The organism is bacterium (genome assembly GCA_021372615.1).
Taxonomy (GTDB): Bacteria; Armatimonadota; Zipacnadia; order Zipacnadales; family UBA11051; genus JAJFUB01.
This window is the reverse complement of the sequence record JAJFUB010000007.1, coordinates 1-55705: the sequence shown is the minus strand read 5'-3', so window position 1 is coordinate 55705 and position 55705 is coordinate 1. Positions and strand designations below refer to the sequence as shown.

48 protein-coding genes are annotated in these 55705 nt (G+C 67.9%); 25 read left to right on the top strand and 23 right to left on the bottom strand.

The genetic code is table 11. The features are described from left to right. Positions 1-121: 121 nt before the first annotated feature. The 4 genes from LLH23_00570 to LLH23_00555 all read right to left on the bottom strand — a co-directional run bounded on the left by LLH23_00570 (position 122) and on the right by LLH23_00555 (position 3203). Positions 122-463, bottom strand: a complete 342-nt coding sequence (locus LLH23_00570) for a hypothetical protein (protein ID MCE5236968.1) — start codon at positions 461-463, stop codon at positions 122-124. A gap of 28 nt (positions 464-491) precedes the next feature. After that, complete coding sequence (locus LLH23_00565) at positions 492-2309, bottom strand: glutamate mutase L (protein ID MCE5236967.1); 1818 nt, start codon at positions 2307-2309, stop codon at positions 492-494. Between the two features lie 98 nt (positions 2310-2407). Then, positions 2408-2752 (bottom strand): hypothetical protein, encoded by a 345-nt coding sequence (locus LLH23_00560; protein ID MCE5236966.1) that lies wholly within the window; start codon positions 2750-2752, stop codon positions 2408-2410. Between the two features lie 10 nt (positions 2753-2762). Continuing rightward, positions 2763-3203 carry a hypothetical protein gene (locus LLH23_00555; GenBank protein ID MCE5236965.1) on the bottom strand — a complete coding sequence of 147 codons (441 nt, stop codon included), beginning with the start codon at positions 3201-3203 and terminating at the stop codon, positions 2763-2765. 140 nt (positions 3204-3343) lie between these two features. Here LLH23_00555 and LLH23_00550 point away from each other — a divergent pair, with 140 nt between their 5' ends. Together LLH23_00550 and LLH23_00545 are read left to right on the top strand one after the other, a co-directional pair. Then, positions 3344-4150: a sugar phosphate isomerase/epimerase gene (locus LLH23_00550; GenBank protein ID MCE5236964.1), complete on the top strand. Its 807-nt coding sequence runs from the start codon at positions 3344-3346 to the stop codon at positions 4148-4150. Positions 4151-4306: 156 nt separating this feature from the next. Beyond that, positions 4307-6493: a hypothetical protein gene (locus tag LLH23_00545; GenBank protein ID MCE5236963.1), complete on the top strand. Its 2187-nt coding sequence runs from the start codon at positions 4307-4309 to the stop codon at positions 6491-6493. A 24-nt stretch (positions 6494-6517) separates the two neighbouring features. Here LLH23_00545 and LLH23_00540 read toward each other — a convergent pair whose 3' ends face one another. The 3 genes from LLH23_00540 to LLH23_00530 form a co-directional block, all read right to left on the bottom strand. Next, a complete protein-coding gene (locus LLH23_00540) occupies positions 6518-7507 on the bottom strand; it encodes a hypothetical protein (GenBank protein ID MCE5236962.1) in 990 nt (329 codons plus the stop codon). 116 nt (positions 7508-7623) lie between these two features. Beyond that, the gene (locus LLH23_00535) at positions 7624-8760 is read right to left on the bottom strand and encodes a C45 family autoproteolytic acyltransferase/hydrolase (protein MCE5236961.1); all 1137 of its coding nucleotides are present in this window, start codon (positions 8758-8760) and stop codon (positions 7624-7626) included. A 102-nt stretch (positions 8761-8862) separates the two neighbouring features. Continuing rightward, entirely contained in the window at positions 8863-9942 is a 1080-nt protein-coding gene (locus LLH23_00530; protein ID MCE5236960.1) for a hypothetical protein, read from the bottom strand. A gap of 135 nt (positions 9943-10077) precedes the next feature. Between LLH23_00530 and LLH23_00525 the strand changes: the two genes are divergently transcribed. Next, positions 10078-11514 (top strand): hypothetical protein, encoded by a 1437-nt coding sequence (locus tag LLH23_00525; protein MCE5236959.1) that lies wholly within the window; start codon positions 10078-10080, stop codon positions 11512-11514. Between the two features lie 119 nt (positions 11515-11633). Here the strand turns inward: LLH23_00525 and LLH23_00520 are convergent, their stop codons facing one another. Then, positions 11634-12284 (bottom strand): DUF1559 domain-containing protein, encoded by a 651-nt coding sequence (locus LLH23_00520; GenBank protein MCE5236958.1) that lies wholly within the window; start codon positions 12282-12284, stop codon positions 11634-11636. A 207-nt stretch (positions 12285-12491) separates the two neighbouring features. On the opposite strand from LLH23_00520, the gene LLH23_00515 reads away from it, so the two are divergent. From LLH23_00515 to fsa, 4 genes are all read left to right on the top strand, one after another. After that, positions 12492-13442 (top strand): sugar kinase, encoded by a 951-nt coding sequence (locus LLH23_00515; GenBank protein ID MCE5236957.1) that lies wholly within the window; start codon positions 12492-12494, stop codon positions 13440-13442. A gap of 67 nt (positions 13443-13509) precedes the next feature. Further along, entirely contained in the window at positions 13510-13752 is a 243-nt protein-coding gene (locus LLH23_00510) for a NifU family protein (protein MCE5236956.1), read from the top strand. Positions 13753-13785: 33 nt separating this feature from the next. Further along, positions 13786-14835 (top strand): metallophosphoesterase, encoded by a 1050-nt coding sequence (locus LLH23_00505; GenBank protein MCE5236955.1) that lies wholly within the window; start codon positions 13786-13788, stop codon positions 14833-14835. A 151-nt stretch (positions 14836-14986) separates the two neighbouring features. Beyond that, positions 14987-15649, top strand: a complete 663-nt coding sequence (fsa, locus tag LLH23_00500; protein MCE5236954.1) for a fructose-6-phosphate aldolase — start codon at positions 14987-14989, stop codon at positions 15647-15649. Positions 15650-15735: 86 nt separating this feature from the next. Here fsa and LLH23_00495 read toward each other — a convergent pair whose 3' ends face one another. Then, on the bottom strand, positions 15736-16383 hold the full coding sequence (locus LLH23_00495) for an ankyrin repeat domain-containing protein (GenBank protein ID MCE5236953.1): 648 nt from the start codon (positions 16381-16383) through the stop codon (positions 15736-15738). A gap of 262 nt (positions 16384-16645) precedes the next feature. Here LLH23_00495 and LLH23_00490 point away from each other — a divergent pair, with 262 nt between their 5' ends. From LLH23_00490 to LLH23_00410, 17 genes are all read left to right on the top strand, one after another. Then, positions 16646-17308, top strand: a complete 663-nt coding sequence (locus LLH23_00490) for a DUF1559 domain-containing protein (GenBank protein ID MCE5236952.1) — start codon at positions 16646-16648, stop codon at positions 17306-17308. 135 nt (positions 17309-17443) lie between these two features. Next, complete coding sequence (locus LLH23_00485; protein ID MCE5236951.1) at positions 17444-18976, top strand: YifB family Mg chelatase-like AAA ATPase; 1533 nt, start codon at positions 17444-17446, stop codon at positions 18974-18976. A gap of 4 nt (positions 18977-18980) precedes the next feature. Then, complete coding sequence (locus tag LLH23_00480; protein ID MCE5236950.1) at positions 18981-19871, top strand: class I SAM-dependent methyltransferase; 891 nt, start codon at positions 18981-18983, stop codon at positions 19869-19871. A 325-nt stretch (positions 19872-20196) separates the two neighbouring features. Beyond that, positions 20197-22263 carry a hypothetical protein gene (locus LLH23_00475; GenBank protein ID MCE5236949.1) on the top strand — a complete coding sequence of 689 codons (2067 nt, stop codon included), beginning with the start codon at positions 20197-20199 and terminating at the stop codon, positions 22261-22263. Positions 22264-22407: 144 nt separating this feature from the next. Further along, the gene (locus LLH23_00470; GenBank protein ID MCE5236948.1) at positions 22408-25011 is read left to right on the top strand and encodes a hypothetical protein; all 2604 of its coding nucleotides are present in this window, start codon (positions 22408-22410) and stop codon (positions 25009-25011) included. 256 nt (positions 25012-25267) lie between these two features. Beyond that, complete coding sequence (locus LLH23_00465; GenBank protein MCE5236947.1) at positions 25268-25435, top strand: Flp family type IVb pilin; 168 nt, start codon at positions 25268-25270, stop codon at positions 25433-25435. A 235-nt stretch (positions 25436-25670) separates the two neighbouring features. Continuing rightward, entirely contained in the window at positions 25671-26519 is an 849-nt protein-coding gene (locus tag LLH23_00460; GenBank protein MCE5236946.1) for a sugar phosphate isomerase/epimerase, read from the top strand. A 105-nt stretch (positions 26520-26624) separates the two neighbouring features. Next, positions 26625-27281, top strand: coding sequence for a hypothetical protein (locus tag LLH23_00455; GenBank protein ID MCE5236945.1), 657 nt, complete (start codon positions 26625-26627; stop codon positions 27279-27281). Positions 27282-27295: 14 nt separating this feature from the next. After that, positions 27296-29401 (top strand): fused MFS/spermidine synthase, encoded by a 2106-nt coding sequence (locus tag LLH23_00450; protein ID MCE5236944.1) that lies wholly within the window; start codon positions 27296-27298, stop codon positions 29399-29401. An 84-nt stretch (positions 29402-29485) separates the two neighbouring features. Next, complete coding sequence (locus tag LLH23_00445) at positions 29486-30784, top strand: hypothetical protein (protein MCE5236943.1); 1299 nt, start codon at positions 29486-29488, stop codon at positions 30782-30784. Between the two features lie 17 nt (positions 30785-30801). Then, positions 30802-31437: a ThuA domain-containing protein gene (locus LLH23_00440; GenBank protein MCE5236942.1), complete on the top strand. Its 636-nt coding sequence runs from the start codon at positions 30802-30804 to the stop codon at positions 31435-31437. A gap of 1 nt (position 31438) precedes the next feature. Further along, positions 31439-31657, top strand: a complete 219-nt coding sequence (locus LLH23_00435) for a hypothetical protein (GenBank protein ID MCE5236941.1) — start codon at positions 31439-31441, stop codon at positions 31655-31657. After that, positions 31645-32202 carry a hypothetical protein gene (locus tag LLH23_00430; GenBank protein MCE5236940.1) on the top strand — a complete coding sequence of 186 codons (558 nt, stop codon included), beginning with the start codon at positions 31645-31647 and terminating at the stop codon, positions 32200-32202. Before LLH23_00435 ends, LLH23_00430 begins: the two co-directional genes overlap by 13 nt. Before the next feature lie 57 nt (positions 32203-32259). Further along, positions 32260-33837 (top strand): exo-alpha-sialidase, encoded by a 1578-nt coding sequence (locus LLH23_00425; protein ID MCE5236939.1) that lies wholly within the window; start codon positions 32260-32262, stop codon positions 33835-33837. After that, positions 33831-34439 carry a DUF488 domain-containing protein gene (locus LLH23_00420; GenBank protein MCE5236938.1) on the top strand — a complete coding sequence of 203 codons (609 nt, stop codon included), beginning with the start codon at positions 33831-33833 and terminating at the stop codon, positions 34437-34439. Before LLH23_00425 ends, LLH23_00420 begins: the two co-directional genes overlap by 7 nt. Then, complete coding sequence (locus LLH23_00415) at positions 34379-34816, top strand: DUF488 domain-containing protein (protein MCE5236937.1); 438 nt, start codon at positions 34379-34381, stop codon at positions 34814-34816. The genes LLH23_00420 and LLH23_00415 overlap by 61 nt, the downstream gene beginning before the upstream one ends. Before the next feature lie 11 nt (positions 34817-34827). Then, positions 34828-35550, top strand: a complete 723-nt coding sequence (locus tag LLH23_00410) for a hypothetical protein (GenBank protein ID MCE5236936.1) — start codon at positions 34828-34830, stop codon at positions 35548-35550. A 7-nt stretch (positions 35551-35557) separates the two neighbouring features. Here the strand turns inward: LLH23_00410 and LLH23_00405 are convergent, their stop codons facing one another. After that, complete coding sequence (locus LLH23_00405) at positions 35558-38116, bottom strand: DUF4838 domain-containing protein (protein MCE5236935.1); 2559 nt, start codon at positions 38114-38116, stop codon at positions 35558-35560. A gap of 136 nt (positions 38117-38252) precedes the next feature. Here LLH23_00405 and LLH23_00400 point away from each other — a divergent pair, with 136 nt between their 5' ends. After that, the gene (locus tag LLH23_00400) at positions 38253-40862 is read left to right on the top strand and encodes an Ig domain-containing protein (GenBank protein MCE5236934.1); all 2610 of its coding nucleotides are present in this window, start codon (positions 38253-38255) and stop codon (positions 40860-40862) included. Positions 40863-40953: 91 nt separating this feature from the next. On the opposite strand, the gene LLH23_00395 is transcribed toward LLH23_00400, so the two are convergent. From LLH23_00395 to LLH23_00335, 13 genes are all read right to left on the bottom strand, one after another. Beyond that, a complete protein-coding gene (locus LLH23_00395) occupies positions 40954-42069 on the bottom strand; it encodes an aspartate-semialdehyde dehydrogenase (GenBank protein MCE5236933.1) in 1116 nt (371 codons plus the stop codon). 46 nt (positions 42070-42115) lie between these two features. Then, entirely contained in the window at positions 42116-42925 is an 810-nt protein-coding gene (gene dapB, locus LLH23_00390) for a 4-hydroxy-tetrahydrodipicolinate reductase (protein ID MCE5236932.1), read from the bottom strand. A gap of 89 nt (positions 42926-43014) precedes the next feature. Continuing rightward, complete coding sequence (locus tag LLH23_00385; GenBank protein ID MCE5236931.1) at positions 43015-43464, bottom strand: DUF1284 domain-containing protein; 450 nt, start codon at positions 43462-43464, stop codon at positions 43015-43017. Positions 43465-43521: 57 nt separating this feature from the next. Beyond that, a complete protein-coding gene (locus LLH23_00380; protein MCE5236930.1) occupies positions 43522-44586 on the bottom strand; it encodes a Xaa-Pro peptidase family protein in 1065 nt (354 codons plus the stop codon). Further along, a complete protein-coding gene (aroQ, locus tag LLH23_00375) occupies positions 44583-45023 on the bottom strand; it encodes a type II 3-dehydroquinate dehydratase (protein MCE5236929.1) in 441 nt (146 codons plus the stop codon). The genes LLH23_00380 and aroQ overlap by 4 nt, the downstream gene beginning before the upstream one ends. Positions 45024-45039: 16 nt before the next feature. After that, positions 45040-47547, bottom strand: coding sequence for an O-antigen ligase family protein (locus tag LLH23_00370; protein ID MCE5236928.1), 2508 nt, complete (start codon positions 47545-47547; stop codon positions 45040-45042). After that, positions 47544-48434: a glycosyltransferase family 2 protein gene (locus LLH23_00365; GenBank protein ID MCE5236927.1), complete on the bottom strand. Its 891-nt coding sequence runs from the start codon at positions 48432-48434 to the stop codon at positions 47544-47546. Before LLH23_00365 ends, LLH23_00370 begins: the two co-directional genes overlap by 4 nt. Positions 48435-48464: 30 nt before the next feature. Next, a complete protein-coding gene (locus tag LLH23_00360) occupies positions 48465-48641 on the bottom strand; it encodes a Trm112 family protein (GenBank protein MCE5236926.1) in 177 nt (58 codons plus the stop codon). Positions 48642-48711: 70 nt separating this feature from the next. Continuing rightward, positions 48712-49590, bottom strand: coding sequence for a glycosyltransferase family 2 protein (locus LLH23_00355; protein MCE5236925.1), 879 nt, complete (start codon positions 49588-49590; stop codon positions 48712-48714). Further along, positions 49583-50095 carry an HAD-IIIA family hydrolase gene (locus LLH23_00350; protein MCE5236924.1) on the bottom strand — a complete coding sequence of 171 codons (513 nt, stop codon included), beginning with the start codon at positions 50093-50095 and terminating at the stop codon, positions 49583-49585. The genes LLH23_00355 and LLH23_00350 overlap by 8 nt, the downstream gene beginning before the upstream one ends. A gap of 19 nt (positions 50096-50114) precedes the next feature. Beyond that, on the bottom strand, positions 50115-51833 hold the full coding sequence (locus tag LLH23_00345; protein MCE5236923.1) for a family 10 glycosylhydrolase: 1719 nt from the start codon (positions 51831-51833) through the stop codon (positions 50115-50117). A 25-nt stretch (positions 51834-51858) separates the two neighbouring features. Continuing rightward, the gene (locus LLH23_00340; GenBank protein MCE5236922.1) at positions 51859-53670 is read right to left on the bottom strand and encodes a glycosyltransferase family 39 protein; all 1812 of its coding nucleotides are present in this window, start codon (positions 53668-53670) and stop codon (positions 51859-51861) included. Next, a complete protein-coding gene (locus LLH23_00335; GenBank protein MCE5236921.1) occupies positions 53667-55571 on the bottom strand; it encodes a hypothetical protein in 1905 nt (634 codons plus the stop codon). The genes LLH23_00340 and LLH23_00335 overlap by 4 nt, the downstream gene beginning before the upstream one ends. Positions 55572-55705: the final 134 nt, after the last annotated feature.

Sequence of the window (55705 nt, the reverse complement as noted above, 5' to 3'; positions counted from 1 at the left end):
GTCGGTGACCGCTCCCACAATGCGATGGTCTCTTGCCTCGCCGGACGGTGTGGGAGCGGTCACCGACCGCGAACGCCGCTGTGTCCGCCACGACGGTCCGCTCGCCAACCGCGAACAGGGCTCACGGCTTCATCGCGCTGCCGCAGACGCGGAAGCCGAGGCCCGGGCACAGCAGGAACAGGATGGCGGCCAGCTTGAAGCCCGTCATGCCGACCACCGAGAGCCGCCAGAGCGCGTCTGTGGACACCCCGAGCAGCGAGGCCGCCCAGGGCAGCCATGTGTCGCGGACGCCCAGGTACATCATCGCGGTCCAGATCAGCATCAGCAACCAGGCGAAGAGGGCGGCGACGAGCAGCGAGTTCCCCAGCATGATGAGTTTGTGGCGCAGGAGGGTGCGATGCACCCTCACCTGCAGCCGGGCTTTGGTCTCCAGCGCCTGCAGATCAGCATCCGTGTGTTCCATCGGCCTGACCTCCTGACGAACAGTGTGGTCACTCCGGGTAGGCGCCCAGCGCCTGCTGCCAGCGGCGCACGGTCGCCGCCCGGTCGGCTTCTTTGGGCCAGACGACGGGCCGGCCCCGTGCGTCGCCGATGATGCCGACAACGCCGCCGGTGACGGGCACAGTGGCGCTGCGGCCCCGTCCCTGCCCCAGATCAAAGCCACGCACGGCCTCGATGGTCAACATGCCCTGCACACCCTCGGGCAGCGGCAGCAGGCCCATCCCGCCGCACGGCACGGTCAACTGGCCGGAATGCTCCCCGGCGTCCAGCGTCAGCTTCAGGCACTCCGCCCCCGGCTTGCCCTGCCCCACCGGGGCGACGCACAGGCCGAGGTGAATGAGGCAGTCCTTCTCGAAGACCTGCCGGGCCGCTTCGGGCAGCACGTTGGCCAGCACGCCCAGTTGGGGCATCATGAAGATGCTGTCCACGGCCAGGCGCGTGAGGCCCTCGGGCAAGAAGGCGTCCACCATCATCATGGCAGCCTGCGCCCGGCGCGGCGTGTGGGACAACACCCCGCCCGAGCCCACCAGCAAGTCCAGGTCCATCATGTTGATGAAAGTCTCGCCGGTGACTTCGGTCGAGAAGGCCTCCGAGATGTCACGCTCGCGCTGCACGCCCTTGAGGCCGGTCGCCAGCAGGCGGTGTTGGTCGAAGGCCAGCCGCAGCGCCTCGCGCGCCACGGCCTGCTCTACCTTGAGCCCCTCCATCTGCTGGGGGATCGTCGTGGGGCGGATCATCTTGTTGCGGATGGACTGCCCCAGCGCCTCCGGGTCATGCTCGGCCGTGAGCCACCGCATGATGTTGGCAGCCCCGGCTTCAGCAAGGACGTTCGAGATGGAGTAACTCATTCCCAGATTGGCGCTGACAGTGCGGTTGAAGCGCCCGCCGAAGACGGAGAACACGTCAGTGGTGGCCCCGCCGATGTCCACGCCGACGATGTTGATGCCCTCGGCCTCGGCGATGGTCTGCATGATGTTGCCGACGGCCGCCGGGGTGGGCATGATGTCGGCATCGGTCCACGGCACCAGGTTGGCGTAGCCGGGGGCCTGGGCCATGACGTGGTGCAGGAAGAGGTCCTGTATCTCCCCGCGCGTGGGCGGCAGGTTCTCGCGTTCAGGCGTGGGGCGCAGGTTGTCCACCTGCGACAGCGCCGTGACGGGGCCGAGTATCTTCTCGATGGCCTCGCGATTGTCCATGTTGCCGGCGTAGATGACCGGGAGCTTGTACTTGGCGCCCAGCCGGGCCTCGGGGTTGGCGGCGGCGACGATCTCGGCCATCTCCACGACCCGCCGCTGCTCTCCGCCGTCCACGCCGCCGGAGATGAGCACCATGTCGGGCCGCAACTGCCGCAGGCGCTCGATGCGCTCATGGGGCAGCCGTCCGTCGTCGAGCGCCAGGACATCCATGACAATAGCCCCGGCGCCCAGGGCCGCCCGCTCGGCGCTCTCGGCCGTCATCCGCCGCACGAGCCCGACGACGACAATCTGCAGCCCCCCGCCGGCAGAGCTGGTGGACAGGTACAGGTCGGTGCCGTCGCCGTGGGCCGTAGGACCGCCAGCATCCTGCTGGCCGGTTCTGGCCCGGCGGCGTATGCCTCGCCCCTCGACCAGCTTCCGCCCGGACAGTTCCTCGACTTCCGCTACCGCATTGAGCACGCCCACGGTGACGTCCTCAAAGGGCGCTTCCACGGTCGTGGGCGCCTCGCCACGCACCGCCAGGCGGTACTCATCGCCACGCTTCTCGATGAGAATGGCCTTGGTCGTCGTGGAGCCACAGTCCGTGGCGAGTATGATCTCCGGTTCGTTCATGTCGTTGCCGTAGGAGCGCCAGCATCCTGCTGGCCCGTCGTTGCCGTTACTGGGACCGCGGGCTTCCAGCCCGCAGGCCGTTCGCCATCTCGATGGGGTCAGCCCCCTGCGGGACCTTCCGTCCCTTCGGGGACAGACCCCGTCTCTTCGCCTTCCTCCGCCGCCTCAAGCTGTTGCAGGAGCCACTCGACGTTCTCACGCTCTTCTAGCGCGGCGGCGAAGACCGCATAGTCCTGCCCGCCGATGAGCACCTGCACCAGCGGCTTGAGCATCACCAGCGCCTGCGAGGCGATGTACGACAGCGGCATCATGCTTTCGAGGGTGAAGATGGCGGGAGCGGTCAGCCGCCGCCTGGCCAACTCGCGGGCCACCTTCGTCAGCACCTCACGTTGACGCTCGCGGTCGTAGATGTCGTCGGACTGGGGCAGACCATCCTCAACCAAGGGCCATCCCCTACTTCACCGGCACATGCCGCGCCACGAAGGCCAGCACCTCGTCATGGTTCCCCGCGAGCCTGAGCGTGACGCTGCGCCGCCGGGCTGACCAGCGCGCCGCATCGGTCAGGGGGCTCAGGATGACCCGGTCTCCCAGGTCGAGCGCGACCCGGAAGGCCTCCCACGCGCGCTGCGCGGTTCCGCCGCCGCCGCGTGACCAGACCCCTTCGCCATCGAGCCGATAGGCTGTGGCATAGAAATGGGGCGCCAGAGCCATGTGCAGCACAACCAGCGTGATGAAGCCAAACCACGTGCTGTTGAAGACCAGAATGGACACCGCCGCAAGGCCCAGGCAGAACACCACCACCGCCACCGACAACCCCGGCCGCTGCGCCGCCGGCCACACGGTCCATTCCAGCCTCTCCCCCGCCTCACCGTCGCCTGGCTGATCCGTTGCCATGCTATACGTTTCCTTCCTTGCAGGTGGAATCCTCCTCGCCGCAACAGGAATGCCTCGCCCCGCCGTGGAAACACCCGGTGCCGCCGTCGTTGCCGCTACCCTTGACCCTCAACCCTACACCCTTGACCCTGGAGTACTCCATGCAACCGACCATTGCCGCGTACAACTTCTGCGACCAGGACTACCCGGCGTTTCTGCGCCACACTGCCGACGCCGGCTTCAGGTTCGTCGGCGTCGGCTTCTTCAAGGGCTATCTGGACCTGGACCTGCTGACGCTGACCGAGGCGGACCGGCAAGCGTTCAACCGGCAACTGGCCGACCACGGGCTGGCGCTGATCGCCGTCTTCGCCGGCGGGGCGAACCTGCTGGCCGAGGGCGGGCTGGAGGACGCGCTGCAGCGCCTCGAGAACGCCGCGAGCCTCGGCGTCGGCGTGATGGACATGGGCAGCTTCGGGTACGCGGACAAGACGCCCGAGCAGATCGCGGCCGACGGGAAGCTGTTTGTGGAGCGCGTGCGGAAGCTGGGCGACCGCGCCGGGCAGCTTGGGATGACGGTGTGCCTGGAGACCCACGGGGGCTTCACCGGCGACACCGACAGTTGCTTGCACGCCATGTCCGCGATCGGCCACCCCCACGTGAAGCTGGCGTACGACCCGGCCAACTTCCACTTCTACGAGGGCAAGGACCCCGCCGACCGGCTGGAGCAGATGTCCCCCCTCATCGGTCACACGCACCTGAAGGACCACCGCGGCGCGAAGGGCAATGCGGACTTCCCGCTCATCGGCGAGGGCCAGACCAACTACGACCTGATTCTGCCGACGCTGTGGCGTTGCGGCTATCGCGGCCCGTATACACTCGAACGTGCCCCTGGCGAAGACGAGCCGGCCCGCGCCCAGGCGCTGAAGACGGCGTTCCAGCGGCTGAGCCGGTGGCTGCCGGGGGACTGAGGGGGAGAGGGTACGGCGTACGGCGTCCTCACCCCTACCCCTCTCCCTCGCTCCGCTGCGCTGCGCTCCGGAGAGGGGAAGGTCGTGCGACCACGTTGTGGCTCTGAAGACACGAAGGGGTGCCACAAGGGGCGCGCTTCTGTCGGAGGTCTCAGTATGCTCCGTGCCACCGTGCTGACGCTCTGCTGCCTGACACTCTCGCTCGCCCGGAGTGACGACATGAAGACCGTCCTCGACCCGGTCTCCCGCCAGTTCGAGATCAGCTACCGCGTGCCCGTCGGTGTGCCGGAGGTGATCGTGGCCCGGTGCACCTGGACGCCGGCCGGGCAGGACCAGTGGCGCCCGGCCCGCGTCGTCCCGCTGATGTCGCCAACCGCGACCCGCCTGCTCCCCGAGGAGCCCAGGGGCGAGTGGGGCCAGTGGATGCAGGGCGTGGTGCGCGAGCTGCGCGCCGCCGGACTATGGCGCACCCTCGTCTTCAACCCCTACCCCGAGGCGCAGACCGAGGGACGGGTCAGTGTGCGCTTCCGGGTGCGGGTGGAGACGGTCGAGGGGCAGTCCCTCGCCACGTACGAGGCCCCGCTGCAGGCCGACAACTCCGATGTCGTGTACGTTGAGGACTGGTCGCAGGTGCTCCAGCAGGACCAGATCGCCCAGGGCGCGACGCTGGCGGAGGGCAAGTGGACCTACCGCACGGGCCTGCCGGACAAGGAGGGCATGACCCGGGGCGATGAGCTGTACGCGCGGCCGACCGGGCAGACGCCGCTGCCGGACCTGACCTACCCCCTGGACCTACGCGGCAGCTACGCCATCTACATCGTCAGCCGCGCCCGCTATGGCGTGCAGATGCGACTTAGCGGCGACGAACGGTGCGACGTGCTCGGGTCGCGGCACCCCGGGCAGGAGATGCTGTGGCGGTGGGCGCACATGGACGGCCAGCACCTCATCGTCCGCCAGACGCAGAGCTACAACGGCTATGGCACCGCGCAGGTGGACTATGTCAAGCTCGTGCCCCTGTCGGCCGCGCAGGCCCAGGCCCTCGACGCCCCCTTCCCCAAGCGCCGCGACAAGACCGTGGCCGGCTACTTCGAGCCGTACTCGTGGGCGTTCCACGAGCGCATCACCAGCACCGTCCAGCACCGCGAGCCGCTCGCGGCGTTCGCCGAGGCCGGCATCCAGATCGTGGACTGCCAGATGGGCCGCTTCGGAGCCAAGGCCAACTACGAGACGCGGCTCACGGACCAGCTCACCGGGGGGACGTACGGCGACCCGATCGGCAACATCTCGCGCCCGACCACGGACAATGTCGGGCTCATGCAGCAGTACACCAACACCTGCGCGACCGAGATGCGCTATGCGCGGGAGCTGGGCATGACGCCCCATGCCAACTTCGGGGCGACCAACTGCTATCCGAACTCGCCGCTGGAGGGGCGGGTCAGCCGTGAGCACCCGGAGTGGCGGCGCGGCCACGCCCTGCGGTATGAGGTCCCCGAGGTCCAGGAGCACGTCCTGGCCATGTACCGCGAGGTGTTGCAGATCGGCGCCCCGGGCCTCTCGATTGACTACTGCCGCTACCCCGAGGGCATAGACAAGCCCGAGACGTGCAACCAGTTCATGCGCAAGCTGCGGAAGCTGGCCGACGAGTTCGCCGCCCAGCGCAAGCAGCCGGTCCCCGTGCTCGTCCGCTTCCCCGCCCATGGCGTCCGCCTCTGCGACAACTTCGACTACCGCACCTGGGTCAAAGAGAAGCTGGTGGACTTCCTGTGCCCCAGCAACATCCAGGGGCGGCACATGCACTTCGACATCAAGCCCTACCTGCAAGTCACCCGGGGGACATCGGTCAAGCTGCTGCCGGTCGTGGATGGACTGAGCTGGGGGCTGGCCTTCCCCGGGCCCTTCCTGTGGCGCGTGCAGCAGCTCTACGAGGCCGGGGTGGACGGCATCTACGTCTACCAGGCCGATGGCCGCATCCTGGGCCGACCTGAGGACCGGCGCACCATCGCTCTGCTAGGCAGTGCGGTCGCGGTGCGCAAGTTCTGGGAGCGCGAGCGCAAGCTCAACTCACGCTACGCCAAGGGCATCTATCTGGGGCCGTACAACCAGGAGCCGGGCTACCACGGTTGGGAGCGGCTGCGGGTGTGGACCGAGGGCGTGGAGCCGGGGCCGATGGAGTTCCTCCTCGACGGCAAGCTCGTGCACAGGTGCGACGGCCCGCCTTACCTGCTGGGGACCGAGGAGTACACCTCGGACGGCATCCTACCCACCGGCAAGCACACGCTGGTGATCCGGGCCAGGGATGGCGAGGGCTGGCTGGAGCGCAGCTTCGAGATCGTCGGGGGGTGATGGCGGGCCGCCTGCGGGTCTGCCCTACACCGGTCCGCCGGAGCATTCCCGCTGGCAGGCGGCGATGGCGGCCTCCATGTTGGCCTCCGGGGTGCCGCGGCCAGGGTAGAGCTGCACCCGCCAGCAGCCACAGTGCGCGAACTCCCGGATGCGCTCGTCAATCTGCGCGGGCGTCATCTCCAGCATCTCCTGCGGCGTAAGCTGCGTCCAGAACTTCTCCCCCATGATCTCCTGCATCTCCTGCAGTGTCAGCAGCACGCAGCCCGCGCCGTGGAAGTCGGTGATGGCGAGTTCGTCACGCGCGATGCGCAGATGCTCGGCCCGCAGCAACTCGCTGTGCATGAACCGCGCCTGGTTGTCCTTGTACAGGCGCTGGTAGCAAGGCACCGCGAACTGCCGGTACATGGCGGGCGAGAGCAGCCCGGAGAAGTCGTCGCCGGTGTAGCTGAAGGCCCGGTATTCGGCTCCGGCCAGCTCCGCGCCGAAGCGCGCGACCGCCTCCTCGGCCTCGATGACCCTGTCCAGCACCCGCCAGGCGTTCTGCGGGTCCTCCAACATCCCCGCCAGCACGGCGTTGCCGGTGATCTCCATGGCGGAGCTGATGACCGAGCCCCCGGCCCCGCCGAAGCCCACCTTGTATCCCCGTGACTGGTAGTACTGCCAGAACTCGTAGCGCCGCGCCATGGCCCCCGTCGTGCGCGGGTCACCGAACGCGAGCTTGTCGGCGTCGGCCACGTCAGTGATCGGGGGGCGAGTCGTGTCGAGATATGGTATCTCGTCGGCAGCCTCGGGCTCGATGATGGGCATGCCGAAGAGCGACGAGAACGCGCCGCCGACGCTGTCCACGCCCACACCCATGAAGCGCCCGACGCCCCAGCGCTGCTCCGCGACCTCCTTCGCCTTGAGCTGGGCTTCGAGCATCACGGCCGGTGAGCCGTAGTAGTCCTTGTACGTCACGCCTGCGTACTCGGTGTAGGTGACATTGCAGAACGCGATGTGCCACTTGGGGTCCATGGTCGGTGGGGCTCCTGGGCGATGTTGGAGCGCGGTTCTCCATACGGCTTGCGGGCCTGGAGGCCCGCGCTCCGGACGGCAACGGCTTGCGGGCTGGAAAGCCCGCGGTCCAACGGCTACGGCAACTGCGCGGCGGCACGGCGCAGATCGAAGGGCACGAAGCGGCGGTCGTACGCGGGGACGATCTGCGGCCCCGGCGAGGCGTTGGCGACCCAGAGCTTCAGCGCCGTCACATCGTACGCGATGGCGTGCAGATTGCCCGTGCCCAGTTCGCGCATGATGTCACGGGTGCCGGTGCGATGGTCCATCTGGCCCCACTGGCCCTGCAGGGCATCGTGCACGCGCCGGTTCCACTTGCCGTTGCGCTCCCAGCCCATGGACCAGTACACGACCTCGTCCAGGCGCTCGCCGGGGTAGTCGGCAGGGCTGTAGACCTCACAGAAGTCCCTCGCGGTGCGCAGGGCGCGGGCCGAGGGGATCTTGCCGTCACCCACGCAGTACAGGTACGAACTGGTCCGGTGTGCGCGGCGGATGATGCGCACGCCCTCGTCGAGCGTGCGGGCGTTCTCCAACACATCGCGCAGTACGAACGGCATGGGCTCCCCCGCCAGCGTCTCGTGGTCGGCGCCGAAGTTCTCGCCGATCTCGCTGACGGCGATATGGCTGGCGTTCATCCCCGACACACACCCCAAGAAGCCCAGCCAGCCGATGTTGACGAAGACCTGCCCGCTATCGGTGCGCTCGACGATCAGCGCCGGGAACTGCTGCAGGCCGGCCTCGGTCGCGTAGTCCAGGGCCCGGATCTGCTGCAGGTGCCCATCGTGCGTGGCCTTGCCCCAGGCAGCGAAGAACGTGCAGTGGAACTCGGAGAGGTCAGGGATGGCGTGGGCCCAGCGGACGTAGCGCAGACTCACACCGGCCCCATCGGCCAGCCCGCGCATCTCGTCCTGGTAGCGCCTGGGCACGAAGGGCGCCATCTGCTGCCAGGCCTCATCGAGCTTCTCGGGGGTGCAGTGCAGCGCGAGGCAGGCCCCGAGCGCCAGGCGCTCGATGAGCTGCTTGACCTGCGTGGCGCAGAGCTGGCCATGGGCGAGGCCGCGCTCGTACGGGGTGCCCCACAGATACAGCACGGTGATGGAATTCGGGGGATCGCCGAGGGTCTCCATGCGCCCGTGGATGGCGGGCGCGGCCTGGGCGAGGCCCCAGGCGAGGAGCAGAACGAGGCCTGTGGCGAAGCGGCGCAGGTGGATCATGTGTGCTCCTGTGAGTGGGGAATCGCGGGCCTGCGCGCGTGGGGACACGCGCGCCCACGCGACCCCCGCCGTCCCGATTCCCAGATCCCGTCTCCCGCCCCCCTACGTATTCGCCACCATCCACTCCAACACCCGCTCGCCCTCCTCGGGGCTTCCCACGCCGATCTGGTAGTACATGCCCTCGGGGCGAAGCTCCTTCATGTAGACCTTGAGTTCCTCAGGATTCGTGCTCAGCCACAGGCCCTTGCCCGCCGCCTGGATGCGCTTGAACAGGTCCAGCCACTCGATGTTGGGCTTGTTGCGCGCGCCGCAGACCCACTGGATCACCTGGATGCCTGGGATGGCCAGGATGTCGTCGAGATGCACAAGGCACTCGGGGCCGTCGTAGTGGTAGCTGCAGGCGTCCAGGTACGAGGACTCGTCCTCCAGCGCCGGGATGACGTACTTGCGGCTTTGCTCGGGGCCGATGAGGGCCAGGAAGTCGCACTGGATGGTGTTGGTGCGGCCGGGATGGTACAGCGGCACCCACCCCTGCGTGCCCGAGCGGTGCATCTGCCCGGCCTGGTAGAGGCTCTCATACACGAACGGGAACAGGCCACGCACCTGCCACATGGCCTTCTCGATCAGGTACGGGTGGTCGTAGAAGTCCATGCAGAGCCGCGCCGGGGTGCGAATGGCCGAGAGCGCGTCGGCGTTGCTGTGCAGGTCCAGGTGCGCCACCAGCATCTTGCCGGCGGCGGCCTCGCCCAGCTTCGTGACGAACTCCACCATGCGCCGCCACCACTTGCCCTCGGTCTCGATGTGCAGAGGGAACGCGGCTTCCCAGTCCTCGACGAACTCCACCACCCAGCTTGTGCCCTCGCCGCTGTCGGACCAGCGCAAGTCGGCGCCCATCCAGGCGGCGAACATGTCCGGGCCGAAGCTGGGGGTGTAGGCCGGCATGGCCTCCCCCCCATACCACGTGCACGCGGTGTTGTGGACGACGCGCGCCACGATGGGGTCGAGGTCCTCGCGCGCGCCCTCCATGTAGCAGCCGCCGGGCAGGGGCTGGGCCCCCGGCAGCGGCGCGGTGATCCCGCAGGCGGGGCGGTCAATGATCTCGCCCTGCCAGAACGCCATCATCCGGCTGACGGCCTCGTCGAAGTTGGGCTTGTAGGCCAGGGGCTGGGGAGTGAAGGTCATGGAGGGCTCCTGTCGGAGTGGCGGGATTCGGGATTCGGGATCCGGGAAGCCGGCTGCCGGGGTGTTTCAACGGGGGAGCAGGGCAATCCTGCCTGGGCGGGGAAGCGGGCGGCAAACTGTGTGAGGTGCAGGGCCATGACCGGCTGGACCGTGACGGTGTGCCTGGCGCTACTGGTCGGAGCGCTGGTCTGGGCTGAGCCGCTGGATCAGACCAGGCTCGTGGCCGAGTACAAGGCGGCCGATCTGGCCTACAAGGACGGCAAGGGGCTGTCGGAGAGCGCTGACTCGGGCTCGCTGGGCTGGGGCGAGGCGTCGTACCTGCGCAACTACTCGCGCATGTGGCTCGTCACCCGTGACCCCTACTGGCTGGGCAAGATCGAGGACCACTTCACCCGGATCATGGCCAACGCGACCGACCCGGACGGCGACGGCTTCCAAGGCTGGCAGACGGCCACGTACTCGGGCGCGGTCTACTGGTGTCTGCCGCTGCACAACCGCGGCGCGGCGACCATCGAGCCCGGGTTCTTCAAGGAGACGGGCAAGCTGAACACAGAGGTCACCGGCCACGTCTACGTTCTCAGCTTCGACGGGCCGGCCGTCTTCAGCATCCAGGACCAGACGACCCGCAAGGCCCTGGCCGACAAGCAGCCCTACAAGCCCGGAGCGGTCATCACGGCCATTCCCGGGTGTAAGGTGAAGATCAGCGGCGAGGCCGCCGTGGGCGACCGCTTCATGGTGCGCACGATGCAGCCGGAGCCCACAGAGTTCACCGTCCACGAGGGCATGATCGCCTACCCGGTCGCGATCTTCATCGAGGCTGTGAAGCAGGATGCGAAGCTGCAGGAGCGCTTCGGCGCCAGCGCGGACAGGTTCCTGGCCTTCATCAACCAGCACATGCTGCGCAAGCATGAGGCGGACTGGTTGGAGTGGGAACTCCCCGGCAACGGCGTCCTACCCCCTACCCCCTCCCTGAAGGGAAGGGGAACGGCAGGGGCGTGGCGGTTCCGGGACCTCATCACCGACCGCTTCCCGAACCGGATCATGCCCCACAACCAGTACCTGGCGCTGGCGCGGGCCTTCCTGGTGCTCAAGGACGTGCCCGGCGCCGACCCGCTCATGGGGCAGCGGGCCGAGCAGATGGCGCGGTTCTTCCGCGCGTCGCTGATCGAGCAGGACGCAGCCTTCACTTGGCGCTACTGGGACTGGGTGGAGAACGGCCAGCCGGACCACTCCGGCTTCGAGGACACCAGCCACGGAACGATTGACGTCGGCTTCGCCATTGAGGCCGCCACGCGCGGTCTCGTGTTCACCGACGCCGACATGAAGCGCTTCGCCCGCACCATGCTGGACCTGATGTGGAATCAGTCTGAGGAGGACCCGAAGCTGGGGCCCAACTGCGCCACGCGGGGAGACAAGTTCGGCTTCGTCCTCGGCGACTGGCTGGACCTGTGCCGGTGGGAGCCGAGGATCTACGCCCTGGCGCTCAAGACGTACGCGGCCAAGATGTCGCCGAGCTCGGCACCCCTGATGCTGCACGCCGAGAAGCTGTGCGGGACGGCGAGCCAGAAGTAGGGCCATGTCGGGCACGGTCAGCGGGGCTGACCGTGGCACCCCCATAGCCGACAACAAACAGGGGACGGCCGCCGGCCGTCCCCTGTCGCTTCTCTGGCACCTGGTGGCGTCCTGGCCGACTACATCATGCTGACGGGCTTGACGTTCATGAAGCCGGTCGAGCCGGTCTCGCCAGAGGCGTAGTTCCACTGCCACGGCCCCACCGAACACGTCGAAGTGCGGTACCACTTCCCGTGTCCGTCCACCGCGACCAGGTTCACGCCCTCATTGTGGATGGCAGAGGTGCTGTAGCCCCAGCGGTCCCAGGCGACCGGCGTGCGCGAGGGCTCCGGGATCGTGCCCAGGGACACGCCGGCGAGGCGGTTGTTGCCGTCCCCCGCGTTCCACATGTAGGAACTCTCATCGTTGTAGGTTGAGTAGGGGGTGCCGTGCCAGTAGGTCCCGCTCGGGCACGTCCAGACCTGGTCGTTCTTGATGTAGGGCTGGACGATGCGGTGCAGGAAGATCGGGTAGCTCGGGATGCGGCCGCTGCCGCCCTCGGCGATGTAGGCATGCCAGGGCGTGTACTGGGCCGCATGCGGGAACTTCTCGTCGTAGTCCTGCACGTACTGGATGACGGCCAGCCCGATCTGCTTGAGGTTGGACAGGCAGGAGCTTTGCCTGGCCTTCTCACGGGCCTTGGCGAACACCGGGAAGAGAATCGCTGCCAGAATCGCGATAATGGCAATGACAACCAGCAACTCGATAAGCGTGAAGCCACGTCTCGACATAGGACCACTTCCTCTCCAGGCATCGTTGTGAGGCGTAGTAATATACTATTCGACGTCGTCGCCGCCATCACCTCCTCGTGTTCCGGGAGAGGAGCTCGGCGGGCCCCGGCGCCCCCGGCAATAGCCCTTGGCAAGGCCGCGGGAAATGGTGTATTGTTACCAGCGGTCTGCATACCAGCCTCGGCGCGCATCCGGGAGTGAGTTGTTGTGCCTCAGGTAGTCTGTCTTGGCATTCTCGTCGCGGACGTGTACGGCAAACCTGTGGATGAGTGGCCGGAGCGGGGGCGGCTATCCACCGTGGATGAGATGGGCATGGGCCTGGGCGGCTGTGCCGCCAACACCGGCCAGTGCCTCATCAAGCTGGGTGTGGACACGGCCATCATGGGCAAGGTCGGCAACGACGGCTTCGGCCGCTTCTGCACCGACACGCTCCGGAGCGCGGGCGCCGACACCAGCGGGATCGTCGTGGACAGTGCCCCCGGCACCTCGGCCACCATGGTGATGATCGACTCCTCGGGCGAGCGGACATTCCTGCACTACCCCGGGGCCAATGGCCGCCTGCGCACGGATGAGTTGGACTTCGGCGTCATCACCAACTGCCGCATCTTCCACTGCGCCGGGGCCCTCGTAATGGGCGACTTCGATGGCGAGCCCATGGCCGAGTGCCTGCGCCGGGCCAGAGAGGCCGGCGTGACGACGGCGCTCGACACCGTCTACAACGACAAGAGCGGCTGGATCAGCAAGCTGGAGCCGTGTCTGCGACACACCGACGTCTTCCTGCCCTCGCTGGCCGAGGCGCAGAAGTTGACCGGCGCCCAGCAGCCCGAAGTCGTGGCCGAGAGGCTGCTCTCCTACGGCCTGAAGACCGTCGGGATCAAGATGGGCGAGCATGGCAGCTATGTCCGCACCGCCGACCGGGAGCTGCACGTCCCGGCCTACCAAGTGGACGTGCTGGACGGCACCGGGGCGGGCGATGCGTTCGTGGCAGGCTTCCTGCGAGGCATGCTGGAGGACTGGGACCTGGAGCGCACCGCCAAGTTCGGCAATGCGGTCGGCGGGCTGTGCACCACCGGCATCGGCACGACGGCCGGGGTGCTCGACTTCGAGGGCACTCTGGCCTTCCTGGCCAAACAGGAGCCGGACTACTGGCGGACGTGAGACCGAGACTGGCGCCAGGGGGGCGAGGCGCCGGCGGCGCCCCGCCAGTGTGGAAGGAAGGAACTCGATGGCAGAGGACAAGCAGGACATCAGGGATCGAGTGCAGGAGGTGCTGGACACCGTCCGGCCCTCGCTGCAGGCTGACGGCGGCGATGTGGAGTTGGTGAACGTGAAGAACGGCGCCGTGCTCCTGCGCTTGCAGGGCCACTGCCGCGGCTGCCCCATGTCACAGATGACGCTCGCGATGGTCATTGAGCGGACGCTGAAGGAGCAGATCCCCGAGGTGGAGCGCGTTGTGGCCGTAGACTGACGGCTTCCATTCTACGATCCGGGTGATCCCGCGGTGCAAGCAGGAAGACTCATCGCCATCTCGGATGTCCATCTGGATACGTGGCGTGAGGGGGATCCGGATTCCTACCCCGACAAGAGCCGGGCCTTCCTCGACTTCCTGACCTGGGTGCGCGAAGGCAGCGGCGCCGAGCACTTTGCCATCGTGGGCGATCTGTTCGACGTGCCGCAGACTGATCACTCACCCATTCTGCCGCGCTACCGCGACGTGCTGCTGCACCTGTGGGCCATTATCCAGTCGGGGATCCGCCTGCACTGGGTGGTGGGCAACCACGACGCAGGCCTGGTGGGGCTCGATGTCGCCATGCCACGCCCGCCCCTGGACCTGGTCTACCCGGGCGTCACGGTGGACTGCGGGGGCCTGCAGGTGCGGCTGGAGCACGGGCACCTGATGGACGCGTGGCTGTGGGCGTACCTGCAGTACAAGACCTCGCGGGTGGAGGCCGTGCCGCCGGACAGGGCCATGGCCCCCTTCACGAAGGGCTGTCAGGTGCATACGCCCCCCCTGCCGGCCATGACGTTCATCTATGACACGATCTACGACGCCATGCAGTGGCGCCCCATCGAGGTGGGGTTCACGACCGCGGAGAAGCTGCTGGGGCTGCGCGTCATGAGCCAGCATCTGGACGACACCTTCGCCGATGTCTCCGACGCCGGTGAACTGCCGAGCCAGCACGAGGCCATCCTGTCGGAGCTGGCTCGCGAGGGGGTCAGTGTCGAGCAGCTCAAGGAAGGCCGCGACATACCCGAGAGCCTGGCCGAGCTGTTCTGGCCGGTCGGGGAGCGGTACTACTCGACCCTCCCCTGGCGCCGGGCCGCCCAGTGCCGCATGCGGACGCTCCGCGCGGAGGCTGAGAACGTCTCGGCGCTCATCATGGGCCACATCCACCACGCCGACGAGTTCCACTGGGAGCAGGACGGGACGCCGTGCGTCTACGCCAACTGCGGCACGTGGAGCACCACCCAGGGCAGTTTCGTGTGTGTGGACGCCGGTGAGGTCAAAGCCTACCGGCGCCGGTGGAGCGACCCGCTGCCGGCGCTGTAGAGAGAGGGTACTGGTCGCGGGGATGTGGGAGCGATCACCGACCGCGACGCTGCAGCACGGAACACGTGGGAGCGGTCGCCGACCGCGACCCCGCCATGCGGAAATGTGGGAGCGGTCACCGACCGCGACCGTTGAGGATAGGTGAGAAGGCATGAAATTCTTCGTAGACACCGCCAACGTAGACCAGATCCGCGAGGTGGACTCGTGGGGCATCCTCGATGGCGTGACCACCAACCCCACCCTGGTCAGCAGGGAGGGCGTAGATTTCGAGACGCGCATCAAGGAGATCTGCGAGATCGTCCACCCGCGCCCGGTCAGCGCCGAGGTCGTATCGGTCGAGGCCGATGGGATCATCCGGGAAGCCCGCGACCTGGTGAAGTGGGCCGACAATGTCGTCGTGAAGATCCCGTTCATCAAGGAGGGAATGAAGGCCCTGCACGTGGTCGCCCAGGAGGGCATCCGCGTGAACTGCACGCTGATCTTCACGGCCGGGGCAGGCCTGATCGCCGCCAAGGCCGGCGCGGCCTACATCTCCCCCTTCGTCGGGCGGCTCGACGACATCAGCCATGACGGCATGGAGCTGGTACGCCAACTCGTGCCGATCATGCAGAACTACCTGTTCGACACCGAGATCATCGTGGCGAGCGTCCGCACCCCGGCGCATGTCGTTGAGTCCGCCATGCTGGGCGCCGACATCGCCACCGTGCCCTTCGACGTGATGGACAAGCTGTTCAACCACCCGCTGCGGGATAAGGGCCTGGCCAGCTTCCTGGCCGACTGGGCGAAGTTCCAGGAAGGACTCAAGCAGCAGTAGCGGGGCACCGGTCGTCTGACCCCACCCATGCGAACGACACAGGGCAGGCACGTAGCCTGCCCTGTGTGCTGTGCCCCCGGCCGGGGTCACGAGGCGTGGCGGAAGAGGCGCTGGCTCTCGCTGTCCGGCTCCCCACCCGCGTGTTCCCGCATGAGTTCGGCTACCTGCGCCTCATCCCACTGCATCGCTCGCTCGTAGGGCGTCTCCCCGTTGACGTCCCTCAGGTAGGGGTCGGCGCCGTGCTGCAGCAACACGCGCGCCGCCTCGAGTTGCCCGTGCCGGGCCGCCCAGTGGAGCGGGCGGTAGCCCAGGTAGTCCAGCGCGTCGGCGGAGCGCCCCTCGTCCAGCAGCCGGCGCAACTCCCCCAACTCCCCCAACTCGCCCACCGCTGCCGCCGTATGGACGGTGTGCCGCGCGCCACGCCGCGCCAGCAGGCGCGCTGTCTCCGCGTGGCCGTAGCAGGCCGCATACTCCAGCGGACGCACGCCTCGGTAGTTCGGGGCGTCCACCTCCGCGCCGCTGTCCAGCAGCAGCCGGACCACGTCGTCATGCCCGTACGCCGCGGCCTGGTGCAGGGCCGTCCAGCCGTCCTGGTTGCGGGCACGCAGTCGCGCCCGGAGACGCGCACCCCGCAGCCATCCCCCCCGCTGCAACAGGCGGCGCGCCAGCCGGGTGTTCCCTTGCTCGGCGGCGACGAACAGCGCCTGGTCACGCTGCGCTCTGGTCATCCACATCGCTCTGCTCCCCGTCGGGCACCCTTGTGCGGCGGTGTTCCCGGTATGGTCTTCGGGAGTGCGGGGGATGGTCTCAAGCATACGCGGTCAACAGGCCGTCAACGCACGGTGACATGGTGTAGCGTGGCGATCGTCGCGGTGGCGCGACGGCACCGGTGGCAGGAGGAGGGGGGAGGTAGGGCGAAATCATGTATAGTGTTGGCTATGCCGAACGCGATGGAGCCTGTGCTCCGTACGTCACACAATGCCATGAGGAGAGAATATGCGCAAGGGCTTTACACTCATCGAGTTGTTGGTCGTGATCGCCATCATCGCGATCCTCGCCGCGATACTGTTTCCCGTGTTCGCCAAGGCCCGCGAGAAGGCACGACAGAGCAGTTGTCTGTCCAACGTGAAGCAGATCATCCTCGCCGGAATGTCGTATGCCCAGGACTATGACGAGACGATGTTCCCGAGCTGCTGCGGCTTCCCGCCCGACGATGCGAGCATCAAAGGCGTGGTGTACCCCTACCACTGGGGCGCCTACGGCTGCTCGCTGATCCTGTGGCCCGACCTGCTCTATCCCTACGTCAAGAACGCGCAGGTGTTCCGCTGTCCCAGCGCCCAGACGCTGTGGACCGGCTACGGCTACAACTACTACTACCTGGGCGCGAACCCCTCGGGCGCTTCCATCACATATGTGGCGCCGCTGGGGCAGATCGCCTCGCCGTCAGAGACCGTGGCCGTCGTGGACTGCGACAACTACCTGTCCTATGCCCCCACGATCTACGGGTCCACCTGGATCCCCGGCAACCAGTACTTCGACCACAACTACGCCGGCTGCCGCCACAACGAGGGCGCCAACATCGGCTTCTGCGACGGTCACGCCAAGTGGATGAAGGGCCAGAACTACATGCTCCAGAACAGCCTCTGGGACCGCAACTAGCGTACCGATAGTCGAGGTCTCCACCGCGAGGCGCCCCGTGCATGGGTCGCCTCGCGGCTTGCTGTCGGGCCGGAGGAGGAACGCTGGCCGCGACGGGCGAACAGTCCCTCATCTCAGGACGGGGGACTTCGCCTCATGCTTGCCCGTGTTCATTCCGCGGCCATTCTCGGCGTTGACGCGTACGAGGTACAGGTCGAGGTAGACATCACCCGGGGGACGGGGGCCTTCAACATCGTCGGCCTCCCCGACGCCGCCATCCGCGAGAGCCGCGACCGTACTGCCGCCGCCATCCGCAACTCCGGCTTTGAGTTCCCTCTCGAACGGATCACCATCAACCTCGCGCCGGCCGATGTCCGCAAGGAGGGGCCGGCGTTCGACCTCCCCATCGCGCTGGGCATTCTGCTGGCCAGCGGCCAGATCGCCATTGACGACCTCGACCAGTCGGTCGTCGTGGGCGAGTTGTCGCTGGACGGCGCAGTGCGGTCGATCTCCGGCGCCCTGCCGGTGGCGCTCGGCGCCAGGACATGGGGCAAGAAGAACGCCGTCGTCCCCTCGGCCAACGGCCTGGAAGCCGCCGTCGTCACGGACTTCGAGGTCTACGCCGCGGAGACGCTCTATGACTGCGTGTGCCTGATGGAACAGGGCTTCATGGCCGAGCCGGTTACGGTGCCCGACGAGGACCTCGACCTGACGGTGAGCCCGTACGGGATTGACTTCAGCGACGTAAAGGGCCAGGAGCATGTGAAGCGGGCGCTCGAGGTCGCGGCGGCGGGCGGACACAATGTGCTGATGATCGGCCCCCCCGGCTCGGGCAAGACGATGCTGGCCCGCCGCATGCCCGGCATCCTGCCCCCGATGGACCTGTCCGAAGCCCTGGAAGTGACCAAGCTGTACAGCGTGGCCGGCCTGATGGGCGAGAAGTCATCACTCGTGCGCCAGCGACCCTTCCGCGCGCCGCACCATACCGTCAGCACCCCCGGCCTCGTCGGGGGGGGCAGCATCCCCCGGCCCGGCGAGATCAGCCTCGCCCACAACGGCGTGCTGTTCCTCGATGAGCTGCCCGAGTTCTCCGCGCAGGCGCTGGAGGTGCTGCGGCAGCCGCTGGAGGACGGGCAGGTGACCATCGCCCGCGCCCAGAGCACCCTCTCCTTCCCCGCCAGCTTCCAGTTGGTCGCCGCGATGAACCCCTGCCCGTGCGGCTACCGCACCGACCCCGTGCGCCAGTGTGCCTGTGCCGCCGGGCAGATCCAGCGCTACCTCAAGCGCATCAGCGGCCCGCTCCAGGACCGCATAGACATCCACATCGAGGTCCCGCGCCTGGTGCCTGAAGAGGTGATGTCGCGGCAGACCGGCGAGACCTCCGCGGCGGTGCAACAGCGGGTCGTGGCGGCCCGCGAGCGCCAGCGCGAACGCTTCCGCGAGGCCCCCTTCCACAGCAACGCCGGGATGAACGCCAAGGCCCTGCGCAAGTTCTGTCCCCTGAGCGCCGAGGTGGAGTCACTGCTGCGCACGGCCATTGACCAGTTCGGGCTCTCCGCCCGGGCCTTCGACCGGATCATCAAGCTCTCCCGCACCATCGCGGACCTCGAGGGCGAGGCGGACATCCAGGTCCACCACGCGGCCGAGGCCGTGCAGTATCGCAGCCTGGACCGGAAGTTCTGGAGTTGAGGCGATGACGCTGCATCGGGCTGTGAGGAAGGCATGGTCGCTGTGTCTGGCGACCGAGATCAGCTTGCGGCTAGGGCGCAAGCGCCGCGAGGACCTCGCTTTCGTCGAGGCGGCGCACCAACGCGTCCTGCGGCGGCCGATTGACCCGGACATGCAGGACCGTCTGCTGGGCCTGCTGGAGGAGGGGCGACCGCGGCGCATCGTCGTCGAGGCCCTGTTGCTGCAGTTGTTCGTCGAGCGGCTCCACGCCCTGCGCTCGCGGGCGGTGACACAGTTGCCGCCGGCCGAGGTGCTGGTGGACCTGGGCGGCGCCAGCCCCGTGCATCCCGGCGGAGTGCTCATGAGCATGGGCTACCCACATACGCCCGCGGCTATCACCATCGTGGACCTGCCCCCGACGACGGACCATGCGCCGATCGAGGAACGGGGGTGGGGCCACACGAAGGTGCGCTGCCTGTACCGCTCGATGGTTGATCTGTCCCCCATCCCGGACGAGAGCGTAGACGGGGTGTGGGCGGGGCAGAGTCTGGAGCATGTGACGCTGGCGGAGGCCCGGCAGACGGTGCGCGAGGTGCTACGGGTACTCAAGCCCGGTGGGTGGTTCTGCCTGGACACACCGAACCGCGACCTCACCCGCCGGCAGTCGCCCCGCGCGTGGATCCACCCGCAGCACCAGATGGAGTACACCCCGGCGCAACTACGGGAGCTGCTGACCGACGCCGGCCTTGAACTCGTGTGTATGCGCGGGCTTGCCCTCATGCCCTGGACACAACGCACCGGTCTCTTCTGGCCGGGAGAGATCCGGCCCGACGCGCCAGGAAGTGACAGCCCGTCCGGCTGCTACATCATCTTCGCCACCACCCGCAAGCCCGCTGCGACCGAGACTAACACCTAGCCGCGCAGGAGCGTGAACGCCATGTCCGCTGACGACGTGTACGGCCATAGTGGATGGTGACGATGACGATGAGAGTGAGGACGACGATGACGTCCTCGGGCTAGAGCTGGATGAGGAGGACGCGGCGGCCGAAGAGGGGGCTGGCGCAGCCGAGGCTGATGCCGCAGAGGCGGAAGCAGAAGCGGAGGCCGACGCCGCGGCGCGCCCGAGGGGCAGCCTGCTACGGCGCCGCACTGACAATCCGTCGGCCGGCGGAGAAGAACCCGGCCCTGGAATGACACTAACCATCCGACGCTTACTCATCCCCCAAGGAGGCGCAGACACTATGCGACGACTGGCTGTGTGCCTGATCGGTCTGGCCGTGGTCGCGGCCGCGGCGACGGCCACCGACCTGCCGCTATCACGAGTCGAGCTGTTCACCAGCGGGGTCGGCTACTTCGAGCGCGTCGGCCCGGTGGACGGCTCGACCTCGGTCGAGCTATCGTTCCGCACCGAGCAGATCAACGACATCCTCAAGTCACTCGTCGTGCAGGACCTGGGCGGCGGCAGCATCGCCCCGGTGACGTACGCTCCCCAGGAGCCACTGGAACGGACCCTCAGCTCCTTCGCCGTCAACATCGCCGACAACCCCTCGCTGCGGCAACTGTGGGACCGCCTGCGGGGCACACCGGTGCGGCTGACGGTCCGCGGCATGACTGTGGAGGGCACCGCCGTCGGCAGCGAGGCCCGACAGAAGCGTGTGGAGGACGCTACCTTCACGGTCGAGGTCCTCAACCTGCTGACCCACAAGGGCCTCATGCAGTTTGCCGTGGGCGAGGTCAGCGCGATCAAGCTGCTGGACCCGAAGCTGGATGCCGACCTGCAGAAGGCCCTGGCGGCCATTGACCGGTCCCGCGACACCGACCGGCGGCCTGTCACGCTGTCCTTCAAGGGCCAGGGGCGGCGCACCGTCAGTGTGGGCTATCTGCTGGAGACCCCGGTGTGGAAGACCACCTATCGGCTGGTCAACGACAGGGACGGTCTGTTCCTGCAGGGCTGGGCGCTCGTGGAGAACACCACCGACGACGACTGGACCAACGTCGGCCTGTCACTGATCTCCGGGCGTCCGGTGAGCTTCACCCAGGACCTCTACCAGCCCCTCTACATGCCCCGCCAGCGCGTGCCCGTGCAGGTCGCGGCGGCGGCGCGCCCGCGCGTCTATGAGGGCGCCATGGAGGCCAAGGACGAGGTAGCGGACATGACGGATCGCGTGAGCACCGCCACGGGCGCGGGCATGGGAGGGGCACGAGCGCGGGCGGCCAAGCCCGTCGCCGCGGCCGGCGCTGGCATGCCCGGCATGCCCGGCGGCATGGCCCTGCCGTCCCCGGCCCCCACCACTGCCGCGGTGACGATTGGTTACGCGCAGAACGCCCCGGAGGCCATGGCGCAGGGCGGCAAGGTCGGCACCCTCTTCCAGTATGCCATCAACCAGCCTGTGACCATCCCCCGGCAGCGCTCGGCGATGATCCCGATCATCAACCAGAAGATCGAGGGTGAGAAGGTGTCGGTCTACAACCCGGCCGCCGATGCGCGCCGGCCGATGAACGGGATCCGGCTCAAGAACACGTCGAAGCTCCACCTGATGGGCGGCCCCATCACCGTCTTTGACGGCAACGCCTACGGCGGCGATGCGCTCATTGAGGACGTGCCGCCCGGCGACGAGCGCCTGCTCACCTACGCCATGGACCTGGCGGTCGAGGTGGAGCCGCGGTCCGACCCGCAGCCGGATCGGCTCCTGGCGGGCAAGATCGTCCATGGCGTCATGACCCTGACCTGGAAGAACCGGACGGAGATGACCTACACGGTCAAGAACAGCGCCGACGAGAAGCGCACCGTGCTGATCGAGCATCCGCTCCGCTCCGGCTGGGACCTCATCGAGCCCAAGCAGGCCGAGGAGCGCACGCGTACCGTCTATCGCTTCCGCGTGGTCGTCGAGCCCGGGCAGACGGCGAAGCTGCTGGTGGTCGAGGAAGCGCCGCGCGTGCAGGAGATTGCGCTACTCAACGACACTCGGGCTCCCCGCATGTTCGTGTCGCAGCAGGGCATGACCGACAAGCTCAAGGCCGCGCTGCAGAAGCTCATCAAGCTCCAGGACGAACTGGCCGCGCTCGCCGCGCAGCGCGCCGAGCGCGAGACGCGCATCAAGGAGATCGAGCAAGAGCAGGAACGCATCCGCAACAACATGAAGGAGCTGGACCGGGGCAGCGAGCTGTACCGGCAGTATGTGGCCAAGCTCACAGCCCAGGAGACGGAGTTCGAAAGGCTCCGCACCGAGACGAAGGAACTGCGCGGCAAGGAGACGGCGAAGCAGCAGGAGATCGCCAGCTTCATCATCGCGCTGAATATCGAGTAGACGAGGGTTGGGGTCTGTCCCCGGACGGACGGCGCCAGCCGGCCCGTGGGGGGCTGACCCCATGGCGCTGACCGCGACCCGCACGGCAAGGTCGCGGTCGGCAACCGCTCCCACATTAGCCCGTCGAGGATGGAGTGAGGCAACGTGAGATACGCGCCCGCTATCGCGCTGCTGCTCATCTCTGCGCCGCTCTTCGCGGACAACCCCATCGGCAATCCCGGCTTCGAACCGGCGGCGGGGCCACCCGCCGCCGGTCTCGCCGCTGGCTGGCGTGACAACACCTGGGGCGACACGAAGAGCACCTATGGGCTCGACGAGACGAATCCACATTCCGGCCAGACCTCCCAGAGGATCGCGGGCGTGCGCGGCGCGAACGGCGCCTGTCAGTTCCTCTGCCCCCTGAAGCTGGAAGCGAAGAAGCGCTACCATGTGCAGCTCTGGGTGCGGGCCGAGGGAAGCGTGCCCTCTGTCGGCGTGTGCCTGCGCCAAGGGCCTGAGCCCTACCGGCACTACCTCGCCAGCCAGATCGCGCCCACCCGCGAGTGGCAGTTGCTCGACTTCGCCGGCTTCGTGCCCTCCGCCGACGACACGGCCGGGCTGTATATCTGGTTCGAGCCGCAGACCACCGGCACGGTGTGGGTGGATGACGCGCTGGTGGAGATCGTCGAGCCGACCGCGGTGCTCGGCCCGGCGCCCACCGGCAATGTCATCCCCAACGCAAGCTTCGAACTGGACACGGCGCGGACATGGGAGCCGTCCGGCGCGGGTGAGGTCGCGCCGGCGGCGCAGTGGGCCGCGGACGGCAAGCGCGCCATGCACGCCCGGCTCCCGGCGGGGCAATCGTTCCGCCTGACCACGCCCTGTATTCCCTTCTTCGGTGACAACCTGCCCTTCACGCTGGCCTGCTCGGCGCGCGCGACCGGCGGCCCGGTGAACCTGCAGGTCGTGCTCCACTCCGCCGACATGATCGGCCAGGCCGAGCCCCTGCTCCGGCTCGACCTCAAGCCCGACGAGCAGCTTCAGCGGTATGCCGCGACCGGCAATGTCCTGTGTTCGTATGTGGGTGCGTACTGGCTGGAGATCGTCGGCACAGCCGAGCAGGACGGGGAAGTCTGGTTCGACGCCGTCTCCCTGTCACCGAAGGGCGAGGCCTTCGAGCCCGCGGCCCCGCTGGAGGCGGCGCTGTCCACGGGCGCCCTGGCCAACGTCTTCGCCCCCGATACGCTCAGCGGCCTCAAGTTCCGCCCCACGGTCAAGCTCACGGTGCAGGTCGCCAACGCGGGCCCGGCGCGTGCCGAGTCCTTCCGCCTCGAAGTGCGGGACTATCGCGAGCGCCTCGCCTGCACGGTCCCCCTCAAACTGGCGCTCAAACCCGGCGTCACCACGACCGAGGTGACGGTGCCACTCAAGGAGCTGGGAGCCTTCCGGGGCGACCTGTGCGCCGGCGACGGCAAGGCGCCCCTGTGCTCGCTCGTCTTCAGCCAGATCCCCCTGCCCCGTGCCGTGCCGCCCGCGCAGTCCAACATCGGCGGGCATTTCAGCACGGCCTCGGACTGGCAGATGCAGATCGCCAGGCGCTTGGGGTACAAGTGGACGCGCATCCACGACTGCTCGAGCATCACGCACTGGCGCACCGCCGAGCCCCAGCCGGGGCAGTGGCGCTTCTTCGATGAGGACGTGGCGCGGGTGCGAAAGGCGGGGCTGGAGATCCTGGGCGAGTTCCTGCGCGTGCCCGACTGGGCCACGACCGCCGAACCCGGTAGCGCGGCCTTCCGCGCCGGCGTCGGACCGTACCGCGATGTCGTCGCGTTCGAGAACTACGTCCGCACCGTCGTCTCGCACTACAGGACCGACATCCGCGTCTGGGAGATCTGGAACGAGCCGTATGGCGGGGGGTTCTACGGGGGCACCGCGGAGCAATACGCAGCCCTGGCCCAGGCAGCGGCGGGGGCTGCGAAGGCGGCCGACCCGACCTGCCGACTGCTGGCCCCCTGCACCTTTCCTTCGGCGACGCAGTGGACCGACCGCGTGCTCGCCGCCGGGGGCCTCACCGGCGCCGACATCTTCTCCTACCATGGCTACGGCTGCCTGACGAAGAAGCCCTATGGCAACGTGAACGCCTGGGCGGTCCGTGACGGGAAGCCCATGCCCCGCTGGAACTCCGAGACGGGCGTCACCGCCGACACGTTCTATCGCCACATCTGCAACAAGCTGGACAACGAGTACTCGCGCTGGGCGGGGCGGACGCCGGTCGAGGAGGCCGTCATCCAGTCGCTCAAGCTCTTCGTGCTGGCCCTTGCCTCCGGCGCGGACAAGTACTTCTACTACTGGACCAACGTCGAGCAGGGCATGGCGCCACGCATGAACTCCATGTCCATCTACGAATACGACCGCAGCCTGCGCCCCCATGGGGTCGTGTACGCCATCGCGGCCTGGTTGCTGGACCCGTCGGTCGGCGCGGGCGTGCAGGAGTACCCCTGCGGGGTCACCGCCTGCTATCTGCAGCACGGCAAGGACGCGGTGGTGGTGCTGTGGCGTACCGGCGCAGATGGTGGGTACCCCCTCGACCCACGCGCGCTGCCCCGGGGTGCCCGGGCCCTCGACACGATGGGCAACGGCCTGCCGCTCGGCAGTTCGGGCGACCGGCTCACGCTTGACCGCCACCCGGTGTACCTCGTCGTCCCGAACATGAGCGCCGCGAAGCTGGGCGGCAGACTGGGGGAGATCATCAACGCCAACTCCCAGTAGCGCCGCAGCGCCGGCGCGCAACTTGGTATCGTCCGCAGATGGAGCCATAGCGTCAGAGCGGGGTGTCGGCGCAGCCGACACCCCGCCCTGATTCCTCCGGATAGCCGACCGCCCGCTGTAGGCCGCAATCAGCGGCGCTCACAACGCCCCGCCGCTTGAACATCCCGTGAGCAACACCTAACCTCTACCAGAACTCGGATGGCTATGCTACCTTCGCATAGACCAGCAGGGCAGGCCTGGTGCCAAGGAGAGTGCCATGCAGACAATCCTCGGGCGGTTGTGGCGGGAAGAGGAGGGCATGACCACAGTTGAGTATGCGTTGCTGCTTGCCCTGTTGACCATAGCTTCCATCGTCGCCTGGACCACCCTTGGGCAGCGCAAGACCACCATGCTGAGCATCGTGACCGAGCGAATGGCACGCTAATCCGCGGATCCCGCCGTCCCTGCCGCGCCCTGACGTTCTGCCCGTCAGGGCGCGCTGCATTTGCCGGCAACGGCCGAGTTGCCCCCAGGCAGGAACATCCCCCACGCATCCCGAACTGCCCCCATCGTCTCTCCCAGCGCCTGCGTGCGCGCCGAGGAGTGGACACGCTGCCTCACGCGCCCCCCGTCAAGACGTGGGACCGTACAAGCGGTCACCGACCGCGAAAGGATACGTCATGGACATCAAGATCGGCTGTCAGACTCTCCCCTATTCCGAGCTGCCATTTGACCGCGCGCTGGAGGGGATTGCCCGCGCCGGCTACAAGTACGTGTGCCTGGGCACCACGCACGAGAAGCAGCCGGCGTTTGACCCGGCGTGGTCGGAAGCACAGACCCTGGAGCTGGGCCGCCGCGTCGAGGACGCCGGACTCATCCCCGTCATGGCCTTCCAGGTCTCCGGCGGGCCCACGGGCGAGGGAGGCGTGGACCTGTGGAAGAAGCGCCTCGACCAGGGCAAGCTGCTCGGCATGGACTGTCTGCTAGGCTGGGGGCCGTGGGAATACGAGAGCTGGCCGGGCAAGAAGTACGGCCTGGCCGTCTGGCGCGGGATGTGTGACGACTGGTTCCGGGCCATGGAGCCGGTCGCCAGGCACGCCGAGGCCGTCGGCATGATGATCGTGCTCAAGCCCCACACCGGTCTGACCGCCTATGGCAACATCCTGCGCCAGACCATCGAGCGCGTCAGCTCGCCCATGGTGCAGGCGTGCTACGACGGCGGCAATGTCCACTTCTACGAAGGGCTCGACCCCGCCCTGGACATCCAGGACTGCGCCGAGCTGGTGAAGGCCATCTGTGTGAAGGACCACATCGGCCCGCGCGCCAACCCCGTCTTCCCGGTGCCCGGCGCCGGTGAAGTCAGCGACAAGGGGATGCTCGAGGCGCTCAAGCCATTCGACTTCCATGGCCCCATGGTCGTCGAGCGCTTCGAGGGGCCGTTCAAGAAGACGGAGATGCTCCCCGAGCTGACTGACGCGCTGGCGGCGCAGGCGCGGGTGTATCTCGAGCGCGTCGCCAGCGAAGTGTAGGGTGACTGGTTCGCCATTCCTCTCGTCCAGTAGCCCGGGCGGCTCGCCCGGGCCGGGGCAGGCGAGGGCGCTTGCCCTACTGCTCAGTCAGGGCCATCACACACCATGAAGCAAGCTCTGGTCTACCTGATCGCCGCTGTCGTGCAACTCGCCCTGGCCCTGTGGCTCCGGGGCGGGACGCTCATCCTGCTCTGGACTGGCGTGGCCTGTCTCCTGGTGGGCCTCGCCTATGCGGGCCTCGGCGCGCGGATGTTCGGCAAGCGCGCCGACGGCTCGCTGGCGTGGTGGGCCTGGGTGCTGCTGCCGTACCTGGGCTTCACCTACGCCGTCTGGAAGATCAAGCGACGCTTCAGCAAGGAGACGCTGTACGACGAGATCGTGCCGGGCCTCTGGATCGGGCGGCGGGTGCTCGGGGACGAGCTGCCCGCCGGCGTGCAACTCGTGGTGGATCTGACCTGCGAGTTCGCCGAGCCGTCGAGCGTTCTGCAGCGGTGCGCGGTCCGCTGCCTGCCGACGCTGAACTACGACGTGCCGCCGGTGGCGGCCCTGCAGGCCCTGGTGACTGAGCTGGCCGACCGTGATGGCCTCTACATCCACTGCGCCCAGGGCCACGGCCGCTCGGCGGTAGTGGCGGCGGCGGTGCTGGTGCGCCGCGGCGTGGCCGCGACCGTGGACGAGGCAGTCGAGATGGTTGTGCGGGTGCGCCCCAAGACACACCTGGAGGGCTGCCAGAAGCAGTTGCTGCGGAACCTGCCGCTCTGAACGGAGCTGCCGCCTTGCTGCAGTACGCGCTCCCCATCTTCCTGGGGGCCTTCCTGCTCTTCCAGGTCCAGCCGCTCATCGCCCGGTGCCTCCTGCCGTGGTTCGGCGGGATGCCGGCGGTGTGGACCACCTGCATGCTGCTCTTTCAGGTCCTGCTGCTGGCGGGGTACGCCTACGCCCACTGGCTGGCGACACGGCTGCGTCCCCCGGCGCAGGCGCTGCTGCAGGGCGCGGTGCTCGCACTTTCGCTGGCGCTGCTGGCGGCCCAGTGGCGCTACTGGGGCGGGCCGCTCATCCCCGCTGCCGCCTGGAAGCCCGCCGACCCCGATGCCCCTGTGTGCCACCTGCTCCTGCTGCTGGCCGTGACCGTCGGCCTCCCCTACTTCGTGCTGGCCACCACCAGCCCGCTGCTGCAGGCGTGGTTCAGCCGCGCCCGACCGGGCGTCGCGCCCTATCGCCTCTACATGCTGTCCAACGTCGGCTCCCTGTTGGCGCTGCTCACCTACCCCGTGCTCATCGAGCCCGCGCTGGCGATGCGGGCGCAGGCCGTGGTGTGGGCCGGCGCCTTCGTGCTGTTCGCCGCGGCGTACCTGCTGTGCGCCATCCAGTCGGCCTCCGCAGCGCCTGCAGGAGAGGTCACCGACCGCGACGCCGCTCCCACAGCGCTCCCTGCAGAGGCCGATGTGCCGTGGCGCCACCGTCTACTGTGGATCGCCCTCCCGGCCCTGGCCTCGACGCTCCTCCTGGCGGTCACGAACCAGATCTGCCAGGAGTTGGCGGTCATCCCCTTCCTGTGGGTCCTGCCACTGACGCTCTACCTGCTCTCCTTCATCATCTGCTTCGACAACCCCCGCTGGTACGTGCGCGCGGCGTACCTGCCGGCGATGCTGATCGCCGTGCCGGTCGTCGCATACGTGATGACCCAACCGCTGGAGATGCCCGTGCGCTGGCAGATCGCCACCTATGCCGCGCTGCTCTTCTGCGCCTGCATGTTCTGCCATGGGGAGGTGGTGGCGCGGCGGCCGGACCCGCGCCATCTGACCAGCTTCTACCTGGCGATCTCCATCGGCGGGGCGTTGGGCGGCCTGTTCGTGGGGCTGCTCGCGCCGTTGATCTTCGTGCGCTTCTACGAGTTGCACGTGGCGCTGCTTGCCTGCTGGCTGGCGGGGCTGGTCGCGGTATGGCGCTGGCGGCCTGTCCCCGATGACGTGAGGAGCTATGTTCTCGCGGCCCTGCTCGCACTGTCGGTCGGCCTGCCGATCATCTACTGCCTCGCCCACCACCCGGATCGTCCACCCATCATCCTGGCCCACCGGAGCTTCTACGGCGTGTTCCGTGTGGAGGACCGCGACCGGGACCGCCCCGGGGAGGAGGTCCACTCGCTGGTGAACGGCGCGACGATCCATGGGTTGCAGTACCTGGACCCCTCGCTGCGCCACCGCGCGGTGAGCTACTACAGCCCGCGCTCCGGCGTCGGCCTGGCGGTCACGCGCCACCCGCGCTACCGGTCGCCCCACGGCGGGGCCATGCGCATCGGCGTGGTGGGCCTGGGCACGGGCAACATGGCGGTCTACGGCCGCGTGGGCGACACGGTGCGCTTCTACGAGATCAACCCCGCGGTGGACGAGATGGCGCACGACGCCGGGTACTTCAGCTACCTCGCCGACAGCCCGGCACACATCGAGGTGGCGCTGGGGGATGCGCGCCTGTCGCTGGAGCGCGAGCTGCGGCAGACGGGCTCGCAGCAGTTCGACGTGTTGGCGCTGGACGCGTTCAGCAGCGACTCCATCCCCGCGCACCTGCTGACGCGCGAGGCCTTCGCCATCTACCTGCAGCACCTGCGGCAGCCGGACGGGGTGCTGGCGGTCCACGTATCGAACCGCTTCCTGGACCTGGCGCGCGTGGTGTACGGTCTGGCGGACGCCTGCGGGCTGCAGGCCCTGCGCTTCAGCGACCCGGGCGGGCCGGGGATATACAAGTCGGACTGGATGCTGCTGACCACCAGCCCGCGCGTGCTGACCGACCGCGAGATCGTCCGCATGTCCCTCCCCCGCCCCGCGACGCGCCCCTTGCGGCTGTGGACGGATGATTACTATAATCTGTGGCAGATACTGAGATGACACTGGGCGCGATGCGCCGCCAGATGGGCCATCACCAGATATCAGCACACTACACCCTGACAGTCGAGAGAGGGGGGTCCTGCCATGGTTGGGCCGGCAGCCGACGCACCAGAAGGCCCCGATGAGGAGTGGGCTGCGCTGGAGGTCGAACTCAGCGAGCGGTGTCTTAACCGAAGACATGAACTCACACAGACGACGCTGGATGATGGGACTGTCACACGGTGTGTCCTCATCCCTCAGGGCCCGGACCTCGTGGACCTGCCACTCTCGAACATTGGCCATGCCAGACGCCTTCTGGCGATCGGGTTCGAGCGCTATTCGTACTTGGCGGGGTACGATGCCATCTGGTCCCTGGAGAACAGGCTCATTGAGTGTAGTATCCGCGATCTTGGCGACCTTATCGCGCCCGCGAGATGGCTGTGGCGACGGATTACTGGACAGGACCAGGAGGGTGACGATATCCAGGCCATAGAGCTTACCGGCCAGGGGCCCCTGGCAGACGTAACGATCAGGCTGGGCAATCCGTCGGCAGCCTTCACCGCCATGGCGCCACGACGTCTTCCAGGCCGCTCAGGGATGTCCATTGCCATCACAGGCGTGGGCGCCGCTACGCACGACCAAGCGCTTGAGACGATGGTCAGGGTCGCCGACTCCGTCTTCTTCCAACTCGATGCGACGACAGGCGTGGCCCTCGGACCCGTCAGACGCCGAGAACGGGCGCGGATGCCCCGTCGGGTGCCCCATCCGGCTGCGTCACTGGTCTTTCCCAGGTGTGAGTACAACCACGAGCCCCTGTCTCTGTACTGGTATGGCATGTCAGCGCGCAGGCTACCTTTGCTGCAGTACCACGCGTTCTACCAGGCCATTGAGTTCTTCTTCCCTGTCCATACAGCGGCGGAGGCAACGAACCGTATCAGGAACATCCTGAGGAATCCCGCATTCAGAGTTGAGAGCGACACAGAGATCGCGCGCCTGATCTCGGCCGCCGGCCCGGCCATCAACTCGCGACAGAGTGAGCGCTCCAGCCTGAAGGCCGTTCTGTTGGCCTGCCTGGATGAGCAAGCCGTGAGGGCTTTCCTGGAGGAGGATGAAGCGCGGTGCGACTTCATCGGCCGGAAGACGGGGATCAGCGACAAGTTGGTCCAGCTTCGGAACCTGCAAGTCGACCTTCGAGAACAGCTGGCGCTCAGGATCTATGATATCCGCTGTAAGATCGTGCACACAAAGATGGAGGACGACGACGAGGACACGTACTTGCTGCCCTTTTCCGCGTCTGTTGACGAGTTGCTCTACGACATCGAGATACTCCAGTACGTCGCACGACACGTGATTGCAGCGTCTGGGACGGCCCTGCAGATAACCCCCGCCGGTAGGGAGCAATGAATAGGGAGGCAACGCGGATGCGAAGCGCACTGATCGTCTGGGGTGGATGGGACGGGCATGAGCCGCGGCAGACGGCCGAGATCATGGCCGAGGCGCTCGGCGCCGAAGGCTTCGGGGTCGAAGTCGCCACCTGCCTCGATGCCTACAAGGACGAGGCCAAGCTCAAGGGGCTCGACCTCATCATCAACAACTGGACCATGGGCAAGATCGAGGCCGACCAGGCGACGCCGCTGCTGAACGCCGTGCGCTCCGGCGTGGGCTTCGGCGGCATCCATGGCGGCATGGGCGACGCCTTCCGGGAGCACACCGAATACCAGTTCATGTGCGGGGGCCAGTGGGTCGCCCACCCCGGCGGAATCCGCCCCTACCGCGTGAACATCGGCCCCACGCCCGACCCCGTCACCGCCGGGATCGAGGACTTCGACGTGGAGTCCGAGCAGTACTACATGCACGTGGACCCGATCAACACGGTCCTGGCGACGACGATCTTCCCCGACTACGACAACGTGGTCATGCCGGTGACGTGGAAGAAGATGTACGGCGCGGGCCGGGTCTTCTACTGCTCGCTCGGCCACAGCGCCAGCGTGCTGGCCATGCCGCCGGTGCTAACGATGGTGACGCGCGGGCTGAAGTGGGCCGCGAAGGCGGAGTGAGATGAAGTACGAGGATCGTCTCATGGCCCCCGAAGCTCGGCGGGTCTATGAGGACATCCTGCGCCAGATGACACCGGCACAGAAGCTGGAGGCGGCTTCCCGCGCCCGGCGCCGTGTCCTGGAGTTGGCCCTCGCGGGGGTGAAGCTCGACCACCCAGACTGGACGCTCGAAGAGCAGCAGGCAGAGGCCCGGCGGAGGTTCGCTGCGTGGAAGACCTAGAGGTGCTGGCAGAGGTAGCCCAGACGCTCGACGGGCTCGACGTCCGGTGGATGCTGGTGGGCTCCCACGCTTCCTCGATCTGGGGGGTGTTTCGCTCCACACACGACATTGATGTCGTTATCTCCTACGAGCAGCAACACGTTGACTGCCTGCTGCAGGCCTTCCAGGACCGCTACTACATCAGCCGCGAGATGGTTGAGGATGGCCTGCAGCGGGGGACGATGTGGAACATCATCCACTTTGACTATGGCGAGAAAGTGGACTTCTGGCGCCTGGGCAATGACCCGTACGACCGCGAAGCGCTGGATCGGCGGATCGCTGCTGACTACCAAGGCGTAGCCGTCTGGGTGGCCAGCCCCGAGGATGTCGTCCTCTCCAAGCTACGCTGGGCCGCCGACAGCCGCAGTGAGATGCAGCTCAACGATGTCTCGATGATCCTGCGTGTGCGCCGCAATCTCGACCTCCCCTATCTCCGCCTCTGGGCGCTGCGACTCGGCGTGATGGATGATCTGGAGCGGCTCCTGGCCGAAGCCGAAGAGCCCTGAGCGTCTACGCTCCCCCGGGCGGGCAGGTCCCCCGCCTCTCGCGCCGAACACTCCACCATGCGCCACCACTACGCCCCCCTCGCGTTGCTGCTGATCTGTTGCGGGATGCTGCACGCCGAGCCGACCACGCTGCAGCCGGTTCTCTCCCCCGCCCTGTCCGACAGCTTCCGCCTCGCCGCCGGCACCTGGCAGTTCCGCGACGGCGAGATCGAACAGACCAACGTCTCGCGCCTGTCCGCGGCCATCATGACCGAGCCGGGCTTCTCGGACACCCGCCTGAGCGTCGAGTTCCGCATCCATCCCGTCGGCAACGGTGTGCGCGCGGCGGCGCTCATCCTGCGCGCCACCGGTACCATGACCTACTACTGGCTCCACCTGGACAGCAAGTTCCACAACGTGATTCTGACCCGCTCCACGCCGCAGAAGAGCTGGATCGAGCTGACCCGGGCGCGCTGCCCGGCGCTGACCGATGACGCCTGGCACACCGCCCTGGCCGAGATCAAGGGCGGGGAGATCGTCTTCTCGCTCGACGGCACCGAGGTCGTGCGCGCCAAGGATGACACCATCCCGGCCGGACGCATCGGCCTGGGCACCAGTCAGGGGCAAGTGACCTTCCGCAACCTGAAGATCAAAGGGGAGCAAGTCGCCATGGCCGAGCCGCTCAAGAACGAGACGCCACCCTACAGGATCATCTCCCACGGTGAGGCCGCCGGGACCTACCAGGCCTTCCCCGACGCCTGTCGCCTGCAGAACGGCGACATCATGGCCGTCTTCTACGGTGGGTACGGCCATGTGTCGTTCCCCAACGAGCAGTGGCCGAAGGGTGGGCGCGTCTGCACCGTCCGCTCCAGCGACGAGGGCCGCACGTGGACGCAGCCGCGGGTGGTCTACGACGACGACCAGGACAACCGCGACCCGCACATCGCCCAGCTCAAGGACGGCACGCTGGTCTGCAGCTTCTTCAAGTACTGGCGCGTCGAGGGCAAGACGCACTACGTCTCGATGATCACGCGCTCGACCGATGGCGGGGCGACGTGGGAGCCGAAGGGCCAGCCGGTCACGCCGGAGATGTGGGCCGTCTCCGCCCCCGTGCGCGAGTTGCCTGACGGCACGCTCATCCTCGGCGTGTACTCCAGCGAGTCGTACGGCGGCATCGTGCGCTCGACCGACCATGGCAAGACGTGGTGCGCGCCCATCCCCATCGGCAAGGAAGCGAAGCTGCCGCTGGACGCCGAGACGGACTTCGTGCTGCTCAAGGACGGGACGCTGTATGCCGCGCTCCGCAGCAGCAAGATCAACATGCATTACGCCACGAGCCCGGACCTGGGGCTGACGTGGAGCCCCGTGCAGGACATCGGCTTCAAGGCTCACGCGCCGCACTTCACGCGGCTGAGCACTGGCGAGATCCTGATGACCCACCGCATCCCGCAGACGGCGCTGCACGTCAGCCGCGACGAGGCGAAGACGTGGGAGGGCCCGTACGTCATTGACAATGTCGGCGGCGCGTACCCGGCCACGGTGGAACTCAAGGATGGGACCGTGCTGGCGATCTACTACGAAGAGGGGGAGGGCAGCGCCATCCGCGCGCTGCGGCTCAAGCTCAAGGCCGACGGGATTGACTGGCTCGGATGGTAGCGCCCGCCGACGCCCTGACGGTCTACACTGTGGGCCACTCGAACCACACCGTGGAGCGCCTGCTGGAGCTGCTGGCCGCGCACGACATCGCGGTCGTGGCAGATGTGCGCTCCAGTCCGTACTCCAAGTACGCCGGGCAGTTCAACCGCGCCCCCCTGGAGGCCGCCGTGGCCCAGGCGGGGCTGGCGTACGCCTACCTGGGCGAGGCCCTCGGCGGCATGCCCAACGTGCCGGGCTTCTACGACGCCGACGGGCACGTGCGGTACGACCTGATCGCGGCGTCGGACCGCTTCCGCGACGGGTTGGCACGTCTGCTGGAGATCGCGCGTGAGCGCCGCGTGGCGCTGCTATGCAGCGAGGAGGACCCGGGCGATTGCCACCGGCACCTCCTCCTGGCACGCGTGCTGTGCGAGCGAGGCGTGACGGTCCTGCACCTGCGCGGCGACGGCAGCGTCACCAGCGATGCCGACCTGACCGCGGCGGCGGAGTTCGAGCGCACCGGCGGCCAGCAGAGCCTGTTCGAGGATGATGGGGAGCGGCCATGGAGATCTACACGATCGGCCACACCAAGAAGTCAGCCGAGGAGTTCTTCGAGCGTCTGAAGCTCCGGGGCATCCGCCGGGTCATTGACGTGCGGCTGAACAACACCTCGCAGCTCGCCGGCTTCAGCAAGCGCGACGACCTGCGCTACTTCCTGCGCGAGATCTGCGATGCCGACTACGTGCCCGAGCCGCGCCTGGCCCCCTCGGCGGAGCTGCTGTCGGCCTACCAGGACAAGCAGATCACCTTCGACGAGTACGCGGTGCAGTTCCGCCGCCTGCTGGCCGAGCGCGCGCCGGAGACGTGGCTGGACCGCGCGCAGTTCGAGCAGCCGACGGTGCTGCTGTGCTCCGAAGCCGAGCCGGACCACTGCCACCGGCGTCTCGTAGCCGAGTACCTGTGCGACGCCTGGAGCGAGGGCCGCATCATCCACCTCTAGGGGGGCCTGCCGTGGAGATCATCGTCACCCATCTGACACGCATGAGGCGGGGCTACATCTGCACTGCGGGGATCTGCGCGGCGGACGGCCGGCACGTCCGCCCGGTCTTCGAGCGGGGCAACCTCGGCGTGAACATGCTGGCCCGCAACGGCGGGCCGTTCGCGCTGGGGCGCCGCGTGCACCTCGCGGGCGCCCAGAAAGCCGAGGCGCCGCCGCCCCATGTCGAGGACTGGACCATAGACCGCTATGGCCTCAAGCCGTTGGCCGCACTAGCGCCGGAGGAGTTCTGGGCCTTGCTGTCGGCCCACGCCGCCGCCACGCTGCACGAGGCCTTTGGCCCGGAACTGCGGCCCATCGGCGGCATGAGCTTCGGCACCGACCCGGGACAGGGCGCCACGTCGCTGGCCTACCTGCGGCTGCCCGCGCCCCCGACGCTCCACTTCGTGGAGCGCGAGGGCGGCAGCCGACAGATCCGAGTGACGCTGCAGGCAGGAGCCACGGCCGACCTGGGGGTGACCGACAAGCGCCTGTACGTCGGGCACGCGCACCTTCCCAACGAGGCGCTGGTGACGCGGCTGCAGGAGGCCCTCGCCAAGTCGCGCGAGGTCATCGTGGCGGTCGGCCTGGGGCGCCCCTACCCTCCGGGCGCCCCGGACGCCGTGAACTGGCTGCAGGTCAACAACCTCTTCCCGCGCGAGGCGCCGCTGTGGGAGACGCCTGGCGACCTGCCGTGATAGCGCCCTACTGCGGCACGACCAGTCGGTCCGCCGTGTGCGACCAGTAGGCCGGCAGCCGGTCGTCCAACTTCAGCGTGATGTCTTCCAGCACCCCCGTGGGCGCTTTGCTCAACCTGACGCCCCAGACTTGCCCATCCTGGCCCGCTGGGACCTGCACATCGGCCGTGTAGAGCGCCTTCTGCCCCGTGCACCCGGAGGCGGCTTCCTTGCCGTCCGGGGCGAGCACCGTGAGCGTTGCGGTCTCGCCCGGGGCGCTCGTCTCCAGCACGATCCGGAAGCTCTTCAGGCCCACCGGCACGTACACATGCAGCGGTGAGGTCTCGCCGATGAAGCTGATCGTCTGCCCCATCAGGGCCGCGTGATCGTTCAGCAGCGTCACATGCGCGGAGTTGGCCCCCGGGTCGCAGACGAAGTTGTAGACGCCGGCCTTGGCCGCCGGGAAGTCAAGCTGGGCCTCCTGACCGGGCTTGAGCACCCCGTCCTGGACGACATTGCCGTCCGGGTCGTTGAGGAACCAGCGGCACGGGTCGGTGTACTTGCCGATCTGCCCCTCGCTCACGTGGGCGCGGAAGTGCTCGCCGGCCTGCAGCAGCGCAACGAAGCCGTGCCCCTTGCGGATCACGATGGGCTGCAGCTTCGCCTCGGCGACCTGCTCCTTCCAGGCCCGCAGTGGCTCGCCCTTGTACGTCAGGTCCCGCGTCACGCCCCACGCCCGTGTCTCGAGCCAGACGCAGTAGTTGAGGTTGGCGACGTTCTGCGTCTCGATCTTCTGCCGCATCTCGCGCAGTTCGTTGCTGGCCTGGTACAGCTCGCGGAACCGCCCCTTGGCACGCGCGGCGGCGAGGGCGCAGCACTTCTCGGCGTGGGCCAGGCCGTCTTGCAGGAACGCCACGCGGGCCGTCGCCACAGGATCGCCCTGTGCCGCTGTCTGGGCCGCCGCCAGTAGCCTGTGGCCCTCGGCGAAGGCGTCCGTCGTGAACGCCTCGTGTGCCATCTTCGGGAAGTTGGCCCAGTTGCCGCCGGTGGCCTGGGCGACTCCGCGGAAGCGGTCGCGATTGTCGGTCGTGAACTTCTCCCAGGTATCGAAGTAGGCTTTGACCTGTTTGCTCGCCGGGCCGAAGCCCGCGTAGTACTCGGCCAGGACCTCGTCCACGGGCGCTTGCAGTCGCGTCTGCCAACGGGCGAAAAGGTAGTCCTGCGGGCCCTGGGTGGCCCACATGGCTGTCAGCGAGTCGAAGTCGGTGGCAATCATCCCGTTGCGCGCGTCGTGGGCGAACTCATCGGCGAACTTGTGCATGTAGATGTACGGCATGCAGTAGCCTTCGAGCGTGTAGTTGGGCCGCAGGAAGATCCGCGCCCCGGTCTTGCGCCACCCGTCCCACATGTCCCGCACCCACTGGTGCTCCGCCGCCGTCCGCGGGAAGAACACATCGGGCACAATGCCGATGTACACATGGTCGTTCAGCTTCGTCCTCACCGGCGGCAGCGCATAGTTGACGTACGCATAGCCGGTCACGATGGCCTCGGGGTCGTGCTGGCTGCCCAGTTGCTGCAGCGTCAGCCAAAAGCGCGCGTAGCGGTCGGAGACGCACTTGGCGTCGTAGCGCTCCGAGATCGCCTTCTCGGGCCGCTCGACGTCCCACGACAGACAGGTCGGGCACGAGCACATCCCGTACACATCGTTCTCGCAGCCGTTGATCGTCAGGTTCTCGCCGGGCTTCTGCTTGCGGTCCGCCAGCCAGTTCTGGATGATCTGCTGGTGGAAGCCGGGGTTGGACACGCACATGGACATCTCGCCGCGCGGACCGGGCTCCGGGCGCCTGCCGTCAATCATCTGGAACCAGTCGGGATGCTCGGTCCCGTACCGGTCCCACCAGTTCACAAAGGCATGGCCGTATCTCATGCGCAGGGACTTGCCCATGCGGTGGCGGCGCAGGAACACGGCTTCGTCGCGGCGGACCTGCGCGGCCGCGGCCGGGGAGTAGCCCTCCGGCACGTTCGACCGCATGCCCAGCGAGCTACGCAGTTGCCGCTGTACGAGCTGTGGCGCGATCTGCTTGTCCATCTCGGGGATTGCGGCCGTCCGACGCTGGGGAATGACTTCGCCCAACTGCCCTGGCCACAGCCAGCGGACGCCCATCACGTCGTCGAGCAACTCGTAGACGCCGAACAGCGTCCCGGCCCACGTCGTGGCGTTGAGCGCATCGCCCTCGCTGTCGCGGCCGACGACGAACAGCGCCGGGCCCTTCGCGCGCAGGACGAACACCTCGGGCGCCAGCTTCGCGCCGTCGAGACCGGCGTCCCGGGCCGCGGCGGTGTTGCCGATGTAGACGCGCCCAGACGGCTGCGCCGGTACGTTGGGCTCATTCACGGTCGCCAGTCGTGCGCCGGAGGCCTTCGCGACGTGATAGGCCAGCTCCTGGGCCGCATAGGTCTCGACCGGCAGGGGCTTCTCGGGCAGCACGATCACGGCCCGGGCCTGCCCGTCGGCCACGAGCGTGACAGCAGCAGCGGCCCACGACGACACCAGGCTCAGCAACAGCAGGGGAACCACTCGACGCATGTCCATACCTCCGGGGACCATCCCCCTCTGATCTTGGCCGCCGGAGACGGCGAATCCTCCCCCCTCGTCTTGGCGCCTGTGCAGGTGCCGCCACGGGCGCAGGGAACCATCTTCCACCCACACGTTGGAGGAGCACATGGGACACAAGGCTGCCGTCTCAATGCTGGTCCTGCTCGCCTCCTGCGCCCTGGCTTCCGTGCAGGGCCCCGCCCGCAAGCCGCAGGAGAACCTCCCCTCCGATCGCACTCGCCGCCAGGTCGAGACCATCGGCTCTGCCAGCCAGGCCTACGTCGTCCGCTTCGCCGGCGCCGTGGACGGCGCCATGACCCGCATGCCGATCAGCTATGCCGCCTACAAGCAGGGCTGGCAACCGAACCTGTACTGCCGGATCGAGAACGTCGGCGACACGGATGTCATCAACCCGTGGTTGACCGTGAACGGGCTGGGCGACTGGCGCACGCTGGAGAAGATCGCCGCCGAGGCCACGCGCGGCTGTACCACCGACGCCGAGAAGGCCCGCGCTGTCTGGGAATGGGAGCGCAAGCACCGCTTCCATGCCTGCACCTGGGACCGCGAGTGCGACGACGCGGTCAAGGTGCACAACGTCTACGGCTACACGCTGTGCGGAGATGACGCGATCATCATTGATGACCTCTTCCGCGCCGCGGGCCTCAAGACGCGCCCTGGCCGCCCGGTGGGCCACTGCGTCACCGAGGCGTTCTATGACAATGAGTGGCACCTGCTCGACGGCGACGAGCATGTCATCTGCCTGCGCCGCGACAACACCACCATCGCCGGTGAGGCCGAGGTCGTGCGCGACCACGACCTGATGAAGCGCACGCACACCTACAGCATCGGCAGCGGGGACAGCCCGCTCACCGACCAGTTCTCGGCCTCGCTGTACGGCTACGAGGGCGACCGCACCGGCGAGCGCCGGCGCAGCACGACCCACACGATGAACCTCACGCTGCGCCCGGGCGAGAGCCTCGAATGGCGCTGGGACCATGTGGGCAAGGAGTACTCCTACGCGCAGGAACGCAAGCCCGGTGAGGCCTGGCACGACGGGCTGGGGACGCTGAACGAATGGGGGGGGACGGCCTACGACAACCTGCGGAACGGCAAGTGGATCTACCGGGTGCCCCTGGACCGGGCGGTGTGGACGAGGGGCGTGGTGAGCGCGGAGAACACAGCTAGCGGGGTACCACCCCCCGCCCTGCAGCCGGCCGACGCCGCGAAGCCTGCCGTCGTCGTGTGGAAGCTGGCGAGTCCGTGGGTGTTCGTTGGGGCGCAGGTCCGGGCGCACTACACCCTTGCCGGCGACGGCCCCGCTATCCGCCTCACCTTCTCGCCTGACGGCAAGTCCTGGCAGACGATCCTCGAGGACAGCAAGCCGGGGGCGGGCTATGCCACGCCCAGCTTCGACACGCTCATCTCCCCGCGCGGCAAGCCCACCTATGGGTTCTTCGTCAAGCTGGAACTGCAGGGCGCGGGCAGCCGCGTCAGTGACCTGCTCTTCGACAACGATGTGCAGATGTCACTCCTGGGGATGCCCGAGCTGACCGTCGGCGACAACCAACTCCGCTACACGGATGAGACACCCGGGCAGCGACAGGTCAAGGTGACTCATGCCTGGCTCGAGCGCACCGAGTGGGTGCCGCCGACGGCACCGCCCTCTCCCCTTTTTCCCGCCGATGGCGCCACGGTCGAGGGCACACAGTTCACGTTCCGGTGGGAGCCGGCTGTAGGGCGGGGGCTCGTACCCCGCCAGACCGAGGGCGGCGTACAAGGGACAGACGTTCCGTCCGTTGCCCCCGCCCCACAGGTCGCCGACTACCACATCGAGGTCTGCGACCGGGCTGACATGCGCTGGGTCATCTCCCCGAACTTCGAGAAGCTGATCTCCCGTACCCCCAGCAAGGGCAAGGCCGAGTGGCAGGTCCCGCTCGTGGGGTTGCTCAACCCCGGCACGACGTACTACTGGCGGGTCCGGGCGATGGACAGCCACGGCGTGTGGGGGCCGTGGAGCCGCCGCTGGTCCTTCCGCTGCGAGGGCCCGGGGGCGCCGCTCAATCTGCAGGCGGCGCCTAAGGCGGACGGCACCGTCGGCATCACCTGGCAGGCCAACCCGCAGGGCCGCCGGCCGGTGGCGTACAAGGTCTATGGCAGCGATGAGCAGGGCTTCACCGCCAGTGACACCGAGTACATTGTGCGGACCGGGCGAGGCTTCTGCGACACCATGGAGGAGTACAACGCGCGGGACAAGAAGGGCGAGGATCCGTTCTGGGGCGATGTGAAGACTCCGGCCAACCTAATCACCAAGACCGACCAGACCTCCCTCTTCGTGGTCGGGCCGGACTTCGTGGCGAGGCCCAACAAGGCCTTCTACCGCGTCGTGGCCATTGACGCGCAGGGCAACGAGAGCGGGCCTTCGGACTATGCGGCCGTGCCGCGCCCGTTCGTGTACACGGCGGCCCCCCCGACGGCCAGGACCGCTGAGGCGTACCGGTACGAGCCGCGGAGCATCGTCTCCATCGGCCACTTCACCTGCAACGGCAGCTACAACGGGGCCTTCTGGCACCGGGAGAAGATAACCTGGACGCTGGAGAAGGCGCCGGAGTGGCTGAAGCTGGAGAACGGCGTCCTGTCCGGCACCCCGACGGCCGCCGGGCGGTTCGGGGTGTCCCTGAAGGTCACCAACAACAAGCAGCAGGAGGCGCGTCAGACCTTCAGCGTTGATGTCAGGTAGCATCCACACACGGAGAAGGGGCGCGACAAGTCGCGCCCCTACTGCTTTCTGCCGTTCCCGATTCCCGGGTCCCGATTCCCGCCGTACGCCTCTACAGCAACCCCCGCTCGATCATCTTCTCGGCGATCTGGACGACGTTGGTGGCCGCGCCCTTGCGTAGGTTGTCGGCCACGCACCACAGGTTGATGCAGTTGCGCCGGGAGTTGTCGTCGCGCACGCGGCCGACCAGCGTCTTGTCCTTCCAGGCGTCCTCGAGCACGTCCGCCTGCGTCGGGTACTGCCGCTCGGTAACTTCCCAGTGCATCGCCCAGGGCTTGCGCTCCTTGCCCTTCTTGCTGGCCAGATACGCCAGGCGCTCCGGGTCCTGCGTGGGGCCGTCTATGAGCACCACGCCCTCGGACTGGGTCGGGTCGCTGAGGATCTCCATGGCCCGGCGAGCGTCCATCGGGCCCTCGAACTCCACGTTGATCGCCTCGGAGTGCCCGATCTCCACCGGCACACGCACCGCCGTGGGCACCACGGCGATGTCCGGGTCGCCCAGGATCTTGCGCGTCTCGTGCAGCATCTTCATCTCTTCCTTGGTGTAGCCGTTGTCCAGGAAGCTGTCAATGTGCGGGAGGCAGTCCAGGGCGATGGGCCGCGGGAAGATGCCCGGGTCGCAGCAGACCTTGTCGCCCTTCACGAGACAGGGCAACTGGGCCTTCAGTTCGTCTTGCGCCGCCGCGCCCCAGCCTGAGACAGACTGGAAGGTGGTGACGACGATGCGGCGGATGCGGGCCGCGCGGTGCAGCGGCGCCAGCGCCACGACCATCTGGATGGTCGAGCAGTTGGGGCTGGCGATGAAGCGGGTGTCCGGTGTCACATCGTCCATGTTGACTTCGGGCACGACCAGGGGGATGTCCGGGTACAGGCGAAAATCCGAGCCGTTGTCAATGCACACGGCGCCGGCCTGCTCGGCGGCCTCCTTCCAGATGACCGAGGCGCCCTTGGCGCCCTCACGTCCGGCGAAGAAGGCGACCTTCACCCCGTCAAACAGCTCCGCACTGACCTCCTGTACGGCGACTTCCTCGCCGCCGAGGGTTTCCGTGCGGGCGCGCGTCGCCATGACAACCGGCTTCCCCTCGACGGGGAAGTTGCGCTCCTTGAGACACGAGCAGATCCTGTCGCCGACAGGACCGACACCGATGATTGCAGTCTTGAGTGACATGTTCTGAACTCCCGAGCATGGACGTCGTCGTCCGTCTTCGTCTGCACTAGCTCCCTGCGTCCAGCAGGTGCTCCAACCCATACACCAGCCCGCTCTGCTCCCGGACCTTCCGCACGGCCAGCAGGACGCCGGGCATGAACGACTCGCGGCTGGTGGTGATATGCGAGATCTTCAGCGTCTCGCCCCGCCCGCCGAACAGCACTTCCTGATTGGCCACATAGCCCTGCATGCGCACGGCATGGACGTGAATGCCCGAGCCGACGCCGCCGCGACAGCCGGGCACGCGCTCCAGCTCCGTGGGCGGCTCGCAGAAAGCCTCGCCACGGGCCGCGGCCATCATCTCGGCTGTCTTCACCGCCGTGCCGGAGGGCGAATCCTTCTTGGCTTCGTGGTGGTACTCGATGATCTCGGCATAGTCGAACACTGTGGCCGCTCGGGCGGAGAAGAGCATCATCATGACCGCCCCGAGCGAGAAGTTCGGGGCGATGATGGCGGGGACACCCTTCGCCTCACACATGCGACCCACGACCTGCAGATCTGTCTCCGAGAACCCGGTGGTGCCCACGACGCACGCCACGCCGGCCGACAGTGCAGTCTCGACGTTGCCCATGACGACCCTGGGCGAGGTGAAATCCACCAGGACGTCGGGCTCGCAGTCCTCGACGGCGCCGGCGAGGTGCCCGCTGATGGGCAGTTCCTCACCCAGGCCAGCCACCCGTTCGCTGAGTTGATGGCCCACGCCGGCGGGGTCCACGCCGCCAACGAGGGTCATGTCGGGGGCATCATGAACGGTCTGGGCGACGAGGGCGCCCATCTTGCCGCAGACGCCGGTGACGAGGACACGGATGGAGGACATGAGTGACGACCACCTTGAGACGGAGTGCGAATGAGTATATCAATATACCAAATACGGCCACCGTCTGCAACTTCCCCCTCGCCTGCCTCTCACCGACCCAGGTGCAGCCCCATCTTCTGCAGCCCCTGCCGCAGGTGCCGCAGCCGCGCCGTCCGCTCCTCGCCAGGGTGGCTACAGACCTGCTCCAGGCCCTCCAGACGCTCCAGCGTCCGTTCCGCGAAGGCCGCGATGGTCAGCACTTCGCCCTCCGTCAGCCCCAGATGCGCCAGCACGCGGCGGTCCACGCCATCGTTATACTCTTGCTTGGACACGGGTGGGTTCAGGCTACCGACCATGTCCGTACAACGGCCGTCCACCAGGTTCCGACAGGGCGCACAGATGGCATCCGCACCGACCACCATCTCGGCCAGTTGCGTCTGGTCGGCCAGCACGAGCCGGGCCACCGTGTGGACGGCGTGCCCGTACGGGCTGGGCTCAAAAGGATGGCCCTGACCGTACTGGGTAATGATGTCGAGCAGGTGATGCGGTCGTAGCTTCATCTGCCACCACCACTGTCTGGTCATGTCGGCACCGCGACTGCCGGGCTGCGCCCGGCGTCAGTAGTCCGCTTTCGGCGACTGGGTCAGCACTTCACAGCCGGTGGCGGTGATCAGCACCGTGTCCTCGATCCGGACCCCGCCCCAGCCCTCCAGGTAGATGCCCGGCTCGATGGTGACCACCATGCCCGGCTCCAGTAAGTCCTCGCTTCTGGCCGACACCCGTGGGCCCTCGTGGACCTGCAGCCCCACCCCATGGCCCAGCCCGTGGTCGAAGTCGCTGCCGTGGCCGCCGGCGGCGATGATGTCGCGGGCGACCTGGTCCAGCTCGCGGCCGGTCAGGCCCGGTCGCGCCGCCGCGACGGCCGCCTGCTGAGCCTGCAGCACCAAGTTGTAGACGGTGCGGAAGCGCTCGGTCGGCTCGCCCACGAACAACGTCCGGGTGATGTCCGAGCAGTACCCCTCGAAGCGAGCGCCCATGTCAATCTTGAGCATGTCGCCCTCACTGAGGGGGCGGCCGCAAGGCACGGCGTGCGGACAGGCCGCCGACGGCCCGGAAGCCATGATGGTCGCGAAGGCCGGCTCCACGTCCTGGTCGACCAGCGCCGACTGTAGCTGCAGCGCCAGCCGCCGCTCGGACGGGCCTGGCTGTAGGTCGGCCAGGAACGCCCCCAAGGCCACATCGGCCCGCCGCGCCGCCTCGCGGATCAGTGCCACTTCCGTCTCGTCCTTGATGAGACGTAGCCGCTCCACGACGCGGCTGGTCGGCCGCAGCGCCACTGACAGCTTCTTGGACAACTCCTGGTACGTCGCGTAGGTGGTGTGGTCGGCCTCGAAGGCCAGCCCCGCCGCCCCGATCTGCGTGATGAAGGCGATGGCGCCGGCAAGATGCCCGCCAGTGTCGAAGGCTGCCTCGGCCTGGTCGGCGACCTCACCTGCCTCGACCCGGTAGCGGCCATCGGTCGAGACCAGGGCTCGGTCCAGCCCCACTACCAGGAGGCCTTCGCCGGTGAAGCCCGTCAGGTAGCGGACATTCTCAGGCAGCGCAACCAGCGCGGCCTGCACCTCGTCGTGCTGCATCTGCTCGCGGACGCGAGCCAACCGGGCGGCGTAGTCGGGCTTCACTGCTGGTCCAGCAGCCCCTTCACAGCCTGCAGGGCCAGGATATAGCTGAGCCAGCGGAAGCCGGAGATCTGTCCGACACAGGCGGGAGCCAGAACCGAACGGTGCCGGAACTCCTCGCGGGCGGCGATGTTGCTCAGGTGCACCTCGATGGTGGGTAGCCGCATGGCCTGGATGGCATCGCGCAGCACGACCGAGGTGTGCGTGTAGCCGGCCGGGTTGATGACGATGGCGTGAGCCCAGCCATGCGCTTCGTGGATGGCGTCCACCAGGCGTCCCTCGTGGTTGCTCTGGATGATGCGCACGGTCAGGCCCAGCCGGCCGGCCTCTTCGGTGATGGCGTTGTTGATCTCCTCGAGCGTCTTGTCGCCATACACGCTCGGTTCGCGCACGCCAAGCAGGTTCAGGTTCGGTCCATGCAACACCAGTACGTTAGGCATCCTGCCCCTCCTGTATCTACAGTGGCGTCGCGGACGGGTACACAGAGCTTTGTACCATGGTCTCCGCCCACCGCTGCAATTGGGTAAGGCTTGCAGTATCGGCCGCCAGCCAGCCCTGCTTTGCTGCCGTCTCCGCAGAGGACGGCGTCAGCGGGCCGGCCATCGCCCTCTGCGCCAGTTGCGCGGCCCGCTGCGGCTGGTCCTTCTGCAGCTCCTGCGCGAGGCGCAGCAGGCTCCACTTCACGGCCAGTTGCTCCCCCTCGCCGCTCGCGGCCACATGCAGCTCGACCAGTCGCTCCAGGAGCGGCCGGGCTTCATCACGCCGTCGCATCGCCAGCAGCAACTGCGCCTGCCGCATTCCCGACAGGGCAGTATTCGTTCGCCGCAGCCGCCCCAGCACCTCCTCAGCCATCGCGGTATCTTCCTGCAGATTGCCGAGGCCGAGGCTCTCTCCACCGGTGCTCTCACGTGTGACCATCTCGCCGTTGATGGCTTGCTCGAGCACAACAGTGGCACGGCTGTAGTCGGCCAGGGCTTCCGTGGCCTGCCCGGCGTGCGTGGCTTCATCGCCCAGGGCGAGCCAGCCGCGGGCGTAGGCGGTCTCAATCAGGCTCTCCGAGGGCGCATAGCGCCCCACGGGCCCTTCCTGCAGCGCCGCCAGTTGGCGGTACGTCTGCAGCGCGGCAGCGTGTTCGCCGGCCTGCTCCTGCAGTTGCCCCAGCTCCGCCAGGCCGCGCGGGTAGTTCGGGTAGTTCTGCAGCGCGGTGCGGGCCGCGGCGAGGGCCTCGTCCGTCCGCCCGGCTGCTTCGTACAGTCGCGCCAGGGCCAAGTAGTGCTGCGGCTCGGTCGGCTGCAGGCGGACGGCGCGCATGCGGGCCTGCACCGCCCGAGCCAGCGCGTCCCCATCGCCGCCGGAGGCCAGGGACTCCTCACACCGTGAGATCTGCGTGGGGAACTGTGCTTGGCCCGGGTTCCAGGCAGCGGCGCGCCCGTACGTCTCCGCCGCAGCGGCGCAGGCTGAGGCCGCTGCCTCGGCCTGTCCCCGCGCCGCCAGGACTTCCGCGATGAGGTTCCTGCCGCACCAGACCGTCAAGAGTAGCCCCGCCACGGCTGCGGCGCTCCACCAGCGGCGACGCGAACGCCGGGAGATCGCGGGGCTGAAGCCCTCGGGCGCGGCTGCCAGCGCGATCCCGGCCAGGGCGAAGAAGCTGTAGGCTACACCCGGGACGTACCAAGCGTAGTCGAACAGTTCCTGCAGCGCCGAGGCGGTCAGACCGGCCAGGGCGGCCGCAGCCACGAGCCGGACCAACAGGTCACCGGACCGCGCCGTCTGCCACAGGCGCCGCAGTACGAGCACGCCCCATGCGAGACCAAGGAGCAGGCCGGGCACGCCCGTCTCGGCGGCCAACTGCAGGAACGACTGGTGGGCGGCACGTGTGAAGCCGGCAATGGCGAAGCGCGGGAAGATGTGCTCGAACGTGCCGGCCCCGAAGCCGAGCCACGGCCGGGCCTGGATCATGTGCAGCGTGCCCTGCCATGTGTACAGGCGGAACACCGTGGAGTGGCTCTGCCAACCGAAGGCGCTCAGCAGCCGCACGCGGATGGGCGGCAACAGGAAGGCCGCGACGACGGTAAGGACCGCCACACCAATCACAGCGGCCTGTGCGCGCCGGTTACCTGACAGCCCCAGCAACCCGAAGAGGACGATGCCGACAAGCAGCGCCCCCAACGCAGCCTTGGAGCCAGTCAGCAGCAGCGTCGCGAACATCAGCACAAGCGAGAACAGAGCCGCGATCTCGGCGTAGCGCGGGCGTCCCGTGGAGAGGTCTGTCCCCGCAGGGACGGCATGGCCAGTCCGTACGGGGCTGACCCCGTCCGCGCTTCCCCTGCTCTGCGACCCCAGCAGCAGAGCGGCGACGGGGAACAGCGTCACCAGCAGGTAGCCGGCCGCGGCGTTGGGGTTGACCATCGGCCCGAAGACGCGCCAGTCCACGGCCCCCAGGAAGAAGACGGTGCGGACATACTCGCGCAGGCCCAGGACCGAGAGGACGATCCCGCCGCCTACGAGTGCCCACAGCGCCGCGCGCCAGGTCCGCGTCCCTGTGTCACCGGCCTGACGCGGCAGCAGCGCATAGCGGCACAGCCAGAACAGGACGGCGCACACCACAAGCTCGGCCAGGTACAGGCTCGTTCCGAACCTGTAGACCGAGACAAACCATGAGAGGCCCTGCCAGGCCACGCAGGCGACCAGCAGCCAGTCCAGCAGGTCCAGCCCGCGGGGCGCCGTAGCCGCTGGTTCGGGGACGGTTTCGGGCTTGTGCTTGCCGCGGGGACGGACTGCCTTGATGGGCTTCGCCGGGGGCTCGGGCAGCAGCGCGGCCGCGGCCCACAGCGTCAGGGCCAGCCCCCCCACCAGCACGAGCAGCAGCCCCTGCCACACCCACAGCTTGCCCGCCAGTACCGAGCCCAACGGCAGGAAGCCGAAGGCCAGCCCCAGGGCCCCCTGGCGTAGCCGCGTCCTCATCTGCGTCGCCTCAATCGCCGGAGACCGGACCGCGTGTGGAGCCATACGGCGGCCAGCAGCAGCCCCGCCCGCAGCCAGATGCCGCCGGTGATCAGGGCGCGCTCCAGCCCGTTGCGCGCCAGATGCTTGGCAAACAGGCGCTGCATGCTGCGATGGGTGCGAATGATCGTGGGGATCTGCACCTGGTCGGTGCTGCGGCCGACGGCGTGGGTGATGCTGGCCTCGGGCGTGTAGAGCACCTCCCACCCGGCCTGGTGCATCCGGTAGCAGTAGTCCACATCCTCGGAGCCCCAGTAGAAGCCCTCGTCCAGCATCCCGACTTGTGCGTAGGCGGGACGACTGATCAGCATGGCCGCCCCCGAGAGCCAGTCCACCGCGCGCGGCGCATCATGCGGCCAGTCGCACATCAAGTACTCGCGCATGCTCTTGACGTGGGGAAACAGGCGGCCGAGGAAGGTGTGGCGGAACATGCCTGCCGTCACCGTGGGGAAGTGGCGGCAGGAGTACTGCAGCGAGCCATCGGGGTTGAGCAGTCGCGGGCCGATGACCCCGGCCTCGGGGTGGGCGCGCGCGAAGTCGAGCAGCTTCCGCAGCGTGCCCGGCGGCACGACCGTATCGGGGTTCAGCAGCAGCAGCCACTGCCCCTGCGCCACGGCCAGCCCCTGGTTGTTCGCCGCCGCAAAGCCGCGGTTGTCGGGATTGGCGATGACGTGCACCTCGGGGTAGCCGCGCAGCATCGCCAGCGTGTCATCAGCCGAGGCGTTGTCCACGACGATCGTCTCGCACGGCACTTCGGAGTTGTCACGGAGGGACTGCAGGCAGGCTTCGAGGTCCCGTCGCACATTCCAGCTTACGATGATGATGCTCAGCTCAATGTCGTGACTCAAGCCGCTCTCCGAACCGGGGGCCTGCTCGCCCTACGACTCCTCGATGACCGCCTCGTCCACCAGCATCACGGGGATGCCCTCGCGGATCGGGTACTTGCGCCGGCAGACGCTGCAGACGATGAAGTCGCCCTCCTGCTTCACCGGCTCCTTATCCACCGGGCACACGAGGATCTCCAGCAGCTTCTCATCAACCTTCTGTTCGGACATGGAACACCCACTTTCTCTGCCTCGGCCGTAGGAGCGGTCACCACCCCCGACCCATCGGTCGTGGGAGCGGTCACCGACCGCGAAGGCCCATCGCTCCCACAGCCGTCGTCGCGAGACGCACGTACAGGCCCAGCGTCAGCAGCAGGACGGCCGCCGCGTACGCAATCGGGCTGACCTTGCCCCGGTAGTGCTTCCGGTAGTAGGCCAGGAAGCTGCGATGGGACGCGATGATCATCTCGCGCCGCACCTGGCGCGTGGCGGCCCCGCCCAGATGAGTCATCTCCGCCACGGGCGTGAACCAAACCTCCCAGCCGGCATCCCACAGCCGCCGGCACAGGTCCACGTCGTTGAAGAACATCGGGAACTGCTCATCAAACAGCCCGACCTGCCCGAGGGCCTTGTCGCGCACGAGCAGCGCCGAGGCCATGGGCTGATCCACCGCTCGCGTCTCGTCGTAGTTCCACCAACTCATGCGGTACTTGCCGAACCAGCGGCTGCGGGGGAAGAGACGGCTCAGCCCGAGCGCCTCGTATACTACCACATCCGGGCCGGGGAAGCTGCGGCAAGTGAACTGGACTTCCCCCGCCGGGCCGCGCAGGCGCGGGGCCGCCGCCCCCGCCTGCGGATGCTCGTGCAGGAACTGCACCAGCGTCTGCAGACTGCCGGCGTGGACCTCGATGTCGGGGTTGAGCAGCAGCTTCAGCGGCGTCTCCAGCGCGCGCAGCCCCTGGTTGTTGCCGGCTGCGTAGTAGCAGTTCTCCTCGTTCGCTAGGAGCCGCACCCAGGGGTGCCGCTCGCGCACCATGTCGGCGCTGCCGTCGCTGGAGGCGTTGTCCACCACGACGACCTCCACCGCGAGGTCCTCCGCGTGCTCACGGATGCTCTGCAGGCACCGATCCAGCAGGTCGCGCGTATTCCAGTTCACCACGCAGATGCCGAGGTCAGGCATCAGCGCCCCCCAGCCGCGCGTTATGCGCCCGGATGGCGTCGCAGATCTCACGCATGGCGCCCTGCCCCCCGGGAGCCTCGGTGACGTACCCCGCCGCCTGCTTGACCTCGTCCGCCGCATCGGCCGGAGCCACAAAGAGGCCCGCTACCGGCACCAGGCACAGGTCCGGCAGATCGTCCCCCACGTAGACGACTTCATCGGGGATGAGGCCATCGCGCGCCATCAGCTCGCGGAGGGCTTCCGCCTTGTCAGCCACACCGAAGCAGATGTCGTGCACCTGGAGCTTCTCGCCGCGCACGCGACAGATCGGCGAGCTGTCGGCCGAGATGAAGGCGATGTTGACGCCGCTTTCCCGCAGGAGCGTCATGCCCAGGCCATCCTTGACGTTGAAGCGCTTCATCACCTGCCCCTCGACGCCGAAGTACATCCCGCCATCGGTCAGCACGCCATCGACATCGCAGGCGAGGAGCTTGATACGCGGCTTGTGGCGAAGAGCGGCGAGCATGTCATCAACCTGCACACGGTCAGAGATAGGTGGTGAACCCGGTCATGCCCGGGTACTTGAGTACGTCGCGTTCGGCGTCGGCGAGGAACGTAGTGCGCGACAGGTACAGCTCCACACCGGAGGCCTTGCACACCGGCCCGAACCAGTCCTTCAGGTCATAGTCCAGGTCGCGCATGCCCACATTGTCCTGCTGGCTCTGCACATAGCCCGGCAACCCCATCGTGTTGGGGTAGTGCCAGCCGCCGCTGATGATGCCCAGCACCATCCCGTCCACAAGTCTCTCCTGGCACCAGGTGCGCCAGTCGAGCCGCGTGTTGCCGTAGGGGGGGCCGATGGTGTCGCTGCGCGGCATGGCGATGACGATCTCCTTGCCCGGCAGCGCCCCCCGCAGCTCGCGCAGGAGCTGCGTCAGGTACTCGCCCTGCAGATCCCACCACTGCGGCCGGCTGAACTCCTGCGTGCGGATGTCCACCCCGTGTCGGCGCCGGAACTCGTCCACGATCGGCTGGTTGTAGCCGAACTGGTCAGCAAACTCCGCCGGGTACGAATGCGTGCGCGTGCATACATAGACCCCATCAAAGTCCCACTTGTTCAGCGCATGCTGGAAGACGCTGACCATGTACCGGCGCGCTTCGGGGTAGGCATAGCACAGCACGCCCCATTGGCGCTTCTTGCCGTCCCGGCTCTCGGTGAGGTACTCCGGATGCTCGATGGTGAACTGCGCCTGCCACGGGAAGGGAGCGGTGCCGCCGTACAGCACCGAGGTCGGGCTGCCCAGGTCGAAGATGGACTGGTAGGCATACACCTTCAGCCCCGCCCCATGGCACCCCTTGACGAGGGCCCCCAGCATGTCCCCCTCGACGGCCTTGAGGGCCTTCATGTACCAGTGGTCGTCGCCCATCCGCCGCTCGCAGAAGCGCATAATGAACTCGTGGTCAGCGCGCAGGAAGACCTTCCTGACGCCCAAGCGCTTGCACTCGACCACGAAGGGCGCCACGTGCCCGGGCCGGGTCAGCGCCCGCCAACCCTTGTTCACGACGATGGCGTCGCCCCAACTGACGATGATGCTGTTGGTCATGTGGCTCAAGTCCACCTGCAGACGGTCCTCCGGCGGCAGCACCGTCACCCGCGGCAGGCCCACCGCCCCCTTCATCCACGAGACGTACTCCTTGCGATCCTTGGGGTCCTGCCAGGTGTACCGTCCGAACCACAGGTCCGGCCCGCCCTGCTTGAGGGGGCCCTGACCGTTGATCGTCAGCACGGTTCGGCCGTTGACAGTCAGCAGGCCGTTGTCATCGGCTCGGTACTCGAAGGCCAGGCGCGTCCACTGCGTCGGCGGGATCGGCTCAGACGAGGCGTGGATGGACCGCCCGCTGTCGGTCTCCACCCATACCCAGGGCTTGTTCTCGCCGCTGAGGTAGATCATGAAGCTGCCGGGCCACGCGATGGGGACGGAACTGGCGCGCAGCTGATCGGGCCGCACACTCACCTCGACCCGGAAGTTGCGCAGCCTCCCCCATTCCGCCGGCGCCAGGCAGTGCGCATAGCTGTTCGGCTGCCCGTCCAGTAACAGGACGTCCTGCTTCAGGTCCGCGTCAGGAGCGATCTTCGCTCCGCCCTCGAGCGTGACCTCGAGCGGCTGCGTCCCGGCCCCGGTGGGCAGCGGGGCAGCCCACGGCGAGGATGCCGCTACGATCAGGCACACCGCGCAGACACTGGCGGCCCAACGGCTCAGCATGGCGCACTCCTTGGGGGCAGCACGGTCATTTGTACGGGCCGAACACCCACACCAGCGGCACCTCGTCGAGTTCCTTGACGTACAACGCCTTTCCTGCGCCCATAATCTCCTTGCCCAGGTCCCCCAGTTCGGTCGGCTTGTTCATCACGAGGTACAGATCAGCCCCGTGGAACGCGGCCTCGCCGCCGGTCAGTTGCAGGTCCGACCGCAGCATCCCAAACTGCTGGTAGATCTGCACCGAGCTGACAAAGCCCGCCACGTTGACCCACACCCGCGCCCCTTGAGGAGCGTGTTCGTTGAGCCACGGCAGCGCCGCGACGTAGGCATCGCCCCAGTAAGTCGGCTCCATGCCCTGCTGCTGGGCCCCGTGCAGGCCCCCGATGAGCGCGTTGTAGTAGGACATGCCGAAGGGGTGGACGCTGGTGGTCATGTATACCTGTGGCAGCAGTGCCACGAGCAGCAGCAACACGAGCACGAGGCGCCGCTCGCGCAGGTCGCGCGCCAACCTCGTCGCCAGCCCGCGCGCCGCCCAGCCGAACCCGGCCGCAGCGAGCACCGCCAGGGGCGGGAAGACAGGCAGAAACAGCCGCACGCCATTGTACTTGGGCGACGAGGGCAGCATGGCGGGGACGAGGTTGACGATGACGGCCCAGAGCATGAGCAGCAGGAGGCCGCCGTCGCACGGCGTCCCACCCCCGCTGCCGTCGCTGTTCCCCTCTCCGGAGCGCAACGCAGCGGAGCGAGGGAGAGGGGCAGGGGTGAGGACGCCGTTGCCGTCGCCTATTCCCGCCTTCACCACCCCCACCACCGCCAACCCCAGCACCACCAGCGGTGTCGTGATGGCCAACATCACGAGCGGGTAGTGCCACGGCGCCACGCCATAGACCTGGCCGAAGTACTCCACCCCGATCGGGTAGTGCTTGACAAAGAAGCTGAAGTACCGCGCCACGCGCGCGGCGGTATCGAACCACAGCCAGGGCCAGGTGGCGAGGAACACCAGCGACCCGAGGATGGCCATGCTGACCAGCGCCGCGGCCAGCACGCGCCAGCGACGCATGAGCAGCAGCCACGGCAGCACGATGAACGGCACGAACCAGCCGTTGGCCTTGCACGAGATCGCCGCACCGAAGCCCAGCCCCAGCAGCGCCACCCACAGCCAGCACTTGGGGCGTTGCTCCGGCCCATGCAGCGCCGCCAGGTACGCGGCCGCTACCGCCAGGAACGAGAACGCCATCACCGGCGCGTCCATCGTCAGCAGATGCAGGTGGGTGAAGACGCGAGGCATGAAGATGAGCGCGAGGCAGGCGAACGCCGCCTCCAGCCGCCCCCGCGTGTTCGCCAGGAAGACGAACATGAAGCCGATGAAGACGGCGACGATGAGCATGGTCCCGGCCCGGAGGGCGGCCAGCGACGGCGCGAACGGGGAAGCGGCCATGGCGGCGGGCCAGGCGATCAGCTTCAGCAGCCCGGCCTGCTCGTCGCCCGTGGCGTCCCACAGGCGGTCAATGGTGTCGCGCTCGAACGCGACGGACGGCGCCGTGAGGACAAGCCCGAGCCACTGCCCGGCCCGCATCGCCCGCGACGAGTAGACCGGCTCATCATAGGTCAGCCCAATGTCCCCCGCGGTCGCCAGCAGCAACGCGAGCGTGAAGGCGCCGAGTCCCAGCCCGAGCCAGCGGTTGGCACGCCGCGTGTCGTCAGCCGTTCCCCCTCCCTGCAGGGAGGGGGTAGGGGGTAGGACGCCGTTGCCGCTGCCGTTCCCCTCTCCGGAGCGAAGCGCAGCGGAGCGAGGGAGAGGGGTAGGGGTGAGGACGCCGTGTTTTTTGGCACGCTTCACCACCCTCCCCTCCTCCCCATCACCAACCCGCACGCAATCAGCATCACACACAGACACGTCACGAACGCCCCGACCGCGAACGAGGCCGGGAAGTACACGAAGCGGACCCGCGGCTGCCCGTCAGGAGCCGAAGCGCGGAGCATGCCATCGCTCCTGATGAGCGTTGTCTCGCGCTCGCCGGCATACGCGTGCCAGCCTGGGTACCACATGTCGCCCAGCACGAAGAGTTCGTCGGCGGCAAAGCCACTGACGCTCACGACGTTCGGGCCCTCGTTCGACACCTGCAAGGGCCGGAACCCGCTGCTGGTCTTGAACCCCGGGGCCGGCAGTGGTATCCCCGGCCCGCTCGGCAGAGAGGATGACCACCATGCCAGGTCCATGTACGCCACTTGGCGCGGGTCGAAGTCGTGCGCCATCTTCGTGAGCTGCTGATCGAGCGGCACCGCCTCGAAGGCCGCCGGCACAAACGCGCGCGGCAGCACCTCGGTGTTCTCCCACACCCCCACCTCGTCGTTCGTTACCTTCCGCCAGCCCGGCGTCTTGCTCAGGTCGAGGGACGTCACCAGGTACTTGCAGTTCAGCAAGTCCAGCAGTGGCGAGTCCGCCATCGGATTGCTGGCCGTATCCTTGGGGATGGTGTTCCACAACTCGGTGTAGCCGCGGAAGATCAGCGAATCCGAGCCCTGCAGGTCCTGGAAGCCACGGGCCATGGGCAGGTTCGGAGGCATGCGGTCAATGCCGTGCTGGTTCTGTCCGGTCAGGGAGGTCATGCGGTAGAGGCTCTTGTCCTGCCGCATGGTGTCGAGTGCCGCGCTGCGGCAGTGCAGGTACGCGGCCGGCACGGCGGGCAGGAAATGGTGGGCGAAGATCAGCAGGTCCGCTGCCAGGAGGCCCACCAGGAACAGCTTACCCCACACGATGCGCCCCGGCGGCACCCGGCCGTGCAGCGCCCACGTCATAGCCGCAATGGCCAGCGCCGCCACCCCCAGCAGCCCCAGGCAACGCGCCAGTTGCAGCAGCGTGTATGCCCCGATCCCCGGCAGCGCCGCCTCCACGCCGCCGGTGTACAGCCACACGCCGATGCCGGCCACGAGGGCGATCAGGCCCAGCACCAGCAGCACCCCGTCAGCCGCGCGTCGCACCGCCGCATGCTCCTGCGCTTCCAGGCGGCGGCTGAGGGCCTCGTAGCCATACGCCGCCAACACCGCTCCCGCGAAGCAGCAGAGGTAGACCGCCCGCGACACCCCCGGCAGCGTCCGCAGCGGGGGGAGGGCCAGGTAGAACAGGTAGTACAGCCCCGTCCCCCAGGCCAGGCCCACGCCGCCGAGCCACACCCCGAGCCAGAACCACGTCTGCGCGGGTCTGAACCGGCGCCACGCGACGGCCAAGATCCCCAGCAGCAGCGTCACAACGCCGCAGTACCAGGCCGTCTCGACCCACTCCCGCGCCGCCGGTGACAGCTTCGCGCCCCAGAACGTGTAGTCCACCGGGTTGCCGAACACATCCGGCATCAGGGCCGTGAGCAGATACGCCGGCACCATGCCGCCGCGCCGAATGTCGCTGAAGCTCTGCCCCCCCGACCGTGGGCTCATGCCCGCCAGCTCCAGCACCGGCAGCAGCTGCAACATCGCCATCCCGGTCCCCACGACCACCGCCGCCGCGACAAGCGCCAGCGCGCCACCGGCGGCCCGACGCTGCCCGCCTCGAGCCAACTGCACCAGCCGGAACGCCGCATACGCCGCCACGATGAGCAGCACAAAGAAGGACACATGCAGATGCCCCGCCAGGAACTGCAGCCCGGTCGCCAGCGCCAGCAGCGCCGCCCACCCCATGGCCCCGTTGCCGTTCGCCTTTCCCCCTCCCTTCAGGGAGGGGGCAGGGGGTAGGACGCCTTTGAGCAACTGCGTCAGAACACCATCCCCCTGTGGAACCCGTACACCAACTGCGGCATGCCGTTTGTGGCCAACAACCAATCGGCCTGCTTCTACCCCGAGACCTGGCTCTTCATGCTGATGCCCCCGGAGCACGCCTTCGG

What these genes read in the sequence shown, in the direction of transcription:
- LLH23_00570 (MCE5236968.1), bottom strand. Translation starts at nt 463, where the DNA reads ATGGAACACACGGATGCTGATCTGCAGGCGCTGGAGACCAAAGCCCGG.
- LLH23_00565 (MCE5236967.1), bottom strand. Translation starts at nt 2,309, where the DNA reads ATGAACGAACCGGAGATCATACTCGCCACGGACTGTGGCTCCACGACG.
- LLH23_00555 (MCE5236965.1), bottom strand. Translation starts at nt 3,203, where the DNA reads ATGGCAACGGATCAGCCAGGCGACGGTGAGGCGGGGGAGAGGCTGGAA.
- LLH23_00550 (MCE5236964.1), top strand. Translation starts at nt 3,344, where the DNA reads ATGCAACCGACCATTGCCGCGTACAACTTCTGCGACCAGGACTACCCG.
- LLH23_00545 (MCE5236963.1), top strand. Translation starts at nt 4,307, where the DNA reads ATGCTCCGTGCCACCGTGCTGACGCTCTGCTGCCTGACACTCTCGCTC.
- LLH23_00540 (MCE5236962.1), bottom strand. Translation starts at nt 7,507, where the DNA reads ATGGACCCCAAGTGGCACATCGCGTTCTGCAATGTCACCTACACCGAG.
- LLH23_00535 (MCE5236961.1), bottom strand. Translation starts at nt 8,760, where the DNA reads ATGATCCACCTGCGCCGCTTCGCCACAGGCCTCGTTCTGCTCCTCGCC.
- LLH23_00530 (MCE5236960.1), bottom strand. Translation starts at nt 9,942, where the DNA reads ATGACCTTCACTCCCCAGCCCCTGGCCTACAAGCCCAACTTCGACGAG.
- LLH23_00525 (MCE5236959.1), top strand. Translation starts at nt 10,078, where the DNA reads ATGACCGGCTGGACCGTGACGGTGTGCCTGGCGCTACTGGTCGGAGCG.
- LLH23_00520 (MCE5236958.1), bottom strand. Translation starts at nt 12,284, where the DNA reads ATGTCGAGACGTGGCTTCACGCTTATCGAGTTGCTGGTTGTCATTGCC.
- LLH23_00510 (MCE5236956.1), top strand. Translation starts at nt 13,510, where the DNA reads ATGGCAGAGGACAAGCAGGACATCAGGGATCGAGTGCAGGAGGTGCTG.
- fsa (MCE5236954.1), top strand. Translation starts at nt 14,987, where the DNA reads ATGAAATTCTTCGTAGACACCGCCAACGTAGACCAGATCCGCGAGGTG.
- LLH23_00495 (MCE5236953.1), bottom strand. Translation starts at nt 16,383, where the DNA reads ATGTGGATGACCAGAGCGCAGCGTGACCAGGCGCTGTTCGTCGCCGCC.
- LLH23_00490 (MCE5236952.1), top strand. Translation starts at nt 16,646, where the DNA reads ATGCGCAAGGGCTTTACACTCATCGAGTTGTTGGTCGTGATCGCCATC.
- LLH23_00485 (MCE5236951.1), top strand. Translation starts at nt 17,444, where the DNA reads ATGCTTGCCCGTGTTCATTCCGCGGCCATTCTCGGCGTTGACGCGTAC.
- LLH23_00480 (MCE5236950.1), top strand. Translation starts at nt 18,981, where the DNA reads ATGACGCTGCATCGGGCTGTGAGGAAGGCATGGTCGCTGTGTCTGGCG.
- LLH23_00475 (MCE5236949.1), top strand. Translation starts at nt 20,197, where the DNA reads ATGCGACGACTGGCTGTGTGCCTGATCGGTCTGGCCGTGGTCGCGGCC.
- LLH23_00465 (MCE5236947.1), top strand. Translation starts at nt 25,268, where the DNA reads ATGCAGACAATCCTCGGGCGGTTGTGGCGGGAAGAGGAGGGCATGACC.
- LLH23_00460 (MCE5236946.1), top strand. Translation starts at nt 25,671, where the DNA reads ATGGACATCAAGATCGGCTGTCAGACTCTCCCCTATTCCGAGCTGCCA.
- LLH23_00455 (MCE5236945.1), top strand. Translation starts at nt 26,625, where the DNA reads ATGAAGCAAGCTCTGGTCTACCTGATCGCCGCTGTCGTGCAACTCGCC.
- LLH23_00445 (MCE5236943.1), top strand. Translation starts at nt 29,486, where the DNA reads ATGGTTGGGCCGGCAGCCGACGCACCAGAAGGCCCCGATGAGGAGTGG.
- LLH23_00440 (MCE5236942.1), top strand. Translation starts at nt 30,802, where the DNA reads ATGCGAAGCGCACTGATCGTCTGGGGTGGATGGGACGGGCATGAGCCG.
- LLH23_00435 (MCE5236941.1), top strand. Translation starts at nt 31,439, where the DNA reads ATGAAGTACGAGGATCGTCTCATGGCCCCCGAAGCTCGGCGGGTCTAT.
- LLH23_00425 (MCE5236939.1), top strand. Translation starts at nt 32,260, where the DNA reads ATGCGCCACCACTACGCCCCCCTCGCGTTGCTGCTGATCTGTTGCGGG.
- LLH23_00420 (MCE5236938.1), top strand. Translation starts at nt 33,831, where the DNA reads ATGGTAGCGCCCGCCGACGCCCTGACGGTCTACACTGTGGGCCACTCG.
- LLH23_00415 (MCE5236937.1), top strand. Translation starts at nt 34,379, where the DNA reads ATGGAGATCTACACGATCGGCCACACCAAGAAGTCAGCCGAGGAGTTC.
- LLH23_00405 (MCE5236935.1), bottom strand. Translation starts at nt 38,116, where the DNA reads ATGCGTCGAGTGGTTCCCCTGCTGTTGCTGAGCCTGGTGTCGTCGTGG.
- LLH23_00400 (MCE5236934.1), top strand. Translation starts at nt 38,253, where the DNA reads ATGGGACACAAGGCTGCCGTCTCAATGCTGGTCCTGCTCGCCTCCTGC.
- LLH23_00395 (MCE5236933.1), bottom strand. Translation starts at nt 42,069, where the DNA reads ATGTCACTCAAGACTGCAATCATCGGTGTCGGTCCTGTCGGCGACAGG.
- dapB (MCE5236932.1), bottom strand. Translation starts at nt 42,925, where the DNA reads ATGTCCTCCATCCGTGTCCTCGTCACCGGCGTCTGCGGCAAGATGGGC.
- LLH23_00385 (MCE5236931.1), bottom strand. Translation starts at nt 43,464, where the DNA reads ATGAAGCTACGACCGCATCACCTGCTCGACATCATTACCCAGTACGGT.
- aroQ (MCE5236929.1), bottom strand. Translation starts at nt 45,023, where the DNA reads ATGCCTAACGTACTGGTGTTGCATGGACCGAACCTGAACCTGCTTGGC.
- LLH23_00370 (MCE5236928.1), bottom strand. Translation starts at nt 47,547, where the DNA reads ATGAGGACGCGGCTACGCCAGGGGGCCCTGGGGCTGGCCTTCGGCTTC.
- LLH23_00360 (MCE5236926.1), bottom strand. Translation starts at nt 48,641, where the DNA reads ATGTCCGAACAGAAGGTTGATGAGAAGCTGCTGGAGATCCTCGTGTGC.
- LLH23_00355 (MCE5236925.1), bottom strand. Translation starts at nt 49,590, where the DNA reads ATGCCTGACCTCGGCATCTGCGTGGTGAACTGGAATACGCGCGACCTG.
- LLH23_00350 (MCE5236924.1), bottom strand. Translation starts at nt 50,095, where the DNA reads ATGCTCGCCGCTCTTCGCCACAAGCCGCGTATCAAGCTCCTCGCCTGC.
- LLH23_00345 (MCE5236923.1), bottom strand. Translation starts at nt 51,833, where the DNA reads ATGCTGAGCCGTTGGGCCGCCAGTGTCTGCGCGGTGTGCCTGATCGTA.